The 57,671-nt window shown below is 35.8% G+C and carries 59 protein-coding genes (2 of these 59 only partly in view); 31 read left to right on the forward strand and 28 right to left on the reverse strand.

Annotation, left to right across the window (positions count from 1 at the left end; genetic code table 11):
- The 11 genes from FNJ88_RS07730 to FNJ88_RS07780 form a co-directional block, all read left to right on the forward strand.
- Window positions 1-168 carry the 3' end of a DUF3341 domain-containing protein gene (locus FNJ88_RS07730; RefSeq protein WP_143852630.1) on the forward strand. It extends 354 nt beyond the left edge of the window, so only the last 168 of its 522 coding nucleotides appear in the window; the start codon falls outside the window, past its left edge; the stop codon is at window positions 166-168.
- Window positions 161-874: a c-type cytochrome gene (locus FNJ88_RS07735; RefSeq protein WP_143852631.1), complete on the forward strand. Its 714-nt coding sequence runs from the start codon at window positions 161-163 to the stop codon at window positions 872-874. Before FNJ88_RS07730 ends, FNJ88_RS07735 begins: the two co-directional genes overlap by 8 nt.
- A gap of 14 nt (window positions 875-888) precedes the next feature.
- Complete coding sequence (locus tag FNJ88_RS07740) at window positions 889-2,220, forward strand: quinol:cytochrome C oxidoreductase (protein ID WP_143852632.1); 1,332 nt, start codon at window positions 889-891, stop codon at window positions 2,218-2,220.
- Between the two features lie 319 nt (window positions 2,221-2,539).
- Window positions 2,540-2,725, forward strand: coding sequence for a bacteriocin-like protein (locus FNJ88_RS07745; protein ID WP_143852633.1), 186 nt, complete (start codon window positions 2,540-2,542; stop codon window positions 2,723-2,725).
- Between the two features lie 57 nt (window positions 2,726-2,782).
- Complete coding sequence (locus tag FNJ88_RS07750) at window positions 2,783-3,613, forward strand: GLPGLI family protein (protein WP_185145788.1); 831 nt, start codon at window positions 2,783-2,785, stop codon at window positions 3,611-3,613.
- A 97-nt stretch (window positions 3,614-3,710) separates the two neighbouring features.
- Window positions 3,711-4,913, forward strand: coding sequence for an NTF2-like N-terminal transpeptidase domain-containing protein (locus FNJ88_RS07755; protein ID WP_228414499.1), 1,203 nt, complete (start codon window positions 3,711-3,713; stop codon window positions 4,911-4,913).
- Between the two features lie 3 nt (window positions 4,914-4,916).
- The gene (locus FNJ88_RS07760) at window positions 4,917-5,450 is read left to right on the forward strand and encodes an adenine phosphoribosyltransferase (RefSeq protein WP_143852635.1); all 534 of its coding nucleotides are present in this window, start codon (window positions 4,917-4,919) and stop codon (window positions 5,448-5,450) included.
- Window positions 5,451-5,561: 111 nt separating this feature from the next.
- Complete coding sequence (locus tag FNJ88_RS07765; protein WP_143852636.1) at window positions 5,562-6,272, forward strand: tetratricopeptide repeat protein; 711 nt, start codon at window positions 5,562-5,564, stop codon at window positions 6,270-6,272.
- Between the two features lie 11 nt (window positions 6,273-6,283).
- Window positions 6,284-6,781, forward strand: coding sequence for a 6,7-dimethyl-8-ribityllumazine synthase (gene ribH, locus FNJ88_RS07770; protein ID WP_143852637.1), 498 nt, complete (start codon window positions 6,284-6,286; stop codon window positions 6,779-6,781).
- Complete coding sequence (locus FNJ88_RS07775; RefSeq protein ID WP_143852638.1) at window positions 6,781-8,862, forward strand: LTA synthase family protein; 2,082 nt, start codon at window positions 6,781-6,783, stop codon at window positions 8,860-8,862. Before ribH ends, FNJ88_RS07775 begins: the two co-directional genes overlap by 1 nt.
- Before the next feature lie 31 nt (window positions 8,863-8,893).
- Window positions 8,894-9,751, forward strand: coding sequence for a neutral zinc metallopeptidase (locus FNJ88_RS07780; RefSeq protein ID WP_143852639.1), 858 nt, complete (start codon window positions 8,894-8,896; stop codon window positions 9,749-9,751).
- A 131-nt stretch (window positions 9,752-9,882) separates the two neighbouring features.
- Here the strand turns inward: FNJ88_RS07780 and FNJ88_RS07785 are convergent, their stop codons facing one another.
- The 3 genes from FNJ88_RS07785 to FNJ88_RS07795 all read right to left on the reverse strand — a co-directional run bounded on the left by FNJ88_RS07785 (window position 9,883) and on the right by FNJ88_RS07795 (window position 12,647).
- Window positions 9,883-10,125, reverse strand: coding sequence for a YtxH domain-containing protein (locus tag FNJ88_RS07785; RefSeq protein ID WP_143852640.1), 243 nt, complete (start codon window positions 10,123-10,125; stop codon window positions 9,883-9,885).
- 159 nt (window positions 10,126-10,284) lie between these two features.
- Window positions 10,285-11,910, reverse strand: a complete 1,626-nt coding sequence (pruA, locus tag FNJ88_RS07790) for an L-glutamate gamma-semialdehyde dehydrogenase (protein ID WP_143852641.1) — start codon at window positions 11,908-11,910, stop codon at window positions 10,285-10,287.
- Window positions 11,911-11,993: 83 nt separating this feature from the next.
- Entirely contained in the window at window positions 11,994-12,647 is a 654-nt protein-coding gene (locus FNJ88_RS07795; protein ID WP_143852642.1) for a metal-dependent transcriptional regulator, read from the reverse strand.
- A gap of 199 nt (window positions 12,648-12,846) precedes the next feature.
- On the opposite strand from FNJ88_RS07795, the gene FNJ88_RS07800 reads away from it, so the two are divergent.
- Complete coding sequence (locus tag FNJ88_RS07800; protein WP_143852643.1) at window positions 12,847-13,878, forward strand: threonine aldolase family protein; 1,032 nt, start codon at window positions 12,847-12,849, stop codon at window positions 13,876-13,878.
- Window positions 13,875-15,218 carry a M28 family metallopeptidase gene (locus FNJ88_RS07805; RefSeq protein ID WP_143852644.1) on the forward strand — a complete coding sequence of 448 codons (1,344 nt, stop codon included), beginning with the start codon at window positions 13,875-13,877 and terminating at the stop codon, window positions 15,216-15,218. Before FNJ88_RS07800 ends, FNJ88_RS07805 begins: the two co-directional genes overlap by 4 nt.
- A 59-nt stretch (window positions 15,219-15,277) precedes the next feature.
- On the opposite strand, the gene FNJ88_RS07810 is transcribed toward FNJ88_RS07805, so the two are convergent.
- Together FNJ88_RS07810 and FNJ88_RS07815 are read right to left on the reverse strand one after the other, a co-directional pair.
- On the reverse strand, window positions 15,278-16,090 hold the full coding sequence (locus FNJ88_RS07810; RefSeq protein ID WP_143853891.1) for an enoyl-ACP reductase: 813 nt from the start codon (window positions 16,088-16,090) through the stop codon (window positions 15,278-15,280).
- Window positions 16,091-16,184: 94 nt separating this feature from the next.
- A complete protein-coding gene (locus FNJ88_RS07815; RefSeq protein ID WP_143852645.1) occupies window positions 16,185-16,451 on the reverse strand; it encodes a hypothetical protein in 267 nt (88 codons plus the stop codon).
- A gap of 193 nt (window positions 16,452-16,644) precedes the next feature.
- Here FNJ88_RS07815 and FNJ88_RS07820 point away from each other — a divergent pair, with 193 nt between their 5' ends.
- Window positions 16,645-17,202, forward strand: a complete 558-nt coding sequence (locus FNJ88_RS07820) for a DNA-3-methyladenine glycosylase I (protein ID WP_143852646.1) — start codon at window positions 16,645-16,647, stop codon at window positions 17,200-17,202.
- Between the two features lie 20 nt (window positions 17,203-17,222).
- Here the strand turns inward: FNJ88_RS07820 and FNJ88_RS07825 are convergent, their stop codons facing one another.
- The 4 genes from FNJ88_RS07825 to FNJ88_RS07840 all read right to left on the reverse strand — a co-directional run bounded on the left by FNJ88_RS07825 (window position 17,223) and on the right by FNJ88_RS07840 (window position 19,215).
- The gene (locus tag FNJ88_RS07825) at window positions 17,223-17,402 is read right to left on the reverse strand and encodes a hypothetical protein (RefSeq protein WP_262711449.1); all 180 of its coding nucleotides are present in this window, start codon (window positions 17,400-17,402) and stop codon (window positions 17,223-17,225) included.
- Window positions 17,403-17,463: 61 nt separating this feature from the next.
- The gene (locus tag FNJ88_RS07830) at window positions 17,464-17,691 is read right to left on the reverse strand and encodes an addiction module protein (protein ID WP_143852647.1); all 228 of its coding nucleotides are present in this window, start codon (window positions 17,689-17,691) and stop codon (window positions 17,464-17,466) included.
- Window positions 17,692-17,779: 88 nt separating this feature from the next.
- Entirely contained in the window at window positions 17,780-18,634 is an 855-nt protein-coding gene (locus FNJ88_RS07835; RefSeq protein WP_143852648.1) for a nucleoside phosphorylase, read from the reverse strand.
- A 242-nt stretch (window positions 18,635-18,876) separates the two neighbouring features.
- Window positions 18,877-19,215: a translation initiation factor gene (locus FNJ88_RS07840; RefSeq protein WP_143852649.1), complete on the reverse strand. Its 339-nt coding sequence runs from the start codon at window positions 19,213-19,215 to the stop codon at window positions 18,877-18,879.
- 167 nt (window positions 19,216-19,382) lie between these two features.
- Between FNJ88_RS07840 and FNJ88_RS07845 the strand changes: the two genes are divergently transcribed.
- The 4 genes from FNJ88_RS07845 to FNJ88_RS07860 are packed head-to-tail and all read left to right on the forward strand — an operon-like array spanning window position 19,383 to window position 25,713.
- Window positions 19,383-19,829, forward strand: a complete 447-nt coding sequence (locus FNJ88_RS07845; protein WP_143852650.1) for a transcriptional regulator — start codon at window positions 19,383-19,385, stop codon at window positions 19,827-19,829.
- Between the two features lie 54 nt (window positions 19,830-19,883).
- Window positions 19,884-21,113 (forward strand): efflux RND transporter periplasmic adaptor subunit, encoded by a 1,230-nt coding sequence (locus FNJ88_RS07850; protein ID WP_143852651.1) that lies wholly within the window; start codon window positions 19,884-19,886, stop codon window positions 21,111-21,113.
- 3 nt (window positions 21,114-21,116) lie between these two features.
- A complete protein-coding gene (locus FNJ88_RS07855; RefSeq protein ID WP_143852652.1) occupies window positions 21,117-24,269 on the forward strand; it encodes an efflux RND transporter permease subunit in 3,153 nt (1,050 codons plus the stop codon).
- Window positions 24,270-24,303: 34 nt separating this feature from the next.
- Window positions 24,304-25,713, forward strand: a complete 1,410-nt coding sequence (locus tag FNJ88_RS07860; protein WP_143852653.1) for an efflux transporter outer membrane subunit — start codon at window positions 24,304-24,306, stop codon at window positions 25,711-25,713.
- 175 nt (window positions 25,714-25,888) lie between these two features.
- Here the strand turns inward: FNJ88_RS07860 and FNJ88_RS07865 are convergent, their stop codons facing one another.
- The gene (locus FNJ88_RS07865) at window positions 25,889-26,425 is read right to left on the reverse strand and encodes an RNA methyltransferase (protein WP_143852654.1); all 537 of its coding nucleotides are present in this window, start codon (window positions 26,423-26,425) and stop codon (window positions 25,889-25,891) included.
- A gap of 72 nt (window positions 26,426-26,497) precedes the next feature.
- On the opposite strand from FNJ88_RS07865, the gene mutS reads away from it, so the two are divergent.
- Window positions 26,498-29,083: a DNA mismatch repair protein MutS gene (mutS, locus tag FNJ88_RS07870; RefSeq protein ID WP_143852655.1), complete on the forward strand. Its 2,586-nt coding sequence runs from the start codon at window positions 26,498-26,500 to the stop codon at window positions 29,081-29,083.
- A 9-nt stretch (window positions 29,084-29,092) separates the two neighbouring features.
- Window positions 29,093-29,479: a DUF2809 domain-containing protein gene (locus tag FNJ88_RS07875; protein ID WP_143852656.1), complete on the forward strand. Its 387-nt coding sequence runs from the start codon at window positions 29,093-29,095 to the stop codon at window positions 29,477-29,479.
- Here FNJ88_RS07875 and FNJ88_RS07880 read toward each other — a convergent pair.
- The 6 genes from FNJ88_RS07880 to FNJ88_RS07905 form a co-directional block, all read right to left on the reverse strand.
- Window positions 29,460-29,867: an energy transducer TonB gene (locus FNJ88_RS07880; RefSeq protein ID WP_143852657.1), complete on the reverse strand. Its 408-nt coding sequence runs from the start codon at window positions 29,865-29,867 to the stop codon at window positions 29,460-29,462. The genes FNJ88_RS07875 and FNJ88_RS07880 overlap by 20 nt on opposite strands.
- A 64-nt stretch (window positions 29,868-29,931) precedes the next feature.
- The gene (locus FNJ88_RS07885; protein ID WP_143852658.1) at window positions 29,932-30,312 is read right to left on the reverse strand and encodes an energy transducer TonB; all 381 of its coding nucleotides are present in this window, start codon (window positions 30,310-30,312) and stop codon (window positions 29,932-29,934) included.
- Window positions 30,309-30,659, reverse strand: coding sequence for a DUF1801 domain-containing protein (locus FNJ88_RS07890; protein WP_143852659.1), 351 nt, complete (start codon window positions 30,657-30,659; stop codon window positions 30,309-30,311). Before FNJ88_RS07890 ends, FNJ88_RS07885 begins: the two co-directional genes overlap by 4 nt.
- Window positions 30,659-32,497 (reverse strand): ABC transporter ATP-binding protein, encoded by a 1,839-nt coding sequence (locus tag FNJ88_RS07895; RefSeq protein WP_143852660.1) that lies wholly within the window; start codon window positions 32,495-32,497, stop codon window positions 30,659-30,661. Before FNJ88_RS07895 ends, FNJ88_RS07890 begins: the two co-directional genes overlap by 1 nt.
- 49 nt (window positions 32,498-32,546) lie before the next feature.
- Window positions 32,547-33,470, reverse strand: a complete 924-nt coding sequence (locus FNJ88_RS07900) for a M28 family metallopeptidase (RefSeq protein ID WP_143852661.1) — start codon at window positions 33,468-33,470, stop codon at window positions 32,547-32,549.
- A gap of 95 nt (window positions 33,471-33,565) precedes the next feature.
- A complete protein-coding gene (locus FNJ88_RS07905) occupies window positions 33,566-33,955 on the reverse strand; it encodes a DUF4293 family protein (RefSeq protein WP_143853893.1) in 390 nt (129 codons plus the stop codon).
- Between the two features lie 152 nt (window positions 33,956-34,107).
- Here FNJ88_RS07905 and rho point away from each other — a divergent pair, with 152 nt between their 5' ends.
- Together rho and FNJ88_RS07915 are read left to right on the forward strand one after the other, a co-directional pair.
- Window positions 34,108-35,931 (forward strand): transcription termination factor Rho, encoded by a 1,824-nt coding sequence (gene rho / locus FNJ88_RS07910; protein ID WP_143852662.1) that lies wholly within the window; start codon window positions 34,108-34,110, stop codon window positions 35,929-35,931.
- A gap of 144 nt (window positions 35,932-36,075) precedes the next feature.
- On the forward strand, window positions 36,076-36,672 hold the full coding sequence (locus FNJ88_RS07915) for a superoxide dismutase (protein ID WP_143853894.1): 597 nt from the start codon (window positions 36,076-36,078) through the stop codon (window positions 36,670-36,672).
- Window positions 36,673-36,722: 50 nt separating this feature from the next.
- Here the strand turns inward: FNJ88_RS07915 and FNJ88_RS07920 are convergent, their stop codons facing one another.
- Entirely contained in the window at window positions 36,723-37,139 is a 417-nt protein-coding gene (locus tag FNJ88_RS07920) for a DUF6146 family protein (RefSeq protein WP_143852663.1), read from the reverse strand.
- A gap of 74 nt (window positions 37,140-37,213) precedes the next feature.
- Window positions 37,214-38,404: an endonuclease gene (locus FNJ88_RS07925; RefSeq protein ID WP_143852664.1), complete on the reverse strand. Its 1,191-nt coding sequence runs from the start codon at window positions 38,402-38,404 to the stop codon at window positions 37,214-37,216.
- Between the two features lie 200 nt (window positions 38,405-38,604).
- On the opposite strand from FNJ88_RS07925, the gene FNJ88_RS07930 reads away from it, so the two are divergent.
- The 7 genes from FNJ88_RS07930 (at window position 38,605) to FNJ88_RS07965 (ending at window position 47,427) form a co-directional block, all read left to right on the forward strand.
- On the forward strand, window positions 38,605-41,466 hold the full coding sequence (locus FNJ88_RS07930) for a carboxypeptidase-like regulatory domain-containing protein (RefSeq protein ID WP_143852665.1): 2,862 nt from the start codon (window positions 38,605-38,607) through the stop codon (window positions 41,464-41,466).
- A gap of 29 nt (window positions 41,467-41,495) precedes the next feature.
- On the forward strand, window positions 41,496-42,845 hold the full coding sequence (locus FNJ88_RS07935; protein ID WP_143852666.1) for a DUF5689 domain-containing protein: 1,350 nt from the start codon (window positions 41,496-41,498) through the stop codon (window positions 42,843-42,845).
- 189 nt (window positions 42,846-43,034) lie between these two features.
- Complete coding sequence (locus FNJ88_RS07940; protein ID WP_143852667.1) at window positions 43,035-43,469, forward strand: RrF2 family transcriptional regulator; 435 nt, start codon at window positions 43,035-43,037, stop codon at window positions 43,467-43,469.
- 75 nt (window positions 43,470-43,544) lie between these two features.
- The gene (locus FNJ88_RS07950; RefSeq protein WP_228414500.1) at window positions 43,545-44,747 is read left to right on the forward strand and encodes a DUF542 domain-containing protein; all 1,203 of its coding nucleotides are present in this window, start codon (window positions 43,545-43,547) and stop codon (window positions 44,745-44,747) included.
- 254 nt (window positions 44,748-45,001) lie between these two features.
- Window positions 45,002-45,835 (forward strand): DUF2249 domain-containing protein, encoded by an 834-nt coding sequence (locus tag FNJ88_RS07955; RefSeq protein ID WP_143852668.1) that lies wholly within the window; start codon window positions 45,002-45,004, stop codon window positions 45,833-45,835.
- Window positions 45,836-47,101: a hypothetical protein gene (locus FNJ88_RS07960; protein WP_143852669.1), complete on the forward strand. Its 1,266-nt coding sequence runs from the start codon at window positions 45,836-45,838 to the stop codon at window positions 47,099-47,101.
- Window positions 47,098-47,427 carry a metal-sulfur cluster assembly factor gene (locus FNJ88_RS07965; protein WP_143852670.1) on the forward strand — a complete coding sequence of 110 codons (330 nt, stop codon included), beginning with the start codon at window positions 47,098-47,100 and terminating at the stop codon, window positions 47,425-47,427. The genes FNJ88_RS07960 and FNJ88_RS07965 overlap by 4 nt, the downstream gene beginning before the upstream one ends.
- A 100-nt stretch (window positions 47,428-47,527) precedes the next feature.
- Here FNJ88_RS07965 and FNJ88_RS07970 read toward each other — a convergent pair whose 3' ends face one another.
- The 5 genes from FNJ88_RS07970 to FNJ88_RS07990 are packed head-to-tail and all read right to left on the reverse strand — an operon-like array spanning window position 47,528 to window position 51,069.
- Complete coding sequence (locus tag FNJ88_RS07970; RefSeq protein WP_143852671.1) at window positions 47,528-47,998, reverse strand: DUF6702 family protein; 471 nt, start codon at window positions 47,996-47,998, stop codon at window positions 47,528-47,530.
- A gap of 40 nt (window positions 47,999-48,038) precedes the next feature.
- Window positions 48,039-48,761 (reverse strand): TIGR00730 family Rossman fold protein, encoded by a 723-nt coding sequence (locus FNJ88_RS07975; protein ID WP_228414612.1) that lies wholly within the window; start codon window positions 48,759-48,761, stop codon window positions 48,039-48,041.
- 40 nt (window positions 48,762-48,801) lie between these two features.
- Entirely contained in the window at window positions 48,802-49,515 is a 714-nt protein-coding gene (locus FNJ88_RS07980; RefSeq protein WP_143852673.1) for an NDP-sugar synthase, read from the reverse strand.
- Window positions 49,516-49,554: 39 nt separating this feature from the next.
- Window positions 49,555-49,968 carry an RNase adapter RapZ gene (locus FNJ88_RS07985; protein ID WP_143852674.1) on the reverse strand — a complete coding sequence of 138 codons (414 nt, stop codon included), beginning with the start codon at window positions 49,966-49,968 and terminating at the stop codon, window positions 49,555-49,557.
- A 54-nt stretch (window positions 49,969-50,022) separates the two neighbouring features.
- Entirely contained in the window at window positions 50,023-51,069 is a 1,047-nt protein-coding gene (locus FNJ88_RS07990; protein ID WP_143852675.1) for an aminoglycoside phosphotransferase family protein, read from the reverse strand.
- A gap of 53 nt (window positions 51,070-51,122) precedes the next feature.
- On the opposite strand from FNJ88_RS07990, the gene xrtF reads away from it, so the two are divergent.
- Both xrtF and FNJ88_RS08000 read left to right on the forward strand, forming a co-directional pair.
- A complete protein-coding gene (gene xrtF / locus FNJ88_RS07995; RefSeq protein WP_143852676.1) occupies window positions 51,123-51,665 on the forward strand; it encodes an exosortase family protein XrtF in 543 nt (180 codons plus the stop codon).
- Window positions 51,652-52,083: an exosortase F system-associated membrane protein gene (locus tag FNJ88_RS08000; RefSeq protein ID WP_143852677.1), complete on the forward strand. Its 432-nt coding sequence runs from the start codon at window positions 51,652-51,654 to the stop codon at window positions 52,081-52,083. The genes xrtF and FNJ88_RS08000 overlap by 14 nt, the downstream gene beginning before the upstream one ends.
- Here the strand turns inward: FNJ88_RS08000 and FNJ88_RS08005 are convergent.
- The 5 genes from FNJ88_RS08005 to nadC all read right to left on the reverse strand — a co-directional run.
- Complete coding sequence (locus FNJ88_RS08005; RefSeq protein WP_143852678.1) at window positions 52,080-53,081, reverse strand: cation diffusion facilitator family transporter; 1,002 nt, start codon at window positions 53,079-53,081, stop codon at window positions 52,080-52,082. The two genes, FNJ88_RS08000 and FNJ88_RS08005, sit on opposite strands and share 4 nt — an antisense overlap.
- A 78-nt stretch (window positions 53,082-53,159) precedes the next feature.
- On the reverse strand, window positions 53,160-54,152 hold the full coding sequence (locus FNJ88_RS08010; protein ID WP_143852679.1) for an aspartate-semialdehyde dehydrogenase: 993 nt from the start codon (window positions 54,150-54,152) through the stop codon (window positions 53,160-53,162).
- 24 nt (window positions 54,153-54,176) lie between these two features.
- Window positions 54,177-54,623, reverse strand: coding sequence for a hypothetical protein (locus tag FNJ88_RS08015; protein WP_143852680.1), 447 nt, complete (start codon window positions 54,621-54,623; stop codon window positions 54,177-54,179).
- Between the two features lie 78 nt (window positions 54,624-54,701).
- On the reverse strand, window positions 54,702-57,206 hold the full coding sequence (locus FNJ88_RS08020; protein WP_143852681.1) for a TonB-dependent receptor: 2,505 nt from the start codon (window positions 57,204-57,206) through the stop codon (window positions 54,702-54,704).
- A 221-nt stretch (window positions 57,207-57,427) separates the two neighbouring features.
- Window positions 57,428-57,671 carry the 3' portion of a carboxylating nicotinate-nucleotide diphosphorylase gene (gene nadC / locus FNJ88_RS08025; protein ID WP_143852682.1) on the reverse strand. 617 nt of this gene lie beyond the right edge of the window, so only the last 244 of its 861 coding nucleotides appear in the window; its start codon lies off the right edge, out of view; the stop codon is at window positions 57,428-57,430.

Raw genomic sequence — 57,671 nt, forward strand, 5'->3', positions numbered from 1 at the left:
ACTTTCTTGATAAGAAATAAAATGTATCCTGGTTGTCCTCCTCAGAATCCTGATCCGAGAACTACTGATGATAAATTTATGATGGAAGTTGTTACAGATAATGTTGATGCAGTAAAGCAAATTCTGATTGATACCGGAGTTGAAGAAATAACTGTAAAAGATGCTTAAAATGACAAAGAATATATTTAAAATAACAGCGATCTTAGGAGTTATTGCATTTAGTTTTACTTCTTGCAGTAATGAAAATCCACCCTTGGTTTATTTCCCGGACATGTATTTTCCGGTTGCTTATGACCCATTGATGAAAGCTGAAGATGCTTATTCTAAACATGACAATGAGATTCCTGCATTTGTAAAACAAAATGGTGCAACAGGTTTAGCTCCAGTTAATGGAACAGTAGCCCAAAATCCTGAAGGTATTGCAGATGAAGCTGCAAACAAAGCAATGGTTCCTTTGGAATACAATGAAGGATATGATGCATCGAAATTGCTTACTAGTTCTCCACTAAATCCAGCTAATCAGGAAAAAGATCTAAAGAGAGGAAAGCTTTTATATGATCAAACTTGTGCAGCTTGCCATGGAGTAGGTGGTGATGGACAGGGCCCAATCGTAGAAAGCGGTGCCTATTCTGGAGTCCCAAAATATGCAGATCGAGAAGTTACAATAGGTTCGGTACATTATGTATTGACTCACGGTAGAAATTCAATGGGGTCATATGCAGGACAATTAAAACCTGGCGATCGTTGGAGAGTGGCTTTATATGTCATGAATGCATTTAAAGGTGGCACTAGTGCTGCACCTGCAGTTGCGGTGGCTACAAGCGCTCAGCCCGCAACAGACGCAACACAATCGAGTACGAGTCCTAAAAAATAAAAAAGAGTAATAAAATGTATAGTTTTTCACCCAAATTAAGATTATATTCAATCATATTCATCGTCGCAGGACTGGTGCTTTTTGGCGCAGGTTACTTCATGAATCATGGAGTAGATGATGCGCAGATTGAACATATGATGGAGGCAGTACATGCCGGCGGAAATCATGCTCCTTCAAACTCTAGCGAAATGGTAGGTCCACAAGACCATGCTGCCCACCTAGAGCATGCAAAAATGCAGTTTAAGAATCAGCCTTTAGCGGCAATTCATACCGTTTCAGTTTTTCTTTTTGCTTTAAGTTGTTGCGCATTGTTTTTTTATGCAATTCAGACAGTATCACACGCAGGTTGGTCTATAATTATTTTAAGAGTAATGGAAGCGGTTGCTTCAGTGATTCCGTGGGCTGGAGCTATTATTATCATCGTTATGTTAATGAACGTAACGCACATGGGACATCTTTTCCATTGGATGGATGGTGATTTAACAGATCCCGCCAGCGCAAACTTTGATCCAATTCTCTTCGAGAAGAAAACCTTCTTAAATATTCCGTTCTATGTATTTAGAACACTTTTATATGTAATCGGAGCTTCGTTCTTCGCCTGGAAACTAAAAGGTCTTTCTACCAAAGTAGATGAAACAAAAGATAGAAAGGTTTATGCAAAATATTATAGCTGGAACGTTGGTTATATTGCCTTTTTTGGTTTTGCTTCAGCAGCTTGGGCGTGGGATTGGCTGATGTCTATTGACCCGCACTGGTATTCTACAATGTATATTTGGTATGCAATGGTAAGTGCTTTAGCTACTTCAATTGCTGTAATTATGTTGATAAGTGTATATCTTAAAAAGAAAGGCTTCCTTCCTCAATTTAATGACAATCACTTACACGATTTAGGAGTTTTCCTTTTTGCATCTACCATGTTATGGACTTATACCTGGTTCGCACAATTTATGTTATACTGGTATGCAAATATTCCGGAAGAAGTAAATTACTTCTATGGTAGATTTGAGTATTATGGGTGGGCATTCTGGTTAATTTTACTTTTAAATTTTGCAATTCCTTTAGCGGTAATGGTAAGTTCAAGTATCAAAAGAAACTATACCGTAATGACTACCTTGGCTGTGATAATAATCTCTGGTCACTGGTTAGTATATTATAATATGGTTATGCCTGGATCAGTTGGTCCTTACTGGGAAAATATTACAGGATTACTAACAAATCTTGGAGCGGTATTGTTTGGGTTAGGTTTGTTTATCTTTACGGTACTGACCACTTTATCAAAACGTAGACTGATACCTGAAGGTAATCCATTCGTACATGAATCGAAGATCTATGAATATCCTTTCTAAGGCATATTTACTATAAACTAAAATCCTGTTCATTTACTGAACAGGATTTCTTAATGGGTAGTCGGTAAGAAATTATCATTTAGTAAGCTCTCAATGTTCTTTTTATAAGAATTTATATATATGGCATGAATTGCTTTTAGAAGACATAACCACTTTATTATTTAAGTAGCATGACTTGTAAATTATTGATATATTATCGAATAATGTTGCTTATTGCATAAGATCGCAATAAAATCGCAAATAAATTTGTTATTTTGTACAAAATTGTTTCATATTTTTGATTTGTCAATAATGACGAAAACTTATAAAAATTTAACTTATGAAAAATTTAAAGATGCTTTCGAGAAATCAACTTAGAACAGTAAATGGTGGTTTAGCACAGCCTACAGGTGATTATAAGTGCTGTTGGAAAGGCACAACCAATTGTAGTACCACTGTTCACCATGAACATGGAACAGGTGGAGACTTAGGTTGTGTTAAAGGAGCTGTATTAACACCAGCGTAAAAAATAATAGGCTACAGTAAAAACTGTAGCCTATTCTTCTTTTAAATTAAAAATATTGTGAGAATTTCATTTTTTAAGGTTTTAAGGATTTTGCTTTTTACATTGTTTCTGAATTCATATGGGCAGAGTTTCCGATTTGTATATGATTATGAATTTGTAAAAGATAATGATAATCCCAAGCAAGTATCCAATTACATGATGTATCTGGATGTCAAGAAAAATACTTCTCAGTTTTACAGCTACCAGAACTTTAACATTGATTCTACAAAAGCAGCTTTTGCAAAAAAGGGGCAATTTTTTATGGCACCAAACAAGGAATATATCGATTTTAAGATTGTCAAAGATCTTGGTGCTAACAAAATTAACATGTTGACGAAAGTTCACATGAGAACTTTCGATGTAGAAGATCTTAGAAACTTAAATTGGATTTTAAAAGATAAAAAAGATACTATCTTAGGGAAGGAGGTGTTTTCTGCAGCTGTCAATTTCGCTGGTAGAGAATGGGCCGCTTGGTATTCTCCAGAGATTGCAGTTCAAGATGGTCCATATAAGTTCCATGGCTTACCAGGCCTTATTTTTACCATCGAGGATGCTACAAAAACGCATAAGTTTTCTTTGGTCGCAATCTATAAAGTAAATGACTTTACAGATTATCCAGAAACTAGGGAAAGTAGTATGGCAGTAAAAATCAGTCAAGAAGAATATGCGAAGATTTATAGGGACTACAGAAAAGATCCATTGCAAAGCTTAAGAGGAAGATATCCTGATCAAATTGACTCCGACGGAACTTTTAAATCAGGCGTTGAAATTTTCAGAGAAGAAGAGAAATTATTCAAAAATAGAATTAAAAAAGATAATAATATTATAGAAATAGATTTGTTGCGGTAGGTAATGTGTTAATTTTCTTAGAATCAGTTTTACGAAATAATTATATAAATCTTTTTGTCGGTAATTTTTTATAAATTTGTTAAATTACCGATTTCCTATGAATACAATACTTAAAAAAATAATTTTAAAAAAAGTTCGAAGTCAAAACATCTTTATATTTGTTTTACTTACTTTTTTAATACTTCTTATTGGTTGTAAAAAAGATACTGCAGATGCTACAACAACCAGGACTTTACAGTCCAGCATTAATGATATGGCATCCAGCTTAAATACATTAGAGCAAGTAAAATTTAACGAGGCGCTGTATATCTTGAAAACTTTCGGCGTAGAGGAAGATGGTGAGATGAATGAGCTTACCGCTCTGGGCAAGCTGATTAATGGTAAGAAAGTCCAGGAGATCTTTGCCTTAGCTGATCAGATTGCACAGAAAAACAGCATTGACTGGTCAAGCTCTGGACCGCCATCATTAGGCGAGATGAATATTTTTGGGAGCGAAAAAGCAACGGAATTCGACCCGAATGATATTGTTGCCAGTGCATTGAATATAACCGTAATTCCTTTGGGTAATGATGCGGTTTTAGGGCCACAATCTTTAAAGATTACCCCACGATTAGTAGATGATTCTGGGCAGCCAGTCAGTTTCTCAGGTGCTGGTTTAGAAGCAGTATTACAAGTTCACAGTGGCGGAAATAAAATATACACGGCGAAAAACTTGATGCTAGATAATAATTTCAAAGGTTTTATCTTACGGTTTGCTTCATTACCTGCACAGAAAATCATCGATCAAAAAATTGATATTACGGTTTCTGTTAAGACTACGAAAAAGACTTTTAAAATGTCCAAAATAGGTGTTGATGTAAATTCTAAAGCGTTGCTTATGCCTGCAGGAGATCCGGTTGAGAACCCAGCAAATGATCCTTCCGATCCTGCAGCAGTTCAGCCAACAGATGCTCCAGCAAGTACAACAGATACTCCTGCTGCGAAATCAGATCCTAAAGCCAGTGTTTCAAAATTTTTAAATAATTTATCTGCTCAGAATCTTCGTGGAGCTTACGATGTAGCAGATAATCCTAATTGGGAATCATATGACAAGTTTTCTAATCCAACTTCTGGTTTTGGTGGTGTGAAAAGTATTAATGTGAAAAGCATGTCTACTAATAATGCCAGTGCTAATGCTGCCAATGTAAATGCGACATACGATATTACGGATAAGACTGGCAAAGTAACTGCAATTCAGGTGACGTTTGGATTGAAAAATGTAAACGGTGACTGGAAAATTTCAAGCTATAAAATTAATTAGAAGATGAATCACCAACTTATTCGGGATTTAGAAAATACCATCCAGAATATTCCTGATTTCCCCAAACCGGGAATTCAATTTAAAGACATCACCCCTATTTTTCTTAATCCAACACTGTATAAAGAGGTTATTGATAATTTAGTATCCTTTAGTCGTGGTAAAATCGACGCGGTCTGTGGTATAGAAAGTCGCGGTTATTTGTTTGGGATTGCAATCGCAGTTGCGTTAGATATTCCATTTGTATTAATTCGGAAAAAAGGGAAACTACCACCGCCTTTTGTAGCTCAGAAATATGATTTAGAATATGGTTCTGAAGAAATTGAAATGCGTACGGGACAAATTAAAGCAGGTCAACGCGTATTAATTCATGATGATTTATTAGCAACAGGTGGTACTACGGAAGCTGCAGCTATGCTTGTTCAAAAACAAGGTGCTACCGTTTCTCAATTTAGTTTTTTAATTAGCCTGAAAGATTTAAAAGGGGAGGAGCGATTAGATAAATTTGATGCAGAACTTCATTCGATCCTAAGTTATTAAACTAAAATACCTTTTAAAAGAAGCTTAATTTTCAAAAAAATGTTTTTTCAAACAATATTTTGTATATCACTCAAAAACAGCTAAATTTGCACTTCAATTTTTATTAAAACTATGGCAAAACTTAATTTGCGTACCCGCAGAAAAGAAATGGAAGGAAAGGAAACTGTAGAGGTTTTCAAAGATTTAGACAGAGGTGCTTTAGATACCGAAAAGTTTCTTGAGAAAAATGCAAAAATGCTATTGATTGTTTTCGGTGCATTGGTATTGGGTGTCGTTGGATATTTTGCGTACCAGCAGTTTTATGTGGCGCCCAGAAATGAAGAGGCTACATTAAGTTATCTTGCTGCTCAGAAAAATTTGGCTGAAGGTAAAGAAGATCTGGCTTTAGGTGGAAAAAGTGCCGCTAATCCAGGTTACTTAGGAACTTACAAAGATTATTCTGGAACCCATGTTGGAAAATTGGCAGCGTATAATGCAGGATTGATTAAATTCAAAGAAGGGAAGTATCAGGAATCTTATGATTTGTTGGATAAATTTTCTTCTGATAGTAGTGTTTTAATGGCATTGAAATATGGTGCTATGGCAGATTGTCAAGCAAATCTTAATAGAAGCGATGACGCGTTGTCACTTTTAGACAAAGCAGTCTCTGCTTCAGACGATCCTTACACTACTTATTACTTTACCAGAAAAGCTGGTTTGGTAGCGCTAGCATTAAAGAAAAATGCGGAAGCAAAAAAACATTTCTCTACAATTGATGAAAAATATCAAGATTACGATAATGGTATGTCCGAAGCGTATATCGAAATGGTAAAATATTATTAAAAAAATATAGAATGGCAACGGTGAATCTTTCAGATTATCAACCATTACAAATTAATGATGCCGATTCTTTTAGAATTGGCATTGTTGTTTCAGAATGGAATGATTTCGTAACCCATAACCTTCGTGATGGGGCGGTAGAAGTTTTAAAAAAAGAAGGGGTGTTAATAGATAATATTAGCGTGTTTAAAGTTCCTGGAGCATTTGAGCTCAATTATGCCGCAATGCAACTATGCAAAAGCAACAGATTCGATGCGGTGATCGCAATTGGATGTGTGATTCGAGGTGAGACCGCACATTTTGATTATGTTTGTTCTGGCGTTGCACAGGGAATTAAAGATTGCAATATTTTAACCGACGTTCCTACTGTTTTCTGTCTTCTTACAGATGATACCAAAGAGCAATCCATCGCAAGGAGTGGTGGTGTCTTAGGAAATAAAGGAATTGAATCAGCGGTAACGGCTTTGCAGATGATTGTCTTCAAACAGCAACTCGATAGAAATTTAATATAATGAAATCACTTTCCAAAATCAAACCGTTTATTTACCTGGGTCTATTTTACGGTTTAGTTTCTTTAATTGTAAGAATTGTTTTTATTTTTCATCCGATTACTACGGTAGGTTTTGGATTGTTTGAAAGCCTTAAAATACTTTTTATAGGCGCCTTAAGTGATGCGTTCGTTTTCGTTTTAGCAAGTAGTATACTTGCATTATATTTTTTATTTTTATCCAATTCCAAATACCATAAACCTTATGGGTACATTATTTTTGGGATTTTGGTATTGGCATTCTTATACACAGCATTTGTCCCGGGAAATATTTTCAAACAATATGGAGGCTCATTTCCAGAGATTGCAATGTCTTTTATAGGTTTAAAAATGGTTCTGTTTGGACTTCTCTTATTCCTCCCAAAACAAAGAGTAAAGCTTCGGAATGTTCTTTATTTCGTCACCCTCTTTCTATATGTCATTTTAATCATATTTAATGCGGTAAGCGAATACTTCTTTTGGAATGAATTCGGAGTTCGATATAATTTTATTGCAGTAGATTATTTAATTTATACGAATGAGGTAATTGGTAATATTTTAGAAAGTTACCCCGTTGTTCCCTTATTTTCTGGAATTCTGGCGCTTGCTGTTTTAGTAACGTGGTTCATTTATAAAAAGACCAGTAAAGAATTAATTGTATTACCTACCTTTATGCAGAAGTTGGTCTTACTGGCCTCTTTTATTGGTCTGTGTGCTATTAGTTTATTTGTTATCCCTAAGCTTGGAAAAGTAAAATCGGGCAATACTTTTGCGCAGGAAATCCAGGCCAATGGTTTTCCTAAATTCTTTAATGCTTTTACTCAAAAAGAACTTGATTATTTTCAATTTTATCCAACGCTGAGTCAAGCTGATGCAGAGAAAAATTTTCTAGGTCAGTTTGATCCCCCAACTTTAGAAAGAGAAATCAATCCTTTGGATGCGGAAACACATAAAAATGTGGTGTTAATTTCGATTGAAAGTCTGTCAGCAGAATTTTTGGAGCATTACGGAAATACACAGAAAATAACGCCATTTTTAGATAGTTTAGCTGATAAATCTTTGATGTTTACAGATTTGTATGCAACGGGAAACAGGACAGTTAGAGGGTTGGAAGCATTAACCTTATGTATCCCACCAACTGCGGGTGAGAGTCTTGTAAAAAGGGTAAACAATAAGAATAAGTTTAGTACCGGTAGTGTTTTTAAAGATAAAGGCTACAACGTAAAATTCCTTTATGGAGGTTATAGCTATTTTGATAACATGGAGGATTTCTATAAAGGAAATGGTTATGAAATAGTCGATCGAAATGACTTTAAACCTGAAGAAATTACCTTTTCGAATGTTTGGGGTGTTGCAGATGAGGATATGGCGAAGAAGGCCATTCAGAAGATGAATGAAGATTCCAAATCTGGAAAGCCTTTCTTTCATCAATGGATGACGGTCTCCAACCACCGACCTTTTACTTATCCTGAAGGGAGAATTGATATTCCTGGAACTGCCAAATCACGGGACGGAGGTGTGAAATATACCGATTATTCTATTCGAAAATTCTTTGAAATGGCGAAAAAACAAAGTTGGTACAAAAATACCGTATTTGTAATTGTTTCTGATCATTGTGCATCAAGTGCCGGTAAAACTGAACTTCCAATGGACAAATACAGAATACCGGGCTTCATTTTCTCAGAGGGATTTATAGAGCCGCAAAAGTTTACTTCTACCATGTCGCAAATTGATGTAATGCCTACTTTATTCGGTCTGCTTAACTTTAAATATAAGTCGAAATTTTTGGGACAGAATATTTTTGAACCTAATTATAAACCCAGAGCATATATTGCAACTTATCAAGATTTAGGATTAATAAAAGATAACTATTTAACGATTATTTCGCCTACCAAAAAAGTAAAACAATATTCTTTACAATTGCAAAAGTCAGATCTTCCACAAGAGTTTAAGCTTTTTTATGATGAAATCCCGGTAAAGGATCCGAAGAAAAATCTAGTTGATGACTGTATTTCTGTTTATCAAAGTGTTTCATTTTGGTTAAAAGAAAATAAACTGGATAAATAATTTTTTTTGTAATTTTATAAAAAGTTAAGAAATGAAATGGACAAACGATAGAAGTGGTAATGTAGATGATAGGCGCGGATCTGGCGGAGGCGGAGGCATATTAGTAGGTGGTGGTTTAGGAACCTTAATTATCGCAGCAATCATATTTTTTTTAGGGGGTGATCCTTCAGCAATATTATCTTCTGGAATGGGAAGCGCTGGTCCACAGACAGAACAGCGTGACTTAAATGCGAACGAATTGAAAGTTCGTGAGTTTGTGCAAATGGTTACGGCCGAAAATGAACAAACCTGGACTAAAATTTTTCAGGAAAATGGAATGCAATACAGTCCTGCGAAAGTTGTAATGTTTGAAGGTGTTACACAGTCTGGCTGCGGAACTGCTCAAGCAGCTATGGGACCTTTTTATTGTCCTGCAGACCAAACGGTTTATATGGATATGAGCTTTTTCAAGGAGCTTGAACAACGTTTTGGTGCGCAGGTGACTGAGTTTTCAATTGCTTATGTTATGGCTCATGAAATTGGACATCACGTACAAACACTTTTAGGGACAACCCAAAAAGTAGATCAGTTAAGAAATAGCGGAAGATATTCCGAGGCAGAGATGAACAGGGTGTCCGTTGCTACAGAGCTCCAGGCCGATTTTTACGCTGGTGTTTGGGCAAAGCAAACAGATAATCGTGAGAAATTTCTTGAACCTGGAGATATCGAATCTGCAATTTCTGCTGCGGAAGCGGTTGGAGATGACAATATTCAGAAAAGATCACAGGGTTACGTGAATCAGGAAGGCTTTACACATGGCAGCTCTGCCCAAAGAAGAGAATGGTTCATGAAAGGGTATAATACTGGTGATATTCGCCAAGGTGATACCTTTAACAGCTTTTTGAAATAACACTTATTAACAGTGACATTCCTCATTGTAATTATAACCAATCCCGAATATTCTTCGGGATTTTTTGATGTAAAAAAACTGCATTGTAATAAATACAATGCAGTTTTACAAAAATATATGAAGGTGTTTGGTTATCCTTGATTTATTTTATCTTCTACTGAAGATTTAGTTTGGTTCACCTTATCTTGCACTTGCGACGCAACGTCTGTAGCTTTTGATTTTAGATCACTTCCCCATTGGTTGAAGTTATCTTTTGCAGTATTAACTTTGTCTTTAACTGCTTGCTTCTCTTCTTCTGATGAATTTTTATATTTCCACCAAGCTAAAGCTCCTAATCCTAATAATGCGAGAAGTCCATTCTTTTTAGATCCCATAATGTTATTTTTTTTAATTATTAATGTAATGATATGATAATTGCATTAATGTAAAATCTGTGCCAAAGAACGTTTTCAGTTGCTTAAATCTTTGTTAAAAGTTAAAGTTTTTTAAAAAAAAATCCGCACAAACAGTGCGGATTAATTTTAAATATTTTTTTAACCCAAATAAGGATATTTATAATCTTTGGGAGAAACAAATGTTTCTTTAATACTTCTTACAGAAGTCCATCTCATTAAATTCATTTTTGACCCTGCTTTGTCATTTGTTCCCGAAGCTCTGGCACCACCAAATGGTTGTTGCCCTACTACGGCTCCAGTTGGTTTGTCGTTGATATAGAAGTTACCCGCAGCATTTTCCAGGGCTTTGAAAGCTTCATCAATTGCATAGCGGTCTTGAGAAAATATGGCCCCCGTTAAAGAGTAAGGAGAAGTCTCATCAACCAATTTCAAAGTTGCTGTCCAGTCTTTGTCCTCATATACGTAAACAGAAAGGATCGGTCCGAAAATTTCTTCGCAAACAGACTCATATTTAGGATTAGATGCTTCAATTACGGTTGGCTCTACAAACCATCCTTTTGAGTCATCACATTTTCCACCAATGATTACCTTTGCATCACTTGATTTTTCTGCACGCTCGATATAACCTTTACACTTCTCAAAAGAGTTTTTATCAATCACTGCGTTCACGAAATTAGAAGGATCCTCTGGACTTCCCATTTTAATGGTTTTCATCTGTGCCTCCATTACTTTCTTCACATCAGCCCAAAGTGATTTCGGAATGTATGCTCTAGAAGCGGCAGAACATTTTTGACCTTGGTATTCGAAAGACCCACGAACTAAAGCGGTAGCAACTGCCTCTACATTCGCAGATGGGTGAACCATTACGAAATCTTTCCCTCCCGTTTCTCCAACAATTCTTGGATAGGTTTTATAGTTATGAATATTATCTCCCATCATTTTCCACATACTTTGGAAAACTTTAGTTGAACCTGTAAAATGAAGACCTGCAAAATCTGGATGAGCCAATACTTTTTCAGCAGTCTCTTTTCCGTCGGTGAAGATCATGTTGATAACTCCAGCCGGTAAACCTGCTTCCGTAAGAACGTCCATGATTACTTTTGCTGAATAAACTTGTTTGTCAGATGGTTTCCATACAACTACATTTCCCATCATTGCCATACAAGTTGGTAAGTTTCCGGAAATTGCAGTAAAGTTGAAAGGAGTTACCGCAAAACAGAAACCTTCTAGCGGTCTGTATTCTGATCTGTTCCAAATTCCATTATCTGAAACCGGTTGTTCGCTGTACATTTCTGTCATGAATTCTACATTGAAACGCAAGAAATCAATAAATTCGCAAGCAGCATCTATTTCTGCCTGGTGAACATTTTTACTCTGAGCAATCATAGTTGCGGCATTCAAACGGTCTCTGTAAGGTCCCGCAATTAAATCTGCTGCTTTTAAGAAAATAGCTGCACGATGTTCCCAACCTAAATTATTCCACTTTTCTTTCGCTGCTAAAGCGGTATTAATTGCATCCTCAACATGGGACATAGATCCTTTATAGTAAAAACCTAAGTTATGCTGGTGATCCTGTGGGGAATTAATGATTACTTTCTCGTCAGTTGTAACGTCTTTACCGTTGATGGTCATTGGGATTTCAACTTTTTCTTTCCACATTTTTTTGTAAGTAGAAATCAAAGATTTTACCTCCTCAGAACCTGGTTCGTAGCTTCTAACAGACTCATTGATTGCAAATGGAACCTGTGAAATGGCTTTTGACATATTTTAAAATTTTATTGTTTATTTTGTGATAAGTACAAAGTTAAGGCAATTACATTAATACGGCAAACGAGCTTAACTTTCCTTTAGTTATTAACCAAAATCTTGTCGCATACTACAGCGCTTAACGTCGTTGTGCTATTGTCATCTTTTGAAATGACCATAGACTGATCATATTTTTCAATATCTAAAATTTTCCATTTTTCACCTAGTACTAAGTTTTTGGTATTAAGGTGATTTAGGAAATCATTGTCGGAAACGGTTACAGAACTGAAAACTACCTTCTGACCAATCTCGCATTCACTTAGCTTTTTCAAATCCAAAGAAATAATATCTCCTTGTTTATTAGGAATAGGCTCTCCGTGGGGATCGAATTTTGGATAATTTAAAAGTTCATCCATTTTGTCGAAGAAACTTTCAGAGTGTACATGCTCTAATTGTTCCGCGATTTCGTGAACATTTTCCCAGCCGAAATTCATTTTTTCTACCAGGAACATTTCCGTGAGCCTATGTTTTCTCACGATCAATGCAGCTTCTCTTTGTCCGGATGTTGTAACCTTCAACGGTTTATATGATTCGTAAATGACCCAGTTCTTTTGAGCAAATTTCTTCATCATATTATTCACACTGGGCATTTTAACATTTAAAAATTTGCTGAGCTCGGTTATTGTAACCGTGTTGTCGGCGTTTCGTAAATGAAATATTGCTTTTAAATAATTTTCTTCGGTAAGTGAAATCATAAAGTTAGGGTGTTGTGAATGCAAATCTAACATTTAAATAATAAAATCACTTTCATGTTTATTTTGGAAACTGTTGGAACATTCTGAATTGGTTTAGGATTATGCGCTTATTTCAATAAAATAATAAAGCTCAATATTAAAATTAAAAAATCTTTTTAGAATTTGTGTTTTTGATAGGTCTTTTCTTTAAATTTAGGTGATGAAATATTCCTTTAAAAATGATTATGCCGAAGGTGCACACCCCAAAATTCTGGAAGCTTTGGTGCAAAGTAATCTTACGCAACATAATGGTTACGGTTTAGATAATTTTTCTTTAAATGTAGAAAGCATTATTAAAGAAAAAATTAAAAATCAGGACGCTAAAGTTTATTTAGTATCAGGCGGAACTCAGGCAAACTTGATTGTTATTTCTGCATTTCTTCGTCCGCATGAGAGCGTTGTAGCTGCTGCGACTGGTCATATTTTCACCAACGAAAGTGGCGCAATTGAAGCAACCGGTCATAAAGTTCATGCTGTTGAAACTAATGATGGTAAACTTCGTCCTGACGATATTCAAAAAATTATTGACGCTCATCAAAATAAACCGCATCAAGTAAAACAGAAATTGGTTTATATTTCAAATTCAACAGAGATCGGAACGATTTACTCCAAAAAAGAATTGGTTGATTTATACCAGTTCTGCCAAGAAAATAAACTTTATTTGTTCGTTGATGGAGCACGGTTAGGACATGCGTTAACTGCCGAAACCAATGATTTGACTTTAGAGGATTTTGGAAAATATACCGATGCTTTCTATTTAGGTGGAACAAAAAACGGAGCCTTAATTGGAGAAGCAATTGTCATTAATAATGAAATTTTACAAGAAGAATTTGGTTTCCATTTAAAACAAAAAGGAGCCATGCTGGCAAAAGGTCGCCTGCTCGGAATACAGTTTCAAGAATTATTGAAAGATGATCTGTATTTTGATTTAGCCAAACACGCGAATCAACAAGCAATGAAGATCAAAGAAACTTTTCAAAGTATTGGAGTTGATTTCCTTTCTGAAACCTTTACTAATCAGATCTTTCCTATTCTGCGAAATGAGCAAATTGAAAAGTTATCAGAACGGTTCGATTTTTATGTTTGGAAAAAACTCGATCAAGAAAAATCTGCAATTCGCCTGATTACTTCTTGGGCAACCTCTGATGAAGTTGTGGCTGATTTTAATAATGAAATAAAAAATTTGAAATGAGAAAAACAGTTTTCATTTTGAGCATATTGCTCTCCGTAAGTTTAAATGCGCAGAAACAGGAAAAAGATCCTGAGATTTCAGAGTATGTAAAATTGGTGAGTAAAGATTCACTAAAAGCGAATGTTGAAAAACTGGTAAGTTTCGGAACCCGACATACCATGAGTTCTACCACCGATAAAGCTAAAGGAATCGGAGCATCCAGAGAATGGGTGTTATCGAAATTTAGAAATTATGCAAAGAATTCTGAGGGCAGAATGGAAGTTTATCTTCAAAATGAAGATTTGCACCCCGACGGAAAACGAATAAATAAATTGACGAATCTTGGAAATGCAATCGCTTTTTTAAAAGGAACCGATCCATCAGACAATAGAATCATCATTATTTCTGGACATTTGGATTCACGAGTTTCAGATGTTTTAAATTCGTCGGATTATGCGCCTGGAGCCAATGATGACGGAAGTGGCGTTGCTGCAGTTATTGAGAGCGCAAGAATTTTAAGCAAATCAAAATTCCCAGCGTCCATTCTTTTTGTTGCGGTAACTGGTGAAGAGCAGGGTTTGTTAGGTGCCAAAATGTTGGCCGATAAAGCAAAAGAGGATAACTGGAAAATTCAAGCCGTTTTAAATAATGATATGATTGGAAACAACAGTTTCGATGCTCCTAAAAATGATGGAACTCCAAAGTTGAGAGTTTTCAGTGAAGGCTTATCTGCTTTTGAAACTGAAAAATCAGCTGCAAAGATTCGGAATCTTGGTCTCGAAAATGACGGGAATGCGCGACAACTCGCTAGATATGTGAAAGAAATTGGAGAGAAATACGTTAAAAATATAGACATCAAATTGATTTATAGGAACGACCGCTTTTTACGAGGTGGCGATCATGCTCCTTTTGTTAATCATGGTTTCACTGCCATTCGATTAACTGATTACTATGAAAATTACGATCATCAACATCAAGATATCAGAACGGAGAACAATAAAAAATATGGCGATTTAATTGAGTTTATGGATTTCGATTATTTAAAAACCAATACTGCCGTAAATGTAGCCGTCCTTGCAAATCTGGCGAAATCAACACCGCAACCAGAAAATGTTTTGATGGATGTAAAAGAACTCTCAAATTCTACCAAACTGAGTTGGGATAGACCTGCTTCGGGAAAAGTAAAGGGATATAACGTTCTGTACAGAGAAACGGATCAATCTGTTTGGACTCATAAAATTTTCACTACCGAAACTTCCTACACCGTTCCACTTTCCAAGGATAATTTTATTTTTGCCGTGCAAAGTGTTTCTGTTTCAGAAAATCAAAGTTTGCCTGTAATTCCAAAAGTTTCAAGATAAAAAAATTCCGTCTTGTTAATGCAACGAGACGGAATTTATATTTTCAACTAATAATTTAGTTATTCTAAATCTTCAAATTTATCTACAATTTTTTGTGAAACTCCAGTTTTACTGAAACCACCATCATGGAAAAGATTTTGCATCGTCACTTTTCTGGTAAGATCAGAAAACATACTTACGCAATAGTTAGCACAATCAAGAGCATCTGCATTTCCTAGAGGAGACATACTGTCTGCGAAATTGAAAAACCCGCTAATTCCTTTTACACCAGCTCCTGCTTTAGTCATAACGGGAGATTGAGAGATCGTGTTTACACGAACTTTTCTGTCGCCCCAATAATAGCCGAAACTTCTCGCTATACTTTCAAGATAAGATTTGTTGTCGGCCATATCACCATAATTCGGGAACACCCGTTGTGCAGCGATATAAGTTAAGGCCAAAATTGAACCCCACTCGTTCATAATATCTCTGTCCCAAGCAGCTTTCATTACTTTATGGAAAGAAACCGAAGAAATATCCCAACCTTTTTCTAAGAAATCGTAATTAAGATCGGTATATGATTTACCTTTTCTAATGTTTACAGACATACCAATGGAATGTAGAATGAAATCTATTTTACCAAATTTCTCTTCAGCATGAGCAAAAAGTTTATCCAAATCTTCCACAGAAGTTGCATCAGCAGCAATAACATCTGAGCCAGTTTTCTTGGCAAGCTCATCAATTTCACCCATTCTCATTGCGATAGGCGCATTAGAAAGAATGAATTCAGCTCCTTCTTCATGACATCTTTCTGCAACTTTCCAAGCGATAGACTGATCGTTTAGAGCGCCGAATATAATTCCTTTCTTACCTTTTAGTAATCCGTACATAATCTTAATTTTAGACAAATTTAAAAAATTTTATTGTTTAACGCATAAAAAAAAGAGCCGTACAGAATACGACTCTCTTTCTTATAGCTAATTTAGCTTAGTTAGTTGCTTTTCTAACTTCTGCTTTTGCATCTTCAGACCAATCTTTGGTTTTTTCCCAAGCATCGGAGGCTGCGTCTTTGGTGTCTTCCCAAGCGTCAGAAATATTATCTTTCGCTCTTTCCATCCAGCCTTCAGCAGTTGGTTCTGTGTTTTTATCTCTTTGTTCGCGGATATAATCCTTCGCTCTATCAGCATAATCATTTACAGTCCATTTTGTTTTATTAACTGCGTCTTCTGCTTTGTTATAATCTTGTCTGTCCATTGTAATAATTTTAATGTTAATATTTAGTGATTGAAAAAATTTAATTTGATACTATGTTAAGTTGCAAGTTCCATTCCTAAAAAAGCTAATACTATGTTAAACATATTGTAAAATTTTGTTAAAATATATTATAAGAGTTTTAAAGATCAGATTTAGATATTTAGTTTTCTATTTTTGAACTAAAGTTTATCAAATGGAAATAGTTCGGTGCGATTGGTCAGAAAAAGATGATTTATATAGAAGGTATCATGATAAAGAATGGGGAACACCGGTTTACGATGATTCTATCCTATTCGAATTTTTAGTTTTGGAAAGTTTTCAAGCTGGACTTTCCTGGTACACGATTTTGAAAAAGCGTGAAAACTTCCGAGAAGCATTTGAAGATTTTAATTATAGAAAAATTGCAAATTATTCTGACAAGAAAATAGGAGAGTTACTGAATAATGCTGGAATTATAAGAAACAGATTAAAGGTTTTAGCAACCATTAATAACGCTCAGAAATTTCTTGAAGTTCAAAAAGAGTTTGGTAGTTTCTCTAATTATATTTGGGCTTTCGTCGATGGAAAACCGATTGTCAATCATCCGAAAACTTTAAGTGAAGTTCCTGCAACTACAGAAATTTCAGATGCTTTATCGAAAGATTTAAAGAAAAGAGGATTTAAGTTTTTAGGTTCAACTGTGATGTATGCTTACATGCAGGCGACGGGAATGGTTGATGATCATTTGGTGGATTGTCATTGTAAAAAATAAAATTCCAGCCCAAGTAGAATTTACTTTATGCGTTTTTCTGCCACGCTGGGATTTCGTTTAGTATGTAAAAACGCATGAACAAAAATATTATTTTCTTCTAAAGTATAGTAAATACCGTAAGGGAATTTTTTTGTAAAAACAATTCTGATTTCATGATATCTCTTTTGATAATGATTAGGATTTTCCCTAATCTTATTCAAACTTTCTTCAATCTTGTCTAATAGAATTACAGGAAGATTTTCGTTTTCGTCTTTATACCAGTTAATTGCTTTTCAACTCCTGTTTTACATCGGTCCAAGATTTTCCAGACGTCGGATTTTCTTTGTGTTCCTGCAACCTTTCATCTATAATTACCTTGTGTTCAGAGCTCAAACCTTCAAGTTCAGATTCTTCTGTGCTAATAATTGCATTAAAAATCCTAAGTATCCTTTCGTCAGCTTGATCGACAAAATCGTGAATTCTTTTTTTTATGTCTAATGTAGTTTCCATTTTTAGTAATTTGTGAGAAAGAACTTTCTATCCTATTAAATTAAGAATAGAAAATTCTTTCTTGAATTTCTATAGTAAATCTAAATCTTTATTTTATAATCCGATCTAAAACCCATTCAATCATATTTCTTTCAGACGCCGCATGATCGGCAGAAAATTCTCCACGTCTTCTGTTTGCAATAACAGAATTCACCGTAATTGCTTTATGTCCCAATAATTTAGAAAGTCCATAGATCGCCGATGTTTCCATTTCGAAGTTGGTTACACCTAATTCATTTAAAGTTTCCAAAAATTGATCATCAATCGCTTTCAAACGAAGCTGACGTCCTTGTGGTGCATAGAATCCTGGGAAAGTCGCTGTATTTCCGTGGTATTTTGCATCCCTATAATATTCTCCCATTTCTTTCGACCAATCAGAAAAATACAACATCGGTTTGATTTTCTCATAAGGAAATTTCGCCATAAAATTTCTGGAGAATTCATTTTCAAAACTATAATCCTGATAGAAATGCATCAAACCATCAAGTCCAACCACGTTTTCCGTCACCAACATATTGTCAACTTCCACCTCCGGATTTACACTTCCGCAAGTTCCCATTCTGAATAATTCCAGCGCCGTGTGATCCTTTGTAAATTCTTTGTTTTTCAAATCGATATTCACTAATGCATCCAATTCGTTCATCACAATATCGATGTTTTCAGTCCCAATTCCAGTCGACATTACCGTAATTCTTTGGCCACGCAAAGTTCCCGTATGCGTATAAAATTCTCTTTTATTTTTCTTGATTTCGATTTTGTCAAAATACTTTGAGACTTTCGGTACTCGATCTGGATCACCAACCAACATGATTTTCCCGGCAATATCTTCTGGCAACAAGTTCAAGTGATACACACTTCCGTCGTCATTGAGCACCAATTCTGAAGCTGCTAATTTATTAAGCATATTATATTTTTATTTCTAAATAATTATTTGGGCAGACATTTAACTAAGTCGAGTGCCACTTTATTATGTTTTTATGGCAGACATTTCCGCCTTCCGTTCCCGCTTTTTTCCTCCTCGTTCCTCGTCAAAAAAAGAGCTCCACTCAAGTCGGGCTACAGATTCGTCTTTGCAACTTCTGTCTTATTACAAAATCTCTCTCCTTTTTTCTATCAGCGAAGCGGTCTATCCTCTTTTTGTTTTTCTTAACCACCAACTCGTTTTGTCTTATAGCCCATCTCTTTTAGAATCACCATAATTTTATCCCGATTATCACCTTGGATAATGATGATGCCATCTTTTTCTGACCCACCGATTCCCAAAGTTGTTTTAATCTTTTTCGAAATCTTTTTCATTTCTTGATCGCTTCCTTCAAAACCTTCAACTAGAGTAACTGGTTTTCCATGTCTGCCTTTTTTTTCAAATTTACAGACGAGCGGTTCGTTTTGTACGAACTTTTCTTCCCCATAGTTATCGGAAGGCATTACAAAATCCTGTTCTTCGTGATCAGGGAACATATTTTTTAGTTGGTCTCTCAAATCCATCTATCAAAATTAATCAATTTTATTTTGAAATCCTTTAATCAAATCAATTTTAAGACTAAATAACATAAACAAGATTATGTTATCGAAATCATAAAATTATCTTAAAATTCAGTTTTGGTTCTTTTAGTTCAGAACTAAATCCTATTTTTACAGATTAATTTTAAATAATGATAGAAATAGACAAAGAAATCTTTCGCGAAATGGTTAATTTTTATGGAGAAGCCTTCCATTTACCGCCTCTTGCGGCTAAGATTTACGCGTATCTTATTTTTGATTTTGACAGAAAAGGAGTTTCGTTTGATGAGTTTGTAGAAATTTTTGCAGCCAGTAAAAGTTCAGTTTCTTCTAATCTTAACTTACTTTTGAATCTGAATATCATTAACGACTTTAATAAAATTGATGAACGTAAACGGTTTTTCGTAATGAATGAAAAATATATGAAAATTCGTTTCCAGGAAATTATAGAAAAAATGGAACGTGAATTATTGATTTTAGAAAATCTGAAAAAATTCCGAAATACCAAATGTGAAGTCGTTCTTCAAAAATTTGATGTCTACACCAATCTATTTAATAAAAACATTTCCACTATAAAGGAAACACTTGATCAATTATAAAAAAACAATAAATAGAACCTTTAGTTAGTGAAGCCCAATTATAAAATTAAATTCATGAAAAATAAAATTATCCTTCTTTCCTTCTCTGTTTTGTCGGTTTTGTCCTGCAAAAAAGAAGATCAAAGACCTCCGCAAGGACCAAAAGCTGTTGGAACTGTTGCCATCGAGACTAGAAATGTTGTCGGATACTCTACGTTTCCGGCGAGCATTGAAGGTCGTGTAAATAATGATGTGCGTGCCAAAATGCAAGGTTACATTACCGAAGTGTTGGTTGATGAAGGACAGTATGTTTCAAAAGGACAACCGCTATTTCGTTTGGAGACCAATTCTTTAAGCCAGTCAGCGAATGCTGCGAAAGCTGGAGTTGGAGCAGCGCGTTCCAATGTTGCCGCTTCCGATGCGAATGTGAAAGCAGCGCAATCTGCCGTAAGTGCAGCGCAAGTAGAAGTAAATAAATTGAAACCTTTAGTAGAGAAAAATATTATCAGCAATGTTCAGTTGCAAACGGCACAGGCAAATCTTGCTAGAGCACAAGCACAAGTTGCCCAGGCACAAGCTGGAAAGCAACAAGCTTCGGCGGGAGTTGCACAGGCGCAGGCGAATTACCAAGGCGCTCAGGCAAATGTTGATTATTCTGTGATCCGCGCGCCAATATCTGGAGTGATTGGTAAAATCAATTTCCGAAACGGAAGTTTAGTTGGTCCTGGAGATCCTATGCCGATTTCAACGGTGTCTGATACCAGCGAATTGTACGTTTATTTTTCAATGAATGAAAAAGAATATTTAGACTTTCTGAAGACTGCAGAGGGAGCAACCGTTCCTGAAAAATTAAAGAATATGCCAGCCGTCGAATTAGTCTTGGCAAATGGAGATGTTTACGAAGAGAAAGGTTACGTGAAAGCGGTTACTGGCCAGATCGATGCTGCAACAGGGAGTATTCAGTTTAGAGTTGTTTTCCCAAATCCAAAAAAATTATTGAGCAACGGGAATAGTGGATCAGTTAGAATCCCGGTGACTTATGATAATGCTTTAGTAGTTCCAGAAAGTGCGACTATTGAACAGCAAGGTTTAGTCTATATCTATAAAGTAAAACAAGACACCGCAAAGAGTGCCGTCATTAAAGTAATCGATCGTGTGAACAATATGGTCGTAATTAAAGATGGTGCAGCAAAAGGAGAAATTGTAGTCGTGGAGGGAGTTGGAACTTTAAAAACAGGAACTCCTGTAAAACCTCAACCGAAAAAGTTTGACGATATTATTAATGCTATAAAACCGATTTTCTAAAAGATGGTTAAAAAATTTATAAACAGACCGGTTTTATCCACGGTAATTTCCATCATGATTGTTGTTTTGGGAATTCTGGGATTAATTTCTTTGCCGGTTACACAGTATCCTGATATTGCACCACCCACGGTGCGGATCTCTGCAAATTATACCGGAGCCAATGCGCAAACGGTAATGAATAGTGTTATTATTCCAATCGAAGAACAAGTGAATGGAGTAGAAGGAATGGATTATATTTCTTCTTCTGCTGGAAACAACGGTTCTGCTTCGATTCAGATTTTCTTTAAACAGGGAATTGATCCGGATATTGCTTCGGTGAATGTTCAAAATCAAGTTCAGCGGGCTATTCCACTTCTTCCTTCCGAGGTTACTAGATCTGGAGTTCAGGTAAGCAAACAACAAACCAGTGCTTTGATGTTCTTGAGTTTTTATACTGCAAATCCGAATTTAGATGAAGTTTGGTTGCAGAATTACTTGAACATTAATATTATCCCCGAACTAAAAAGGGTAAATGGTGTTGGTGATGCCCAGGTTTTTGGAGGCAAAAATTACTCCATGCGAATTTGGTTAGATCCAGCGAAAATGGCAGCTTACGGTTTAGAGCCTACTGAAGTTTCCGCCGCAATAAACGAACAGTCAAGAGAAGCCGCCGCCGGAGCTTTAGGTGAAAACAGCGGGAGTTCTTTCCAGTATATTATTACTTATAAAGGAAAATATAATGAAGTAGATCAATTTGAAAATATTATTTTGCGGGCACTCGGTAATGGAGAATATCTCCGTTTAAAAGATGTTGCAGAAATTAAATTAGATTCACAATCTTATGCAGGAATTGGTGAAAGTAATGGGAATCGCTCCATCAGTATGGGGATTTTCCAAACTCCCGGTTCCAACGCACAGGAAATTATCACCAATATAAAGACTTTATTAAAGGAAACCGAAAAAACGTTACCTGAAGGAATTGGCTATAACATTAACTTCGATACCAATGAATTCTTAGATGCTTCCATTTCTAAAGTAGTAACTACTTTATTAGAAGCATTCGTTTTGGTATTCTTGGTAGTATTCTTATTCCTACAAGATTTTAGATCAACCTTAATTCCAGCGATTGCCGTTCCGGTTTCGATTATTGGAACCTTTTTCTTTCTGAATATGTTCGGTTACTCAATTAACTTATTGACTCTTTTCGCTTTGGTTCTCGCCATTGGAATTGTGGTTGATGATGCGATTGTAGTCGTAGAAGCTGTTCACGCAAAAATGGAAAGCGGGATTACTGATGCCAAAAAAGCGACGATCGAAGCGATGGATGAAATTACAGGTGCGATTATTTCGATCACCTTAGTAATGGCTGCGGTATTTATTCCCGTAACGTTCCTAACAGGACCAACTGGAGTTTTCTACCAACAGTTCGGAATCACTTTAATTATTGCGATTTTAATTTCCGCTGTAAATGCATTAACGCTAAGTCCCGTACTTTGTGCCATGTTTCTAAAACCTCCTGCGCATCATTCAAAGGAATACGCGAGCATGAATTTTATGCAAAAGTTCTTTGCTAAGTTCAATGCAGGTTTTAATGCAGGAACGAAAAAGTATGGACAATCATTTAGTTTTTTATTAAGACATAAATGGATGAGTTTATTGGTCATCTTTGCAGCTGGAGCAGTTACTTTTTGGTGGGCAAGTTCTACCATGCCTACAGGATTTATTCCGAAAGAAGACCGTGGGATTTTATTTACCGATGTACAGCTTCCACCAGGAGCTTCTCTGGAAAGGACCTATAATGTTTTGTCTGATCTTCAAAAGGAAGCTCGGAAAATTCCAGGAGTACAAAATGTAACCTATACTGCAAGTCGTGGATTTATGTCGGGTTCTGGATCGAATGTTGGCCAAGCTTTTATTAAGCTGAAACCTTTTGATGAACGTGGTAAAGCAGACGGGCAAAGTATTGATGAGATTACCGGAAAGTTATTTGGAATCACTGGTAAATATCCTGACGCGAAGATCATTTTCTTCTCGCCACCAAGTGTACCTGGTTTTGGGAGCAGTGATGGATTCTCAACTGTTTTATTGGATAAATCAGGCGGAGATATTTCAGAATTAAATAAAGTGACACAAAGTTTCGTTGGTGCTTTGATGCAAAGACCGGAGATTCAGTTTGCCTCAACTTCATTTAATACCAATTATCCGCAGTATCAAATGGTCGTTAACACGCCCCGAGCAAAAGAAAGCGGAGTGTCTTTAAATAGTATATTGAGTACCATGCAAGGGTATATTGGGGGAATTTATTCTTCAGATTTTACGAAATATGGGAAGCAGTTTCGGGTGATGATTCAAGCTTTACCGGATGATAGAAAATCTCCCGAAAGTTTAAATTCGATTTTTGTGAAAACAGCTTCTGGAGCGATGGCGCCAATATCGCAGTTTGTTACCTTGGAAAAAAGTTTCGGGCCACAATCATTAGAGAGATATAACTTGTTTACTTCAGTTGGAATCAACGGTTCCAGTAATCTTGGTTTCTCAACGGGAGATGCCATTAAAGCAGTACAGGAAGTTGCAGCCGAAAACTTACCAGCTAATTATGATGTTGAGTTTACGGGATTAACAAAAGAAGAAATGAAAGCTGGATCACAGACTTATATCGTCTTCTTATTAAGTTTTCTTTTCGTTTACTTTATTCTGGCTGCTCAATATGAAAGTTACTTATTGCCTTTCTCGGTGATCTTTTCTCTTCCTTTGGGAGTGATCGGAGCATTTTTCGGTCAGCGGATATTTGGGTTAGAGAATAATATTTACTTCCAAATTGCAATTATTATGTTGATTGGATTACTCGCAAAGAATGCGATTTTGATTGTGGAGTTCGCGGTTCAACGGCGCCATCATGGGGAATCAATTGCAATGTCGGCCATTAATGCTGCCAAAGCAAGGTTGCGTCCGATTTTGATGACCTCATTTGCCTTTATTTTTGGAATGATTCCATTGGTTTTTGCAACAGGAATTGGGTCTGTAGGAAACCGCTCGATTGCCACAGGTGCAGCTTCTGGATTACTAATAGGAACGGTATTCGGTCTTATTGCAATTCCGGTGTTATTTGTAATATTCCAATACCTACAGGAGAAAGTAGTGCCTTTAAAAGAAAAGGAAATTAATCTATCTGAATAATTGAAAGTCCAAAACTTTTATGAAAATTAAAAAAATGAATAAATATTTCAATATAAAAATACTTTCAGTTCTTTTTTCAGCTTTTGTTTTGACGTCTTGTATGACGCGCGAAAAGTATGAAAGACCAAGTGAAGTGATTAACGAAGATCTTTTCCGCACAGATTTACTGCCGAAAGATTCAACGAGTATGGCAACTGTTTCGTGGAGAGAAATTTTCACTGATCCAGTTTTGCAAAAACATATTAGCACGGCTTTAGAAAATAATTTAGATGTAAGAGTTGCTTTGCAAAATATTAGTGCGGCGGATTCTTATTTAAAGCAAAGTAAAGCAGCTTATTTACCAACCCTTTCTGTTGGTCCAAATTATACCTTTCAGACACAGTCTTTAAATACGCAGTCTGGCCAGTTAGTAGGACAAAGAAAGTATGGAAATCAAGTTGATGTTTCTGCAAATGTTGGTTGGGAAGTTGATATTTGGGGAAAATTAAAAGCCCAGCAAAAAGCGGAGTTAGCTAATTATTTAGGAACTGTTTCTGCCCATCAAGCTGTGAAAAGCGATTTGGTAGCGTCAGTTGCATCGGCTTATTATCAGCTTTTGACTTTTGATGATCAGAAGAAAATCATTAACGAAACCATCGCTTTAAGAAATAAAAATCTTGAAACCACCCAAGCTTTAAAAGATGCAGGAACGGTTACGGAAGTTGCAGTTCAGCAAAGTCAGGCGCTTGTTTTCAATGCAGAATCAATGCTGATTAGTATTGATGTGCAGATTGCCTTACTCGAAAATACCATCAGTCTTTTAATGGGCGAACCTTCCCATGCTATTGAGCGTACAACGATTGATGCTCAGAAAATGCCAGTTAGTATAGCCTTAGGTTATCCTGCAAATTTATTAGAAAACCGTCCTGATGTAAAAGCTGCAGAATATCGTTTGATAAATGCTTTTGAACTGACGAATGCTGCCAAAGCTAATTTCTATCCGACGTTAAGATTGACGGGAAGTGGAGGAATCTCTTCAGGAGATATCGATCAACTGTTCAGTGCAAGTTCACTTTTTGCGAATGTTGTCGGAGGTTTAGCCCAACCGATTTTGAATAAAAGACAAATTAAAACGCAATACGAAGTAAGTTTAGCGAACAAAGAAATCGCTTATCTGAACTTCAGAAGATCAGTATTAACAGCAGGAAGAGAAGTTTCTGATGCTTTAAAGATTTATCAATCGCAAGATGGTTTCATTAATCTGAAAAAGAAAGAAATGAATGCCTATAAAAACTCTGTAGACTATTCGCAGGAATTGGTAAACTACGGTTTAGCGAACTATCTTGAGGTCATCAACGCGAGTGTTAACCAGTTGAATGCTGAACTGAATATTTCAAATGCCGAATATTCTAAACTTGATGCTGGAATTGAATTGTATCGCGCTCTTGGTGGTGGATGGAGATAATAAAAGCATCTTCGAATATATCATAAAAAAATCTCTTTCAATTTATTGGAAGAGATTTTTTTTGCTAAGTGAAACGCCTTTGCAACCGTAATTTTTATGCAGTAATAGAAATAAAATCTTTGCGACTTCGCGTTAAAAATATTCGTCCATTCTAGGTAATTATTTACAGCCAAATTTATTTCAGATATTTAAAGAATTCCCACATCACAATTCCACCACAAACCGAAACGTTCAAAGAGTGCTTCGTTCCCAACTGTGGAATTTCCAGGAATTTATCATAAAACGGAAGTGCTTCGTCGCTCAATCCATCAACTTCATTTCCTAAAACCAAAGCATATTTTTCATCTTTATTAATGGGATAATCAGTCATGATTTCGGAACTTGTTGTTTGTTCGATTCCAATAATTTTAAAGTTTTCCTTTTTTAAATTTTGAAGCGCTTCTGAGATAGCTTTTTCATAAACCCAATCCACACTTTCCGTCGCTCCAAGAGCGGCTTTGTGAATTTCACGATGTGGCGGTTGCGGAGTAATGCCACACAAAATCACTTTCTCAATTAAAAATGCATCTGCCGTTCTGAAAATCGCACCTACATTATGCATGCTTCGAACATTATCTAAGACTACAACAAGCGGCGTTTTTTTGGTTTCTTTAAAGGTTTCGATATCTATTCTCCCTAATTCTTCGAGTTTCAGTTTCTTTGTGGATGACATTTTCGTATTTTTGGCAAAATTAAGGTTTTAAAATCTTAATTTTTTAGTTCAATAATTATTAAAATCCATTCCGTGGCAAAAGAAAAGAAAGAAACTCCTTTAATGACGCAATACAATACCATCAAGGCGAAATACCCTGATGCGCTTTTGCTGTTTCGAGTAGGAGATTTCTACGAAACTTTCGGAACGGACGCGATTCGAACGTCGCAGATTTTAGGAATCGTTTTGACCAAAAGAGCCAACGGTGAAGGTCATATCGAACTTGCCGGCTTTCCACATCATTCCGTGGATACTTATTTGCCAAAACTCGTGAGAGCGGGACTTCGTGTTGCAATCTGTGATCAGTTAGAAGATCCAAAAGGAGTGAAAGGAATTGTAAAACGTGGCGTTACAGAACTGGTAACTCCTGGCGTCACCTTCAATGAACAGGTTTTAACTTCTAAGAAAAATAACTTTCTACTTTCTATTCATAAAGCAAAGGAGAAGTACGGAATCGCTTTAGTCGATGTTTCTACTGGGGAATTTCTAACTTCGGAAGGAAATCTGGAACAGCTGCTTCATATCGTTGGAACTTTTGATCCAAGCGAAATTATTTATCAGCGAACAACTGAACTTCCTTCTCAATTGAAGAACCGCAATTCTTTTAAATTAGAAGATTGGGCTTTTCAATACAATTATGCCTACGAAAAACTCACCAATCATTTCAAAACCAATTCATTAAAAGGTTTTGGAATTGAGGATTTGAATTTAGGAATTACAGCAGCCGGAGCTATCTTTGCTTATTTAGTTGAAGATACGCATCATGCACTTTTACAGCATATTACGAAAATAAAATTGATTCCGAAAGATGATTATCTGATGATGGATCATTTTACGTTGCGAAATTTAGAAATCGTTTATTCAAGTCATTCGCAAGGGAAATCATTACTCGATATTATTGATAAAACTTCTACGCCAATGGGCGGAAGATTGTTAAGAAGAAGATTGATTTTGCCTTTAAAATCGGTCAACGAAATCAACAGAAGATTAGATCTCATTGAGTTTTTTAATAAAGAAGAAAATCTGAAATATGAGATTTTACAGTTATTAAAATCGATTTCAGATTTGGACCGTTTGATGGGAAAACTGGCAGCGGAAAAAATTTCACCGAAAGAACTTGGTTATCTTCGTCAGAGTTTGATTAACATTAGAAATATTAAAGAATTACTTCACGCTCATGATGAGGTTTTGGCTTGGTTGTCACCTTTAATTCCTTTAGATGAACTCATTGAATATTTAATTAATTATTTGAATGATGAACTTCCCGTTAATATTTCAAAAGGAAATGTAATTAAAACCAGTATTTCAGAAGAACTCGATCATTTGCGCGGACTTCAAAGCAAAGGGAAAAATTTTTTGGATGAAATGTGCGATCGTGAAGTAAAACGCACCGGAATCACAAGTTTAAAAATCAGTTTCAACAATGTTTTCGGTTATTTTATTGAAGTAAGAAATTCTCATAAAGATAAAGTTCCAGAAGATTGGATTCGCAAGCAAACCCTCGTGAATGCCGAACGATACATCACCGAAGAACTCAAAGAATACGAAGAACAAATTCTGGGAGCCGAAGAAAAGATTTCAAAAATTGAACATTTGCTTTACCGAAAGGTTTGTGAAAATGTAATGATTTACATTGATCAGATTCAGGAGAATTCTAAGATCATTGCAGAATTGGATTGCGGTGTCGGTTTATCTGAACTTGCCGTTTCTGAATCTTATACAAAACCAGTTTTAAATGAAGGTTTTGAAATTGATTTAAAAGAAGCACGCCATCCGATCATTGAAAACGCTTTGCCATTGGGTGAAAAATACATTCCAAATGATTTGTTTTTGTCTAAAGATTCCCAACAGATTATTATGGTTACCGGTCCGAATATGGCGGGTAAATCTGCGATTCTGAGACAAACCGCTATCATTTGTCTAATGGCTCAAATAGGAAGTTTCGTGCCAGCAAAACATGCAGAGATCGGAGTTTTAGATAAAATATTTACCAGAGTTGGAGCAACCGATAATATTTCTTCCGGCGAATCAACGTTCATGGTTGAGATGAATGAAGCTGCAAATATTCTCAATAATATTTCTGAACGAAGTTTAATTCTTTTAGATGAAATCGGACGTGGAACGTCTACTTATGACGGAGTTTCCATAGCCTGGGCTATTGCGGAATATCTACATCAACATCCGACGCAGGCGAAAACATTATTTGCCACGCATTATCACGAACTCAACGAAATGACGGTGAATTTTGAAAGAATTAAAAACTTCCATGTTTCAATACAAGAACATAAAAAGAGTATTATTTTTTTACGAAAATTAGTTCCTGGCGGAAGTGAACATAGTTTCGGGATTCACGTTGCAAAGTTGGCGGGAATGCCTTCAAAAGTGGTCAGCCGAGCGAATGAAGTTTTGAAAACTTTAGAAAAAAGCCGTTCACACAGCGGATCCAAAGATTCCGCAAAAGCCATTACTGATGAGAGTTTACAACTTTCTTTCTTCCAGCTAGATGATCCTGTTTTAGAAAATATTCGGGAAGAATTGTTGAAGATCGATATCAATACTTTAACGCCGATTGAAGCGTTGATGAAGTTGAATTCGATTAAGAAGATGATTGGAAAGTAATATCGGGAAATGAAATTTAATCTCAAATATTTTTTAATTACCATTCTGCTTTTCATTGTAGAAGTTTTAATCGCAACTACTTTTAAAGATCTGTTTTTTGTTCGTGCCTATCTTGGTGATGTAATTGTCGTAGTTCTTATTTACTATTTTATGCTCGCATTTTTCGATCTTAAAAATAAAACAAAACTCATAGTAGGAATTTTTATTTTCTCGGTAATAGTAGAAGTTTTGCAGTATTTTAAAATCGCAGATGTTTTAAACTTAAAACCAGGAAGTATAGCCGCGGTTGTAGTTGGAAACAGTTTCAGTTGGATTGATATTCTGTGTTACGCCGTTGGATGTGTAATTCTATATTTGGTGGAATTAAAATCTTCGATTATTGGCAGACCAACTTAATTGGCTGTTTAAAATTCATCCGTACGTTTTTACCTTTTAAAGTAGCAGGTTGCCATTTCTCTGTAATTGATTTTACGATTCTTATCCCTTCTTTGTTCAAACTTCCATTGGCTCCAATCGCTTTGATATTACTTAGGGTTCCGTCTTTTTCTACAATGAATTCGATCATGGTTCTTTGTATGTCTTGGTCTTGGCAATCAATTAGTCCAGAATTAAATTTGGAGTAAACCAGTTTGGTAAAAGCGTCATTTCCCCCTGGAAAATTTGCACCTTTCAAGTCTTGTTCGAAGGTTTCACTTTTATCAGTCAAAGTAGGTGTAGCGACAGTCTGCCCAAAAAGCACTATTCCAACTAAACAAAAAAAGAGAAGAATTATGTTTTTCATCATCAACAAGTTTTAAATTGGTATTTTATAAAAAGGTTAATTGAGAAAATGACTTTAAAATCAATTCTCAGTCAAAAGTCAGATTTAAAGGAAGTCGAAATCGGTATCTTACAACTTCATTATTAATTTTCGCCGGAATCCATTTTGTTTTTATTTTGGAGATGGCGCGTATCGCTTCTTTGTTAAAACTATCATTTGTTCCAGTTGCTTTTATATTACTTATGGAACCATCACGTTCAATTACGAAGCCGAGTTCACAAAATTCTTTTCCTTGACCTTTCACCTTTTTTTCTCTAAAATTATCTACAATTAATTGACGAAACTTTGTAGCTCCACCTTCGGGAAATTCCGCTATTTGTTCTGTAATAAGGTAAGTTTCTTTTGTTTTTTCTTGTGAAAAGATAAATCCAGACATGAGAATCGCACCAATAAAATATAGTTTCTTCATGGTTTAATATATTGTTTTATTTCATCCAAAATTTTTAAAATAAAATCTAACGGTAAATCTTCATTTTCATCAAGGAGAAGAATTTTAAATTTTTTCCTGCCTTCCGAAATGAGTTCGGGATAATCTAAACGATCGCCGTGATAGAAGCTCAGGTAGTGCTTTTGGTGCTTTTTACTATAATAAAAATAGCAGAGCATTTTCTTTTTATATTTAATGAAAGGCAAACCAAAACTTAATGTTTCGGTGATGTTTTCTGGATCACTTTCCAATATTTTTTTTCGCAGAAATAAAAGAGTGCTTTGCTGCGGTTCTTCAATTTTGAAAAAGTATTCCTGTATGGGGTTCACTATCCAAAATTTTGCAGATCTACCAACTTTCTGTAAGTTCCATTCTTATCAAATAAATCTTGATGCGTTCCCTGTTCAACAACAAGTCCACGTTCCATAACGACAATCCAGTCTGCTTTTTGAATAGTTGAAAGTCGGTGTGCAATGACAAGAGAAGTTCTGTTTTCCATCATTTTTTCTAAAGCATCCTGTACAAATCTTTCAGACTCTGTATCTAATGCAGAGGTTGCTTCATCCAGGATCATAATCGGTGGATTCTTTAAAACGGCCCTCGCGATAGAAACTCTTTGTTTTTGTCCGCCAGAGAGTTTGTTTCCATCATCACCGATATTGGTGTAATATTTTTCCGGAAGATGATCGATGAATTCATGAGCATTGGCAATTTTTGCTGCAGCTATTACTTCATCTTCTGTAGCATCAGGTTTCCCCATCAAAATATTATTAAAAACCGAATCATTAAATAAAACGGATTCCTGAGTTACCATTCCCAAAAGGTGTCGGTAATCGGATACTTTCAAATTCTTAACATTTTCTCCGTCCACTAAGATCTCGCCTTCAGAAACATCGTAAAATCGTGCAAGTAAATTGGCAACGGTTGTTTTGCCGGAACCTGACTGTCCCACCAAGGCTATTGTCTTTCCTTTAGGAATGGTGAGATTAAAGTTCTTTAAAATCACATTATCTTTATCATAAAAAAATCCAATTTTGTTGAATTCTATTTGATTTTTTAAAGTGGAAATGGGAATAGGATTTTCAATTTCGTCCACTTTTAGATCGTAATCCAAAACTTCTGAAACACGGTCTAAACTCGCCATACCTCCCTGAATATTAGAAACAGCATTCGCTAGCTTTTTTGCTGGATCCAGGATCTGGAAAAACATGGCAATGAATACCAAGAATGTTTCCGGTTCCATAGTCTGTTCATTTAGGATTTGAACCCCTGCAAACCAAGTGATAATTAGAATGGTAACCGAACCTAAAAACTCACTCATTGGCGAGGCCAGCTCTCTTCTACGACTCATTCCAATCGCATATTTTTGCCAGTTGTCGGTAGTTGTATTAAATCTATTTTTTAGGATCTTGTCTGCATTGAAGATTTTGATGACTTTCGAAGACTTTAAGGTCTCATCAACCAAAGAGAATAAATTTCCTAATTCTTCCTGCGCTGCGGTAGCTTGTTTTTTTAAACTTTTACCCACCCATGAAATCAACCAACCCATGATTGGAAAAACCAATAAAGAAAATAAAGTTAATTTTGGGGAAAGAATGAAGAGCGTAACTAAGGAAGTGATAATCATAAAAGGAGAGTTGATCACATCCACCAGACTTCCCATAATGCCGCCTTCTACGCCGCCGATATCATTAGAGATTCTAGACATCATATCTCCTTTTCTCTTTTCAGTGAAAAATGAAACTGGCAATTTTAGAAACTTATCGTACATGGCAGTTCTCAGATCTTTAGTGATTCCAACCCGATAATTAACCAAAAGATAAGCGCCTAAATATCGAAATGCATTTCTGAGTAAAAATGCCAAAGCAGTTACCCCACAAAGAAATGCCAACACCTTTACAGCACCATTTTGATCTATTTGCATTTGAATACTGTAATATGCCCAATCTTTAGCATAGCTAAAAAAATCGACCAATTTCCCGGAATTAACGGGTGCTGTGGTCGTGTCAACTTTCTCTACGGTGCCAAACATTAAACCCAAAATAGGTAACATGGTAGCCACAGAGAAAATGTTAAGAAGAGAGTACATGATATTGCAAAACATGCTGGCAAAAAGATATTTCTGATGCGGTTTTGCGAAAAAGAGTATTCTTTGGAATGGTTTCATTGACGGAGATTAAGGTGCGAAAATACGGAATTTTGAATTGCTCGGTTTGTTAATTGAAATTTACCTGATCAGTATAGATCGGAGCGAAAGTTTTTGGATTCAGCCTTTCTACAGTTTTTCCAAAGTTATTAATGATTTGCGTTAAGTTATCAAAATCTACAACGCTTAGGTCATCGTTAAGCTGGTGGTAGTGTTTTGCTTTCGTCATATCAACAGTTGAAAATGAATGTGCAATTATTTTCTTCTTCACAAAAACCACGTTATCTGAGCGATAAAAAAGTTTTTGTCGCTTATATGGATCTTCATTGATCTTTAAATTGTTGGCTGCGTTCTGGTTGATCAGTTCGTCTAGATCAGAAAATTCGTCACCAGTCATGTACATTGCATTAGGTCCGAACTGTGATACTGTGGCAACCATCTCAAAATTAAATAAAGCGCTTATGTTTTTATAATAGTTCTGTAATTGGGGAATTTCAGCAATCGCTTTTGAACCCTTCATTCCTTTTTCTTCACCATTGAAAGCCATAAAAACCATTGAAAACTCTGATTTTTTTTCTTTAAAATAATCAGCTAACCCAATAATCGCTGTTACTCCGCTGGCATTATCATCTGCCCCGTTATACACATGATCCCCTGGTTTGTCAGTGGTTCCGATATGATCGAAATGAGCGGAGAATGCCAGTGTTTTTTCAGTGTTTCCTTTCTTAATGCCGCAGACATTGTAAACCACCTTCCCTTTGTATTCAAAAGGTACCAAATAGGAATCTCCTACACAATAATCCAAATTATTATCGCCGAATTTTTTCGCAATATACTGTGCTGCTGTGTCGTTTTCTGGTGTTCCTATTTCCCGGCCTTTCATACCATCAGAAGCTAAAGTTGATAGAACTTCGGTAACAGTTTCCTTAGAGATTTCTTGCGAGAATAATAGGGAGGAAATAAAAAATAGAATAAGGAAACAGAATTTTGACATAATCATTTATTTTAATTAAAGATAGAAATATAATTGAAAAATAAAAAAAACAGTTCCAAACGGAACTGTTTCACTCAAAAAAAATCGTTGTACGTTTAGCGGAGTCTGTCTACAGATTTTACGAGCTTTTCATCTTTCCTAATAAAAACATTGGCAATCAATAAAAAAATGATTGCAAAAAGTGGAAAGAGAGGCTCAATACCCTTCTCTGGAAAATCCATTCCTCCGGGTAAGGTGAGTATCCAATACGCCAATAAACCGAGCAACAAAGCGTTTATAATAATGCTGATCTTATTCAGCAATAACTGTCTTTTACGGTCTTTGTAACTTAATATGCTTATAAATCCAAATAAAACCAGTATCACACAACAAACAGATATAAAAGGGACTGGTCCAAAAAGAGCAAAATCCTGACCGGTAATAAATAGAAATACCGCGCCTAAAATAGCCAAAAATATCCATACGGTCTGTATTCTCTGCAACATATTAATCAATTCTGTCCACAAAAATAACAATAATTTTTGCATAATTAAAAAAATAACGTAGATTTGCAATACAAATGACCAAATTAAGAAAAGTCGCCTGACTTAACTTTCTTATCTACAATTACTTATAAATTACTTTTTGCGTAACATTTATGTTCAACATTGAAACGTTAAGGTCGAAATCCGATTCAGATTTGGCCAAAATCACCAACGATCTGGGCGTTAAACTTGCTAAAAACAGCACCGACAACGATAAAATTTTTGCTATTTTGGATTTTCAAGCATCCAATACGAAGGTAGTAAAAGAATACTATACTGCCACAGAAACCCCTATGAATACAGAAGAACCAAAAGCACCTACCCCTAAAAAAGCTGTAGCGAAGAAGGCTGCACCTAAAAAGAAGGTAGAGAAGCCAAATGAGGTTTCTGATATAATAATTCCCGAAGTTAAAAAGGTTGAAGAACCCGCTGTTGCGGAAGTGACTGCAGAAACCACGGAAGTTGCAGAATCTAGAAAACCTGCTAATACGGGTCAACAGAAGCAAAAAAGACAGCGTGTAGCAGTTCCTGTAAAAGAAGCCTCTGCTGAAACTGATGTTAAAGAGGATGTGAAAGAAAAGGAAGTTGCCGCTGAAATTAAGCCGGAACAACCTAGAACAAAGCACTCTAATCAACAGCAGAACCAAAACTCCAGTTCTAATTCTAATCAGGCTGGGAATGGGAATGGTAATCAAAACGGTAATCAGCATAAACAGCCACAACATCAGAATAAAAATCCTAACCAACACAAAAACGCTAATCAGAATAGAAATCAGCATAATGGCGATTCGCAAGATGAGCCAGCTAAAAAAGAATTCAATTTTGATGGGCTGGTAACGATTGAAGGAGTTTTGGAAATTCTTCCAGATAACTATGGTTTCCTTCGTTCATCAGATTTTTCTTACATTTCTTCTCCAGATGATGTTTATGTTTCTACCAACCAAATTAGAAATTACGCATTAAAAACAGGAGATACTGTTCGAGGGATCGTAAGATTACCAAAAGAAGGTGAAAAATATTTTTCATTATTAAAACCAACAGAAGTTAATGGTCGGGATTTAGATTTTATTAAAGATCGAGTTGCTTTTGAATTTTTGACCCCACTTTTCCCTGAAGAAAAATTTAATTTGACTGGAAAAAATGCTACGCCGATTACCAGAATCGTAGATTTATTTACTCCGATTGGAAAAGGACAGCGTGCCATGATCGTGGCCCAGCCAAAAACGGGAAAAACAATGTTACTAAAAGAAATTGCTAATGCGATTTCTGCAAATCATCCAGAAGCTTACATGATGATTTTACTCATCGATGAAAGACCGGAAGAGGTTACCGACATGGAAAGAAGTGTAAATGCAGAAGTAATCGCTTCTACATTTGATGAACCCGCAGAGAAACATGTAAAAGTGGCAAACTTGGTTTTATCCAAAGCTCAACGAATGGTTGAATGTGGGCATGATGTTATTATTCTATTAGATTCTATTACGCGTTTGGCCAGAGCCTATAATACCGTCACACCAGCTTCAGGGAAGATTTTATCGGGAGGTGTAGATGCAAATGCCTTGCACAAACCGAAAAGATTCTTTGGTGCAGCGAGAAATATTGAGGGCGGAGGCTCTTTAACAATTATCGCAACAGCATTAATTGACACAGGATCCAAAATGGACGAAGTGATCTTCGAAGAGTTTAAAGGAACTGGTAACATGGAATTACAACTCGACCGAAAAATTGCGAATAAAAGAATTTATCCCGCAATTGATCTAACTTCATCTAGTACAAGACGTGATGATCTGTTAATGGATGACTTAACGCAACAAAGAATGTGGATTTTACGCAAGTATCTTGCAGATATGAATCCAGTTGAAGCGATGGAATTTGTTAACAAAAACATCAGGCAAACTTTAAATAATGAAGAGTTTTTGATGTCGATGAATCGATAATCTTTTATTATATATATTTTAAAACCGCTTGTAAGAGCGGTTTTTTGTTTTTATCAATGTTAAAGATTTATTAAAGTAATATGGACTTATTGCAATTGGTCTAATTAATGATTAAATTTGAGTAATAACATTAAAAATTATAGAATTATGTTCACATTACCAAAATTAGGATATGCGTACGATGCATTAGAACCAACAATCGATGCAAAGACGATGGAAATCCATTATACAAAACACCATCAAGGATATGTCGATAATTTAAATAAAGCAGTTGAAGGAACAGACTTAGCAGATAAGTCCATTGAAGAAGTTTGCAAAACAGGAACTGATAAGGCAGCTGTTAGAAATAATGGTGGTGGCCATTACAATCATTCTCTTTTCTGGGAGATCTTGACTCCAGGGGGAAGTAAAGAGCCAGTAGGAAACGTAAAAGCTGCCATTGAAGCTTATGGTGGTTTTGATAAATTTAAAACCGATTTTACTGAAGCTGCTAAAACCAGATTTGGTTCTGGTTGGGCATGGCTTTGCAAAAAAGAAGATGGATCGGTAACGGTATGTTCTACTCCTAATCAAGACAATCCTTTAATGCCTGTTGCAGATTGCCAAGGAATCCCATTGTTAGGATTAGACGTTTGGGAACACGCTTATTATCTACATTACCAAAATAGAAGACCTGATTATGTAACATCATTTTTTGATGTGATCAATTGGGATAAAGTTGAAGAAAGATTTAATAAGTAATTCTTCATAGATCAAATAAAAAAGTTCAGAGAAATCTGAACTTTTTCATTTTATCGAATGTCTCCTGCGCTTAAGCCGTTTAATCTTAAGCCGTACTTCCATCTTACATAAGCGAATACTTGATATAGTTTATACTCGTATTTAATTCCGTAGTTAATTGTAGGATCATAGTCAATTGATGATTCTATTATATTTCTGTTTCTTCCAGAATAGTACAGAGAATTCCATTCCGTGACTAAAAAACGATTCTTTGATTTTAAATAATCTTCTGTATAAGTATTCATTGGTCGGGCCACAGCACTTAGAAAGTAATCGTACTGACTATCAAAAACAACAAGATCATACTCGCCGTCATCATTAAACTGAGGCTTTATCCCTATGTTCTCTTTATTATCCGTGATTGTATTTTGCGGCGTACAGCCGAAAATTATAAATAATACAAGGATGCTGAAAATTATTTTGTTCATCGCGTTGATTTTAAATAAGATATCAATTTAAAAGCCAAAATAGCCATTCCGATAAGGCTTGCCTTTATATTTCATTATTTGATTTCTCTTTGTAAAACAACAAAAGCAGGAAAGTGATCGCTATAGCCACCTGTGAATGTATCTCCATTCCAAGATCTCAAAGGATATCCTTTCCAGTTGCCTTCTCTATTAATAAGATAAGGAGGTGCAAATATTTCTGTTTTATAAATAGAATAACCTTCGCCCACTTTATCAGAAAGCAGATTACCGGAAACAATTATTTGATCAAAAAGATTTGGAGCATCTTGATATGCCAAAGATGCAACTCCTTTCTTAAACAAAGGATACATCAAATTAAGATAAGGCGCTTCGGGGCTTAAATCTTTAACTGTTTGGGCGGCCTTTAAGTAATTTTTCAAACTTGAACTTACTGGGTCATCATTGAAATCACCCATTGCAAAGAGTTTAGTTGATGAATCGTTTAGTCTTACACTGTCCATTTGTTTTTTTAGAACTACTGCCGCTGCATTTCTTGCGGGTAATGAACGTGCTTCACCACCACTTCGGGATGGCCAGTGATTCATAAACAGCGCAATTTTTTCATTGTCTAAGAAGCCTGTAACTACAAGAATGTCACGAGTATATGATCTCTTTCCGTCGCGGTATATTTTAACTTCTTTTTTTAGAGAGTGGGTAGGCGTAAATCTTCTTTTTTGATAGATGATTGCTACATCAATTCCTCTGGCATCATAGGAATTATAGTGTATGATTCCATAATCATATTTTGCCAAAGCAGGTTGTTTAATTAAATCTTGGATTACCTGCCTGTTTTCAACTTCAATAAGACCTACGATTACTGGGGCAGACTTGGTATACTGCGCACCCATTTCTGAAATCACTTTTGCTTGGTTGGCTAACTTAATGTTGTAGTTTTTACTATTCCAATTTTTTGAACTGTTAGCCGTAAAATCATCGGCGAGAATTTGTGGTCGAATTACCTTTTTTCCTTTTAATAAAGCATCGCTCCATCCACCGCGATAGTTTTCAGTCGTATCCAGATATTTCAGGGAATCCAAAGGAACGCTTCTATGAAATGCTGGATTGGTTATGTCTTTGGTTCCATCAATATAATCGGCAGACGCAATGGTATCCCACAGGTTCTCAACATTCAAAAAACCGACGGTCGCAACTTTTCTCAATTGGCCTTTCTGTGCGAAAGAAAAACTGAAAATCATTAAAAGTAAAATACTTATAAATTTTTTCATTTCAATTTTGCTAATAGTTATCATACAAAGCTACTAATAAAATATTGACACCTGTTCAATTTTCGTTGAAGGTTAATTTACCTTTTATTTTGAGAGGTAATATGTTAAAAAAAATTAAAGTCTTGTTATATTTCCTAGCTTTGTGTTAATTAAGTTATCTAATTGATTAAAAGTAATAAAAAGCAAAAATAGATTACACCATGATTAAAAAACTGTACTTAATCTCTTTGTTTACGCTGCTTCCTGCAACTTATTCCTTTGCGCAAACTACGGTTTATGCGTACCTTAAAGATGCGGATGGGAAGCCAGTAGAAGCGGCTGAGATCGATTTGAAAGGATCAGGAAAGGATTTAAAAGCCGACAAAATTGGATATTTCCAGTTTGTTGATCTTAAGTCCGGTCATTATCAGATTATCATCACAAAACCAACTTTCGAAACAAAAGTGATGGAGTTTGACGTGAGCGAGGAAAAGAGGAAAGATTTGGGCGTAATTACTCTTTATTCCAATTTAATAGGTGCTGACCAAGGTTTTGCCATTATTGAAAGTAATGGCGACGAAGAAGACAGCCAATCTACGACCGTCGGGTTATTACAATCATCGCAAGATGTATTTAGCCGTGTTGCTGCATTTGATTTGGGAGCTTATTGGTTTCGGCCAAGAGGAGTTGATGGCAGGACTGGTGAAATCATGATGAATGGAGTTTCTATGGTAAAAGCTGATAACGGAAATGTAGATTTCGGCAATTGGGGTGGATTAAATGAGATTACTCGATACCCAGAAATTTCGACGAATCATGCTCCTTCTGAGTATGCTTTTGGAGGCGCCAGTTCTGTAATATATAAGAATACAAATGCCAGTGAATACAGAAAAGGCATTCAAGCCACTTATTCTTTAACCAACAGAAATTACCGAAACAGAGCATCACTTCGTTACACCTCAGGAATGAGCAGAAGTGGTTGGGCATTTACTGCGATGGGTGCAAGAAGATGGGCTCAAGAAGGAATACAGGAAGGAACGTTCTACGATGCATATGGTGCTTATCTGGGAATTGAAAAGAAATTAAACGATGCGCATACGATAACTCTGAATGCTTTTGCAGCTCCTTACAGACGATCAACTGCGAGTCCAAGTACGCAGGAAGTTTATGATTACCGTCGTGTTCATTATAACTCTTATTGGGGTTGGCAAGATGGAAAAAAAAGAAGCGAAAGAGTAAAAGAAGGTTTTCAACCCATTTTACAAATTCAAGATTTTTGGAAAATTAACGAGAAATCAAGTTTAAGGACTGCTGTTTCTTACCAATTCGGAAAAGATAAAAGTGCCCGATTAGACTGGCAAAATGTTCAAAATCCATCACCTTCTTATTACCGGTATCTTCCGAGTTATTATGATTCCTTGGATCCGAATGCCTCTGTTTCAGTACCGCAAGGGGGAGCTGCTACAACAGCTCAACAAGCTTATGCAGAATCTTTACAAGGTTGGCAAAGTGGCGACCCCATGTTTACTCAAATTAATTGGGATGCTCTGTATCGCAGAAATAGGAGTCAGCCAGCAGGAAGTTACTTTGGCGAAAACGGTAAACGTGCTTTGTATTTTCAGGTGAATGATGTCAGCGAAGATAAAATCTGGAACGTAGGAACTCACTACGTTTACAATTTTACTGATACTTCAAAATTTTTGTTGAATGTATCTTATCAAAATTATAAGTCGGAGCTTTATAGAGAAGTAAAAGATTTGTTAGGAGCAGATTTCGTTCTGAATAAAGATCCGTTTGCAGCAACCAATCAACCTGGAAAAAGTGGATTGTATAATGAAGGGGAAACTAATGTTGTGAAACGAGTAGGAGATAAAATCAATTATAATTACGCTTTGAGCAGGCAGGAATTTAAAATTAATCCAGGTTTGAAATTTCAAACTGGAAAATTTGATGTGTTTTTTTCCGGTTTAGCAGGTTATTCAAAATCATCTAGAGAAGGTTTATATCATCACTATTTGTATAATGATTCTTTTGGAAAAAGTGGAGATCAAAACTTTTGGAATTTTGGCTTGAAGGGGCAGGTAATCTATAAATTAGATGGTAGAAACTTCTTCGTCTATAATGGAGCATACTTTTCACAAGCACCTTACTTAGAAGATTTATTCATTAATCCTAGGGTCAACGCTTCTTTAGCACCGAATATTAAAAATACAGTTGTCAATGCGAACGACTTAAGTTATGTTGTAAATAGCCCTTTCTTTAAATTAAGATTGACAGGTTTTTTAGTGGATACTGAAAATGATACCAATGTACAAAGATTTTTTGCAGATGGGATTCAGTTACAATCTGCCGGATCAGACGGAACCGTGGCGAATGTGCAGAGTGCATTCGTAACGCAGGTCATGTCGAATGTAGAAAAGAGAAATATGGGCGCCGAGTTGGGTATCGATGTGAAAATCCTTCCTACGCTTTCTGTACAAGGTTTAGCCAGTTATGGACAATATACCTATAGAAATGACCCGAACGTTTATTTTGCGTCAGATGCTACTGGTAATTTTGACAATGGTAAATCTTATTTAGATTTGGGGAAAGCTTATTTAACTAATTCTAAACAAGGAGGAACACCGCAGCAAGGTTATTCACTTGGATTCCGCTACAATTCACCAAAATATTGGTGGTTTGGAGCCAACTGGAATTATTTAGATGATAATTATTTAGATCCTTCGGCACTATTACGAACTGAGCGGTTTGTACAAAATCCAGTAACAGGGACTCCGTATGCAGGTCTTACCGAATCAGATTTGAGAAGAGTTTTACAACCAAGCAAATTACCGTCTGCATATTTCTTTAATGCAAACGTTGGTAAATCATGGAGACTAGGAAGCTATTATGTTTTGCTTACCGCTTCAGTAAATAACATATTAGACAATACGAAATATATCACTGGAGGTTTTGAACAAACCAGAAGAGTTACTTTCCCAGGATATGTAGAAGAGAATAGCAGAGAATTCCCATTATTTGGACCAAAATATTGGTATACTCAAGGAAGATCTTACTTTGTTAATCTTCAATTCAGATTTTAATAACATTAAGAATTTTAAATAACAATAAAATGAACTTTAAAAAATACTTTAAAACTGCTTTTGTAATTGCGCTGGCCGTAATTACAGTAAGTTCTTGTGTAGATAAAGATGAATGGGAAACGCCGCCGATTAATTGTAATAATAAATTTGCTGCTCCAACGATATCTTTGGCAAATTTTGTAGCAATGGCTCCATCCAATGGATATATATTAATTAGCAATGATGTTATTTTTGATGGATACATCATCTCTTCAGATGAGAATGGTAATTTCTACAAAACGATTTCCTTTCAGGATAAGCCCGAAAATCCGACCGTAGGATTACAGATGGAAGTAGATAGAGCAAGTAATTACGCAGATTTCCCGGTGGGAACTCATATCAGAATTAATGCGAATGGTTTACGATTAGGTACAGATCGTGGAACTGTTAAATTAGGTTCTGTAGATCCAAATTTTGATATTGGTAGAATTCCTGGAGTTTTATTCTCAAAGTATATTTCTGCGGTTTGTAATGGCAGTGGAATGGAAGTCGTACCTATTAAGCCAAAAGAATTATCCAGCTTGTCTGATGCAATGAAAGTTGACAATTTGAATACATTGGTATCAGTTCCTAATGTGCAGTTTACTTCCGACAATTTCAGCCCTGCAACGAAAGCGTACATTGATTATGTAGGAGGAGCAGGCGTAGATACGAGTCGGTCAATAGAGGATGTAACAGGAAGTTCATCCATAATAAGAAGTTCAGGATTCGCTTCTTACGGATCTGCACTTTTACCAAATGGAAGCGGAAGTATTACATTCATAGTGAGTAAGTACAATTCCGATTATCAGTTGCTGATTAGAGGGTTAAATGATGTGAAGCTAGATAAACCGCGTTTGGTCTTGAATGTGGAAACCTTTACCTCATACGCACAGAGTCTGGATAATTTCTTACCAAAATATTATAATACCTCACTTCTGGGAACTAAGAAATGGTATGTTCAGACGTATAACAGTAATAAGTATATCCAAATTTCCGGGAATAATGGTGGACTTGTAAAAACTCATTTTGCAATACCTGTGAATCTAACGACAAAAACTAAATTAGCGTTCAAAACTAATGCAGGATATTATAATGGAGACGTCTTAAAAGTTTATTGGTCTACAAACTATGATCCTGCAAATCCAACTGCAGCTACATTAAATGACATCACTTCGCAGTTCGACATTTCTAAAGGAAAGGTACCAGGAGCGGCTGGTTCTAACTACGAAAGTAGTTTCCGGTCTAGTGGGATCGGAAGCCTTGGTGGTTCCGGAAATGGATATATTGTTTTTGAATACAATGCAAATACACCAGGTGCAACTACGGTGATGCAACTAGATGATATAAGTATTTTTTAATGATTAAAATCCAAATAACCGAACCGTCTCTGAAAAGAGGCGGTTTTTTTATTTTTTAGTAAGGAATTTCCAAGATTTCCGTATTTGTCAGTTTATAAATCTCAAGAATTATTAATATTCATTTTAATTAAGACAAATTAGTCCGAATTAAAAATATTTTATATCTTTGTATCACTGAAACCGAATATTATGTTATCAAAAACATGCGAATATGCCTTGCGAGCGATGATTTATATCGCACAGCAATCTCGCGACGGGAGTACGATAAACATCAAAGAAATTGCTGTTAAAATAAATTCACCCGAGTTATTTATTGCCAAAATTCTTCAAAACTTGAGCAAGGAAGGATTTTTACAATCAGCAAAAGGGCGATATGGCGGGTTCTATATTTCAGATGAAGAGGCTAAAAGCTCGCTCGCAGATATCATTACTGCAATCGATGGCGATAAGATGTTTCAGGGTTGCGGGCTCGGTTTGGCATTTTGTTCAGAAACAAATCCTTGTCCGATTCATAACACCTATAAAGCAGCAAGAGATCAGCTGCATGAGATTTATGGCAAAACGACTTTGAGTCAGTTTAGAACTGAAAATTCTTTAGAAAAACTAGAATTAAGACGAGAATAAAAGATCCACTCTTAAGGATTATAAATTTTTTTTTATCAGACTTATAACTATTTATTTAACTAAAATTGAGCAAATATGGCAACAGTAGAAAGATTAGATGTTACGAAAATAGAACCTCGATTGAAACATCCTACTATTTTTAAATATTTTGATGCGTTACAACCAGGCGAAGAATTAGTGATCGAGAATGACCACGACCCCAAACCTTTATATTATGAACTCATCGGCGAGCGTGGAAATATTTTCACTTGGGAATATCTGGAAAAAGGGCCAGAATTATTTGTCGTGAAAATTTGTAAAAACCCAGCGGAAGAGCAAAAAGAAATTGAACGGTTAAATGTCACTGCCATTGAGCCGAAATTTAAACATCCAACGATCTTTAAATATTTCGATGCTTTGAAAGCTGGTGAAAGTTTCATTATCGAAAATGATCACGATCCGAAACCACTATATTATGAGCTAATTGCTGAACGTGGTGATATTTTTACATGGGAATATCTGCAAAAAGGACCAGAATTATTTGAGGTTCAAATTGCAAAAAATCCCGTTGATGGAAACGGTGAAGAAACCATAGGATCAATTGCTGCAAAAGATATTAGAAAAGCACAAATGCTAAAAGAGAAAGGAATTAACTTCTCTTGCAACGGCGATAAAACCGTAAAAGAGGCCAGTGCCGAAGCGGGAATTTCCGAAGATGATTTGCGTACTGCATTAAACAGTACTTCCAAAACACCGGTTGCCCCAAGTTTCGATTACGATAAATGGGAACTCGACTTTTTAGTAGATTATATCGTCAATACGCACCACCGATATATCAAAGATAATTCGGAAAATCTAAACGATTTAGCCATAAAAGTAGCAGAACATCACGGCGATAATCATCCCGAATTAAACAGGCTTTCTACCGTAACCTATCACTTTTTACAGGATTTATTAGATAATACCGTAAAAGAAGAAAGGGTTTTATTCCCTGTAATTAAGGAAATGGTTGCAAAACAAAGAGATGCCGCAACGGTAACAACATACAAAATCGGTTCGCTGCATGAGCCCATTAATCTTCTAAGGAAAGAACATGAAATTGCGATGGAAGATCTTGCATTCTTCAGAAAACTGACCAATAATTATGCGCTTCCGGAAGATGCTTGTAATTCTTACCGTTATCTTTTTGAAAAATTACAGGAGTTTGAAAATGATTTGCAAATGCACATTCATCTGGAAAACAATATCCTTTTCCCGAAAGCATTGCAACAAGATTTAGAATTGGCAAAATTGAATTAATAGAAACAACTGCAGACCAATTCTTGTTTAAATTTGAATTTCCAGCTGAGGTCTGCAGCTTTCTTCTATCCGAGTAAATTGTAAAGTCATTTTTGGGCAGCTATTTCCGTCTTCCGTTCCCGCTATTTTTTGCCAAAGCATTCGCCAAAGCAAAAAAATGAGCTTCACTCAAGCCGGGCTGCAGCGTTAGCTTCCATAAAATGTTCTTTGTTAAAATATGATTTACTTTTAAAATTAGAATAGAATACCTTAATATGGAAACCATAACCGCAAAAACGAAAATTTCAGAATTGATTAAATTCAATCCGAAAAGTGTAGATGCAATTGCTTCATTAGCAAAACCATTGGAGAAACTCAAGAACCCGATTTTAAGAAAGATCATGGCTTCCCGAGTAAATATTGGTGAAGCTGCAAAAATGGGTGGAACAACGGTAGAAGAATTCAAGCGGGTACTTCTTCCACTGGGATTTACTTTTGATCAGGATCTTTCTTCTAAAGATGAAACCACCGCGGAAACGAAACCAGATTGGTTACGAAACGCTAAGCAAGTAGATATCGACTTTTATGACGTGCGTCCAATTATCGATAATGGAGCAGATCCTTTAAAGGAGATTTTAGGACGTTTCAAAACCGTAGAACCGGGAAAAATTCTTTGTATTATTAATAATTTTGTGCCGACTCCTTTAATTCATCTTTTGAAACAGGAAAAAGCGGAAGAAACTTTTGTAGAGACTATTAGTGATAAAGAATTTAACACCTATTTTCTAAAAAGAGAAAAAGAGGTAACCAATTCTTCTACCACTGCAGACGAGAAATTACAGATGGATGACGAGGAAAGTTTTGCTGCGATCTGCAATCGTTTCACCAATCAACAGACCAAAGAGATTGATGTTCGCGAACTGGAAATGCCTGGACCAATGCAGCTTATTCTTTCAGAATTAGAAGAGCTTAAGCCGGAAAATGCCTTATATGTTAATCACAAACGCGTACCCGTCTATCTTTTGGAAGAACTTGCAGATAAAAATTATGAAGTCCACATTAATAATAGACAAGATGGTGATGTAAAAATGCTCATCTTCAAAAAGTAAATGGCAAAAATTAGTATTGGAAAAGCTCCAGGAAACAGCGCTATACTTCCGTTTTATGCAACGGGAGCAATCATGTTTTTCGTTCTTTGCGTGCTGATGATCTTCAGTCCGGAATCATTTACACAGCATTATTTTACTCCGCATTTATTGACAATGGTCCATGTAGCAGCGTTAGGGTGGGGAACTATGATTATATTCGGTGCGGCACATCAGTTATTACCTGTAATTTGTGAACAGGATCTGTATAGTGAGAGACTGGCGTCCTTCGTTTGGTATACCTTAACGGCAGGAATGATTTTGCTTACTTCCAATTTCTGGAATCTCACGGTTGGTTGGCTGATGATTGCAGGCGGTTCGCTGATCGTTATATCTGCAAGTCTTTATTTATTTAATGTTTTGAAAACCACTCACGTATGCGATCGTTATTCCATTCAGAAGTTATTTATAACGAGTTCTGCCGTTTGGCTTCTTTTTACTGTAACTGTGGGTTTACTGCTGGCGATTAATTTAAAATTTCCCTTCTTTAAGCAGAGTCATTTAGAAATCTTAAAGCTTCATGCTCATGCGGGATTCGCGGGGTGGTTTCTACAGTTAATCACTGGAGTCAGTACGAAACTGGTTCCCATGTTTTTATTGGGCAAATCGAATAAAGATTTTTTGCTGAAATGGGCTTTTGCTTTTCAAAATCTTGGATTAATTCTTTTTCTTATTGATGGTTATTTTATAGGGGTAACTGCGAGAGTTATAATCTATGCCGCAATCGTTTTAATTGGAGTTATCTTTTGGTTATTGTATTTATATGATACTTTCAAAAACAGATTACGAAAAAGGATAGAGTTGTTGATGAAACACGCTTTTCTCTCTTTTTTGGCTTTGGTGATCTCTATTTTATTGATACCAGCGGTTTACTTCTCAAACGGTTATCGCTGGGCGACGCTTTACGGAACGCTTTTATTTATGGGTTGGATCACCAGTATCATATTAGGAAAGACTTTTAAAACACTTCCATTTATCATTTGGAATGATCATTATAAGAATTTCTCGGGGAAAGTAAAAGTTCCACTTCCAAAAGATCTGTATAGTGAGAAACTCACAATATGGCAATTTTGGACTTTTATTGCTGCATTTCTGGTCTTTGCACTGGGTATAATCCTACAACAGGTTATAATCATCAGAATTGGTGCGGTATTGTGGGCTGTAGTAGCCGTTTTATACAATATTAATGTTTTTAAATTACTCTTACATAAAAGAAAAAAAATATCATGATACTCGATCCAACAAACGAAAATTACGACAAAATAGGTCGTGCCGAACTTGCACTCTATGAGGTTATCGATCCTGAACTGATGGTAAACATTGTAGATCTGGGATTGGTATACGATGTAGATATTAAAGAAGGTAATAAGATCAAAGTAACCATGACCTTAACCTCACCACATTGTCCGATGGGTGATGCCATACAAACTGGGGTGATCAATGTATTAGAGAAAGAATTTCCCGATCATGAAATTGAAATTGATTTAACTTTTGAACCTGCATGGAATTATGATATGGTTTCATCCGAAGGAATGCAGCAACTCAATAACAGATAGTACTTGATTTATAATTGTTATCCGAAATACTACAAGGTATTTCAATTAGAAATCCGCCTCACTAGATGAGACGGATTTTATTTTTTTAAAGATTGTTTATTTAAAAACTAACTTCATTCACTTCTTTACCTCGCTGAAAATTCATTGTTTTCTGATTTCCCTTATAGGCAATATTCACTAGATTGAATTGTTTTGGGAATGTTCCTAAAAGAATGGTGTTCTTGATCTTGATGGTGTTAATATCAGTAATCCCGCCAGCTTCAAAATAGACCCAAACAGATTCTCCATTAACTTGACTACCCGTAAATGTAAGTGAACGTGCACTTCCATTAACGTAAAGATCAAAGTTATTATTTACATATTTTTTTACTTCAGCTTCAAATCCTACTGAATTTGGATTTATTTTTATTGCATCGGAAATATGAGCGGTATTCATTTTTGTGGTAAACTTCAGTGTTTTGTTCCCTTCTAAATAATCCACTTTAGTCATCGAAGAATAAAAGTCTGCTGCGGTAAAACTCATTACCAACATCAGAACAAATATTCCAACAGTATATAGAAATTTTTTCATCTTCTTAATTTGTATTTAGTTTTGCTCAAATATGATGCCACTAAAAGTTAACGTCTACCGAGTATTTATCATAGAAAGCTTTAATATGGGAAACAGCTTCATCTGCAGTATCCACTACCCGGTATAAATCCAGATTTGTTTCAGAGATCATTCCATTTTCCAACAAAGTGCCTCTGAACCAATCCAAAAGACCGGACCAAAATTTAGAACCCACAAGAACAATCGGGAACCGGCCGATTTTATGAGTTTGAATGAGCGTTAATGCTTCCATTAATTCATCCAGTGTGCCAAATCCTCCTGGCATTACGATAAAACCCTGGGAATATTTCACAAACATTACTTTTCGAACAAAGAAATAATCGAAATCAATGTTGTAGCCTTTATCAATAAAAGGATTAAAATGCTGTTCAAAAGGAAGGTCGATATTCAAACCAATTGACTTGCCACCACCTTGGTGTGCACCTTTGTTTCCAGCTTCCATAATTCCAGGACCACCTCCTGTGATCACTCCAAATCCGATTTCTGTAATTTTCTCTGCGATTTCAGTAGCTAAAAGATATTGTGGATCATCTTGTTTTGTTCTCGCAGACCCAAATATAGATACGCAAGGTCCTATTTTCGCCATCTTTTCGTAACCGTCAACAAATTCTGCCATGATTTTGAAAACCATCCAGCTGTCTTTGGTAACGGTCTCATCCCATGTTTTTTCTTTAAAAGAATTTTGGACTTTTTGATCAATTTCGAAGGGATTCCCAGCCACCATTTTTGTGGTTCCTTTTCCTCTTTTTATTTTGCTCATCTGTTTATTTAAATATTTGTTCGGCCTGTGCTATTGACTCGGGTTTTCCTACATCAATGATTTCTGCCGAATGTTCATAACCATGGATACTTTCATAACTCATTAAATCGAGGTATTCTTCCATTATCGAAAACTTACCTTTCCGTTTTATCTTGGTGAAAATCTCTGGATTGATACAATGTATTCCGCTGAAGGCTAAAGGTTTAAATCCTTTATTAAACTCAGCAAGTCGTTGCTCCCCAGATTGGACATTTAACCAACCTTTCAGAATCATGTCTTCGTTAAAAAGTAATTTTCTGGAACTTGTACGATCAGAGACCGCTAAAGTAGCGAAATCTTTCTTTTCCTGATGAAATGTAATGAAAGAATTCAAATCCAAATCTGTTAAAATATCAGCATTCATTATTAAAAAATCTTCACCGTGATCCAAAAATCTTCTTGCGAAAAGCAATCCACCACCCGTTTCCAGAAGTTCATCTTTCTCGTCAGACAGTTCAATATTTGAACCAAAATTGGAATTTTTCTTTAGAAATTCAGAGATCTGTTCTCCGAAATGATAAATGTTGATCACAAAATCGTTAATTCCGAAACCTTGTAAGTACTTAATGTTTCTTTCTAATAACGGAATTCCATTTACTACAGCCAGCGCCTTAGGATGATGATCGGTAAATGGTTTTAACCTGGTTCCTTTGCCAGCGGCAAAAATTAGTGCTTTCATAGTGAAGTGTAATGCTCAAAGAATAGTAAAGCTCGTTAGCTATTGATGATGATTTAGTTGAGGTTGCTCATCATGTTGAAGTACAACAACCACTTCGGGGTATTGAGAATTGATAAATGCTGCTGTTTTTTCTGCCGCATAAACTGATCGGTGCTGTCCCCCAGTACATCCAAAATTAATTTGAAGATGTTCAAATCCTCTGGCTAAATAATTTTCAATATTAATAGATACCATATTTTTCACGAGATCCAAAAACTTTGGCATATCGGTTTTCGTTTCTAAGTAATTCTGAACGCCGATATCACAGCCTGTTTGAATTTTATACTCTTCGACTCTGCCAGGATTCAAAATTCCGCGACAGTCAAAAGCAAAGCCTCCACCATTGCCCGAATTATCTTTTGGGATGCCACCTTTTTTGTACGAAAAGCTGTGTATTTCTATTTTTAAACTCATATTTCTTTTTTATAATAATGGCTGTTTAGACTTAACCATTAAATTTCTAGATCTTTATAGATCATGTTTTTTAATTTCTCGATGATTTAAAATCAAATTTTTAATTTTATTTTCCACATCTTCTGATTTTAAATGCGAAATCAAATTCTTCAATTCGGGATATTCATTCATTTCTTCCCATGAACTTGAAAAATTCTGAAGGTTCTTCATTCCCTGATCGAGGCTGGAGATGAAATGTTTTTTTCTCTGGATCAATCCCCGGAATCCATAAGCTCCTAAAACCTGCATAAACCGGATGAGTTGAATTGGCTTTAACGAGTCTTGTAATTGTGATATTTTTTGCTCAAATTGCCATAAGGAATAATAGTAAGATAACATTTCACTTTTAAAATCTTCCGGAAAATTGGCTTTTGCCTGAAAGAGAAATGAGACTACATCATACATCAATGGTCCTTTCATGGCGGACTGATAATCGATGAAATAAATTTCATCCTTTTCATCCACCATAATATTACGAGCCTGAAAATCACGCATCATCATTCCTGTTGCTTCTAGAGATGCAATTCTGGCGGTCAATTTTTTAAACTCTTTTAAAAGCGATGCTTTGTGATACGGGATTTCTAAGACATCAACAATGAAACTTTTAAAATAGAAAAGATCATTGGTGATCGGTAATTCGTCGTAATTTTCATACTCAAATGTTTTTGAATAATCGATTTTGTCACTGGTCTTTTGTTGAAGTTCGGCCAGTTTTGAGAGTGTTTTTTTTACTAAAGCGCTAACACGAACTGTTAATCCTTCATTCTCTATAATTTCAGACAGAGTATTTTCACCTAAAAACTCCTGGATATACAGTTGGCGGTCTTGCGAAATCTTGAAAATTTCAGGGGTATTAAGTCCCAGCTCTTTAAATACATTTGAAAAGTAATAAAAGCTTTCGTTTTCGCGCAGGTTTTCGTTAAAAGTGAGAATGTAATTATCGGTAGCATTTTTTCCTACAAAATTAATTCGGGAAGAGCCACTTTGGGCTAAGGTAAAAAAATCTGTAGAAGGTTTACCGGTAAAATTTTCAAAAAAAAGGCGTGCGTTCTTCGTAGTCATACTTCTACAAAGATAAGTAAAATCATATTTTAGAAAGAAGTATCTTTGCCGGAATGTTCAGTGATTTCAAGCCAGTTCTCAAAATTTTGCTACGATTCATCATTTTATATGTGGTGATGGTATTGCTCTATCAGTTTTATTTGAATGAATATAAGAATGCAGGTCTTGATCCTTTTTCTGGTTGGGTGATGGGCCAGTCGAATTTTCTACAAAACTTTTTCGGATATAGTTCTCAAATGGTTGAGGGAAACCCACAGGATGAGACCACTTGGTTTTACTTAAATGAAACTTATGTTTCCCGAATGGTAGAAGGCTGTAATGCAATTTCTGTAATGATCTTATTCGTGGCTTTTATCTTTGCATTTTATGAAGGGGTGAAAACGTTTGTTTTTTCAATACTTGGTTTGGTGGTTTTACATATAATTAATGTGTTAAGAATAGTCGGTTTAAATGTCGTAATACTGGAGCATCCAACGTATTCTAAAATGGCACATGATTATTTCTTTCCCGCTATCATTTATGGAACTGTGGTTTTTTTATGGCTCGTTTGGATTAAATTTTTTGCAATAAAGACTTCCGATCATGAAAATATTTAAGTGGATTTTAGTTGCTGTTGCTGTCCTTGGTCTAATTGGAGTTCGGATTTTAGAAGACACTATTTTTTATGATCCGTTTCAAGCTTTCTTTCATTTGGCCAACAAGCACGCGCCTTTTCCAGAGTTCGACTGGGTTCCTTTGGTACTGAACTATCTTTTTCGGTTTGGTTTAAATTTAATATTATCAGCAAGCATTGTCTACTTGATTTTTCAAAATAAACAATGGATGTTACAAGCAATACTTTTAATACTTATTGTTTTTATTATCACCTTCCCAATCTATCTTTATTGTATTCACACCAAATTTGAAGTTGGCTATCTCTTTTCTTTTTATATGAGAAGATTTGTAATTCAGCCACTGATATTACTTTTGATAATTCCATTGTTCTATTACCGAAAGCACGTGATAGAAGCTTAGTCTTTAACAGAATGTTTACTTTCCTGCGCGATGGTTTTTATATTCCATTCTATTTTTTTTACAAATGGTCGTTGTCGTACAGGACATTCAAATAGCTCGCAAACTTCACAGGAAGTAGGTTTACAATCATCCAGATGAAAGTTGAATTCAATAGTTCGGTCTGAATTTTCACCAATTAATTTATAGAGATCTTCCATTTCGTTATGAGCTTTTCTAAGTTCATAATACCAGGGTAAAGTTAAATGCGCATCAATATGAAGTCCACTTCCGTGTTGCTGGATCCGCATATTGTGCAGATCGATCCATTGTGGTTTTCTGTTTTCATTCAGAAATTTAGATAAACTCTGAAGCATATCTGGATCTGCTTCATCCATAATCCCACTCAATGATTTTCTGATGATCTTATAGCCTACAAACATGATGTAACTACCGAATAGTAGGGCGACGACCGCATCGATCCAATAAAGTCTGGTCATTTGCACCAGAATTAAACTCACCACGACTCCTAAAGTCGTAAACGTATCACTTTTTAAATGTTTACCAGAACTTTGTAAGACCAAAGAATTTTCTTTGATCCCTTTTTCATAAGAAATATGTCCCATCAGATAATTAACCACGGCGGTAATGGCGACAATCAAAATTCCCCAATCTAACTGTTTTGGAATATTACCATGCAAAAGAGAATCTACTGATTGCACGATAATAATAATACCCGCAAAGATAATCAGTGCACCTTCGACCCCGGAGGTTACAAACTCTACTTTTCCGTGTCCGTAAGGATGATCGACGTCTTTGGGTTTTGCCGCAAGATAAAGAGAATACAGCCCCATAAAAGCAGCGATGATATTGACGATGCTTTCCATGGCATCAGAAAATACTGCATCTGAATTGGTGAAATGCCACGCCAGTAATTTTCCTAAGAAGAGAGCGATGCCTACAATCGCCACATTTCGTTGGAAGGTGAAATTACTTTTTGATTTGTCTTTTAATTGTGACATTTTAGTTTTATTCAACTTATAAGAATGTTTGAGGAATCTAATAATAAAAAAATGCTCACTTTCGGTGAGCATTTTGTTTTAGACTAATTTGTTTTCGCAGAGGTATTCGGCAATTTGTATGGCGTTGGTTGCTGCTCCTTTTCTGAGGTTATCTGCCACAATCCAAAGGTTTAAAGTTTTGGGTTGGGAGCGGTCTCTTCTTATTCTACCAACAAACACTTCATCTTTGCCTTCCGAGTATAATGGCATCGGATAAATGTTGTTTTTAACATCATCTAATACCTTCACTCCTGGAGTTTTAGAAAGAATAGCTCTTACTTGGTCCAAGTCAAATTCGTTTTCAAATTCGATATTTACGCTTTCAGAATGCCCGCCTTGTACGGGAACTCTAACTGCTGTTGCAGAAATATTAAAACTATCGTCACCCATAATTTTTTTGGGTTCTGTCATTAATTTTATTTCTTCTTTGGTGTAATCATCTTCAGCGAAAACATCACATTGAGGAAGCGCGTTTTTAAAGATGTCGTAAGGGTAAACTTTTTCAACGTCTTTATTTCCAGAAATTTCGAAATTTAATTGATCTACCGCATTCTTACCTGTTCCCGTCACCGATTGATAAGTGGAAATAATGACTCTCTTAACATCGTATTTTTGATTAAGTGGATGTAAGATCATCACCAGTTGAATGGTCGAGCAATTTGGATTTGCGATGATTTTATCTTCCTTTGCTAATAAATTGGCATTAATTTCAGGAACGATCAATTTGTGATCTGGTTCCATTCTAAAAGCTGAAGAATTATCAATGACCGTAGTTCCAACGGCTGCGAATTTTGGAGCAAATTCTAAAGAAGTTGTGCCACCTGCAGAAAACATAGCAATTTGAGGTTTCATTTCTAAACCTGTTTCCATAGAGACTATGGCTACTTCTTTACCTTTAAAAATAATTTTTTTTCCGACCGATTTCTCGGAGGCTACGGGAATTAATTCAGTTACTGGAAAATTTCTTTCTTCCATTACTTTTAACATAATTTGTCCCACCATTCCGGTTGCACCTACTACTGCTATTTTCATTAAGAATATCTGTTGTTAAATTGTTTAGGCAAAAAGTGAAGGAAAAACTCTCATCCATGGGAATGCATAAGCAAAAAGTGCAAAAGCAATAACTCCCATAATGACGATTTTCATCGAAATCGTTTCGTGAGTTTTCATGTATTTATTAATGATGGTCATTAAAACAACTCCGATTAACATAGAAACTGGATGTTCAACGTAAGAAAATCTCGCCGCTGCGTTGCTCATTAAAGTTCCGGTTTCCAAAGCTCCTTTTAGGCCTGGTGAGAAAACCAGCATTAAAATTCCAACAATCAACTGAATGTGGAAAAGGATCATGGTAAATAAAGTTGATTTTCGCAGTAATTTGGAGATTTTACCAGAGTAACCAAACATGGTAACCAATAATGCAACGATAAAAATAATGCCTGCAAGCAAAATCAGATAAGCAAAACCTTTGTGTGCTTCAGTAATAATTTTAAATGTATCCATAGTTAAATTTGTTAATGACAAAGATAAAAAAAATCCCGACTAAATAGTCGGGATTCTCAGTGTATTAGCAAGTTCTTCTTAGAAGATGAAACTTACTGACGCATTCCATGTTCTTCCGAAACCGAAAAACACTTCATTGCTCTTATTAATACCATTCCAGTTATTTGCTGCGTTAGCATCAGCAGCTTTATTAGTTCTGGATTCTGCGATATACGTTGTATCTAAAACGTTATTCACGTTAACTCTAAACTTAAATGATTGGGTGTTATTCAATTTAAATCTAGCACCTGCACCAAGATCAAGTAATCCAAAAGAAGGAAGTTCTACTGCTGGATCAGAAGGTGTAGGCTTTGCAGCGGTAACCAAACGAGATGAAGGTTCAAAAGCTGAATAAAGTTTGTCAGCATAACGGTACTGTGCATCAAAGTTTAACCACTCAGTTAATTTGAAGTCAGCTCCTAAAGCTGCAGTAAGTTGTGCCGCATCACCAACTTTAAGACCATCTAGTGCTAAAGTTCCTTCCTGAATAACAGTATTTGTAGCATCATCGATAAACGAAGCAGTTGGGCTTCCTTCAAAATACCAGTTACCTACTGAGAACATACCATTGATGGTTACGAATTTAGCTGGCTTAACATTAAAGTCTAGCTCAATACCTTTGTGTATTTCTTTGATACCTAAGACATTTGCCACACCAGTTACATCAACTCCGTTGATTTTTGCTCTTGTAGTAAGTCTTCTGTAAATATCATCCCATCCTGTATGGTAAACATTTAAGTTTGCATTGAAAATTGCAGATCTGAAACCGTAACCGATTTCAAAAGAAGTAATCTTCTCATTGGTTAATGATGGGTTTACATCATTTCTGTTGTTTAAGAAAACAGCACCAAAGAAGGGTTGTCTCTCGTAGTAACCACCGTTAACAAAAACATTGTGGTTTTCGTTGATGTTATAATTAGCACCACCTTTTACATTGTAGCCAACTAAATCAACTTTTTCACTTTTTTGCTGATCAGCTGCATACAACATATAATCAACTCTCTGGAATGCTTGGTTTGAAACCGATCCCTGAACAAATGCAGAAAGCACATCGTTGGTATATTCTATCTGTCCGAATCCACCTAACCAGTTTACAAGGCCATCATTACTGTAAGCCAATTGATCTTTGATATCGTTGGTTTTACCACCGAACGGGTTCCAAGAAGGATTAGTAGTGAATGCATTAGTAATAATGTTTGGCTTATTATTAATGTTACTAGTATCAGTATAAGAATTGTTACCCAGAAAATCAGTCGCAATTCTATAGTGAATTCCTTTATATGTTCTTCCGTCAAAACCAACCGTTGCACTTAAGTTATCGTTGATTTTGTGATTTAAACTTGTAATAATTCCCATCCAGTTATGTGAATTGATAGAAGACCTTCTAATAATTCCGTTACTGCTGTTAGAAATACCAGGCGTAGCGTTAACTGCACCAAAATCTGCTACGGTTCCACCTTGATTCCACTTTACGATATCATCAAATCTTACCAATCCGTCAGCGGTTCTTGGTAAAGTATTGTAAAATTTACCATTTATTCTACCTGCATCTCCAGTACCTCCACCTCTTCCGAATGAAGCGTAAGCTACAGAGTTTAATGTAGTAGCGTCAGAAATTTTCCAATCCCAGTTCAAAGACATTACCGGTTTGTGGTAATAGTTTCTGGTCATAGAATATTCTTCACCATTTAAATAACCCCAGTTTTGGTTGTATTTTCTATTTGGGTTTTCCTCAGTTCCACCATATTTAATATGATCAGCAATGGTTGACTGGAAAGATCTTTGGTTATGTACTTGTGGCGCACCTGTAATTGTAAATTGCAAATCATGTTTTGCACTTGGTCTGTAACCTAAAGCAAAATAATAGTTGTATCCTTCAAATTCAGTTCCGTCAGCATACATTGATCCAGCAGTTCTGCTCATTAAGAATGAAGTAGACCAACCTGTATCACTTTTTCCTGTGTTGTAAGAAAATAGCGCCTTGTTATAACCATCATTACCTAATCCCAACGTAATATTACCTTGTCTTTTTTTATCAGCAGCTCTGGTTAAGATGTTGATGGTACCACCAACAGAAGCAATCGCCAATTTTGATGAACCTAAACCTCTCTGAACCTGCATTGCAGAAGTAACATCAGAAAGTCCTGCCCAGTTAGACCAGTAAACTGATCCACCTTCCATGTCGTTAACTGGAACACCATTGATCATTACCGCAGTGTTTCGTTGATCGAAACCTCTTACGTTAATTCTTGAGTCACCAAATCCACCACCACCTTTAGTAGCGTAAACTGACGGAGTTGAATTAAGGATTTCAGGAAACTCCTGATTTCCTAACTTATCAATAATTTGTGCTTCCTTAATAGTAGAAACAGCAACGGGAGTTTTACGATCTTTCGCAATATCCGCAACACCTGTTAGAACTACTTGCTCGATATCTGCTTCTTTACTAACAGTATCTTTCACGGTCTGTGCATAATATACACTTGCAGCTGAAAGCGTAATTAATGCGGTTAGTGTAGATCTTCTTAACGAATTACTTCTCATAATTAAAATTTAAATTACTGTACTTGTTGTAGTTAATTTTTGCAAAAATATTTAAATTATATGACACTTTCGTTAAGAAATTGTTAAATTTTAATATTTTGTTAATTTATCATCTATTTATCAGTATATCAATTTATTAAATTTACTATTCATGTCTTAATAACATTATGTTAAATGCGTATTTTAACAAATAAAGTAATCTAAATTGTTGATTCCGTAAATTATTTTACAGCTTTTAAGCTTAGGTCAATATTTTCTGCAGAATGGGTCAAAGCGCCCGCAGAAATAAAATTGACACCCGTATTTGCAATGTCTTTTAACATCTCGCGTGTGATTCCACCTGAAGCTTCGGTTTCGCATTTTCTACCAATGATCTTTACTGCTTCGGTCATGGTTGCTACATCCATATTATCAAGCATGATTCGGTCTGCGCCAGATTTTACTGCCTCCTTAACTTCTTCTAGG

Source organism: Chryseobacterium sp. SNU WT5, assembly GCF_007362475.1.
Lineage (GTDB): Bacteria > Bacteroidota > Bacteroidia > Flavobacteriales > Weeksellaceae > Kaistella.

Excerpts from the sequence above, each read along its gene's own strand:
- FNJ88_RS07735 (WP_143852631.1), top strand. The coding sequence starts at position 161 with ATGCTTAAAATGACAAAGAATATATTTAAAATAACAGCGATCTTAGGA.
- FNJ88_RS07740 (WP_143852632.1), top strand. The coding sequence starts at position 889 with ATGTATAGTTTTTCACCCAAATTAAGATTATATTCAATCATATTCATC.
- FNJ88_RS07745 (WP_143852633.1), top strand. The coding sequence starts at position 2,540 with ATGAAAAATTTAAAGATGCTTTCGAGAAATCAACTTAGAACAGTAAAT.
- FNJ88_RS07755 (WP_228414499.1), top strand. The coding sequence starts at position 3,711 with ATGAATACAATACTTAAAAAAATAATTTTAAAAAAAGTTCGAAGTCAA.
- FNJ88_RS07760 (WP_143852635.1), top strand. The coding sequence starts at position 4,917 with ATGAATCACCAACTTATTCGGGATTTAGAAAATACCATCCAGAATATT.
- FNJ88_RS07765 (WP_143852636.1), top strand. The coding sequence starts at position 5,562 with ATGGCAAAACTTAATTTGCGTACCCGCAGAAAAGAAATGGAAGGAAAG.
- ribH (WP_143852637.1), top strand. The coding sequence starts at position 6,284 with ATGGCAACGGTGAATCTTTCAGATTATCAACCATTACAAATTAATGAT.
- FNJ88_RS07775 (WP_143852638.1), top strand. The coding sequence starts at position 6,781 with ATGAAATCACTTTCCAAAATCAAACCGTTTATTTACCTGGGTCTATTT.
- FNJ88_RS07780 (WP_143852639.1), top strand. The coding sequence starts at position 8,894 with ATGAAATGGACAAACGATAGAAGTGGTAATGTAGATGATAGGCGCGGA.
- FNJ88_RS07785 (WP_143852640.1), bottom strand. The coding sequence starts at position 10,125 with ATGGGATCTAAAAAGAATGGACTTCTCGCATTATTAGGATTAGGAGCT.
- pruA (WP_143852641.1), bottom strand. The coding sequence starts at position 11,910 with ATGTCAAAAGCCATTTCACAGGTTCCATTTGCAATCAATGAGTCTGTT.
- FNJ88_RS07795 (WP_143852642.1), bottom strand. The coding sequence starts at position 12,647 with ATGATTTCACTTACCGAAGAAAATTATTTAAAAGCAATATTTCATTTA.
- FNJ88_RS07800 (WP_143852643.1), top strand. The coding sequence starts at position 12,847 with ATGAAATATTCCTTTAAAAATGATTATGCCGAAGGTGCACACCCCAAA.
- FNJ88_RS07805 (WP_143852644.1), top strand. The coding sequence starts at position 13,875 with ATGAGAAAAACAGTTTTCATTTTGAGCATATTGCTCTCCGTAAGTTTA.
- FNJ88_RS07815 (WP_143852645.1), bottom strand. The coding sequence starts at position 16,451 with ATGGACAGACAAGATTATAACAAAGCAGAAGACGCAGTTAATAAAACA.
- FNJ88_RS07820 (WP_143852646.1), top strand. The coding sequence starts at position 16,645 with ATGGAAATAGTTCGGTGCGATTGGTCAGAAAAAGATGATTTATATAGA.
- FNJ88_RS07830 (WP_143852647.1), bottom strand. The coding sequence starts at position 17,691 with ATGGAAACTACATTAGACATAAAAAAAAGAATTCACGATTTTGTCGAT.
- FNJ88_RS07835 (WP_143852648.1), bottom strand. The coding sequence starts at position 18,634 with ATGCTTAATAAATTAGCAGCTTCAGAATTGGTGCTCAATGACGACGGA.
- FNJ88_RS07840 (WP_143852649.1), bottom strand. The coding sequence starts at position 19,215 with ATGGATTTGAGAGACCAACTAAAAAATATGTTCCCTGATCACGAAGAA.
- FNJ88_RS07845 (WP_143852650.1), top strand. The coding sequence starts at position 19,383 with ATGATAGAAATAGACAAAGAAATCTTTCGCGAAATGGTTAATTTTTAT.
- FNJ88_RS07850 (WP_143852651.1), top strand. The coding sequence starts at position 19,884 with ATGAAAAATAAAATTATCCTTCTTTCCTTCTCTGTTTTGTCGGTTTTG.
- FNJ88_RS07855 (WP_143852652.1), top strand. The coding sequence starts at position 21,117 with ATGGTTAAAAAATTTATAAACAGACCGGTTTTATCCACGGTAATTTCC.
- FNJ88_RS07860 (WP_143852653.1), top strand. The coding sequence starts at position 24,304 with ATGAATAAATATTTCAATATAAAAATACTTTCAGTTCTTTTTTCAGCT.
- FNJ88_RS07865 (WP_143852654.1), bottom strand. The coding sequence starts at position 26,425 with ATGTCATCCACAAAGAAACTGAAACTCGAAGAATTAGGGAGAATAGAT.
- FNJ88_RS07875 (WP_143852656.1), top strand. The coding sequence starts at position 29,093 with ATGAAATTTAATCTCAAATATTTTTTAATTACCATTCTGCTTTTCATT.
- FNJ88_RS07880 (WP_143852657.1), bottom strand. The coding sequence starts at position 29,867 with ATGATGAAAAACATAATTCTTCTCTTTTTTTGTTTAGTTGGAATAGTG.
- FNJ88_RS07885 (WP_143852658.1), bottom strand. The coding sequence starts at position 30,312 with ATGAAGAAACTATATTTTATTGGTGCGATTCTCATGTCTGGATTTATC.
- FNJ88_RS07895 (WP_143852660.1), bottom strand. The coding sequence starts at position 32,497 with ATGAAACCATTCCAAAGAATACTCTTTTTCGCAAAACCGCATCAGAAA.
- FNJ88_RS07900 (WP_143852661.1), bottom strand. The coding sequence starts at position 33,470 with ATGTCAAAATTCTGTTTCCTTATTCTATTTTTTATTTCCTCCCTATTA.
- FNJ88_RS07905 (WP_143853893.1), bottom strand. The coding sequence starts at position 33,955 with ATGTTGCAGAGAATACAGACCGTATGGATATTTTTGGCTATTTTAGGC.
- rho (WP_143852662.1), top strand. The coding sequence starts at position 34,108 with ATGTTCAACATTGAAACGTTAAGGTCGAAATCCGATTCAGATTTGGCC.
- FNJ88_RS07920 (WP_143852663.1), bottom strand. The coding sequence starts at position 37,139 with ATGAACAAAATAATTTTCAGCATCCTTGTATTATTTATAATTTTCGGC.
- FNJ88_RS07925 (WP_143852664.1), bottom strand. The coding sequence starts at position 38,404 with ATGAAAAAATTTATAAGTATTTTACTTTTAATGATTTTCAGTTTTTCT.
- FNJ88_RS07930 (WP_143852665.1), top strand. The coding sequence starts at position 38,605 with ATGATTAAAAAACTGTACTTAATCTCTTTGTTTACGCTGCTTCCTGCA.
- FNJ88_RS07935 (WP_143852666.1), top strand. The coding sequence starts at position 41,496 with ATGAACTTTAAAAAATACTTTAAAACTGCTTTTGTAATTGCGCTGGCC.
- FNJ88_RS07940 (WP_143852667.1), top strand. The coding sequence starts at position 43,035 with ATGTTATCAAAAACATGCGAATATGCCTTGCGAGCGATGATTTATATC.
- FNJ88_RS07950 (WP_228414500.1), top strand. The coding sequence starts at position 43,545 with ATGGCAACAGTAGAAAGATTAGATGTTACGAAAATAGAACCTCGATTG.
- FNJ88_RS07955 (WP_143852668.1), top strand. The coding sequence starts at position 45,002 with ATGGAAACCATAACCGCAAAAACGAAAATTTCAGAATTGATTAAATTC.
- FNJ88_RS07960 (WP_143852669.1), top strand. The coding sequence starts at position 45,836 with ATGGCAAAAATTAGTATTGGAAAAGCTCCAGGAAACAGCGCTATACTT.
- FNJ88_RS07965 (WP_143852670.1), top strand. The coding sequence starts at position 47,098 with ATGATACTCGATCCAACAAACGAAAATTACGACAAAATAGGTCGTGCC.
- FNJ88_RS07970 (WP_143852671.1), bottom strand. The coding sequence starts at position 47,998 with ATGAAAAAATTTCTATATACTGTTGGAATATTTGTTCTGATGTTGGTA.
- FNJ88_RS07975 (WP_228414612.1), bottom strand. The coding sequence starts at position 48,761 with ATGGTGGCTGGGAATCCCTTCGAAATTGATCAAAAAGTCCAAAATTCT.
- FNJ88_RS07980 (WP_143852673.1), bottom strand. The coding sequence starts at position 49,515 with ATGAAAGCACTAATTTTTGCCGCTGGCAAAGGAACCAGGTTAAAACCA.
- FNJ88_RS07985 (WP_143852674.1), bottom strand. The coding sequence starts at position 49,968 with ATGAGTTTAAAAATAGAAATACACAGCTTTTCGTACAAAAAAGGTGGC.
- FNJ88_RS07990 (WP_143852675.1), bottom strand. The coding sequence starts at position 51,069 with ATGACTACGAAGAACGCACGCCTTTTTTTTGAAAATTTTACCGGTAAA.
- xrtF (WP_143852676.1), top strand. The coding sequence starts at position 51,123 with ATGTTCAGTGATTTCAAGCCAGTTCTCAAAATTTTGCTACGATTCATC.
- FNJ88_RS08000 (WP_143852677.1), top strand. The coding sequence starts at position 51,652 with ATGAAAATATTTAAGTGGATTTTAGTTGCTGTTGCTGTCCTTGGTCTA.
- FNJ88_RS08005 (WP_143852678.1), bottom strand. The coding sequence starts at position 53,081 with ATGTCACAATTAAAAGACAAATCAAAAAGTAATTTCACCTTCCAACGA.
- FNJ88_RS08010 (WP_143852679.1), bottom strand. The coding sequence starts at position 54,152 with ATGAAAATAGCAGTAGTAGGTGCAACCGGAATGGTGGGACAAATTATG.
- FNJ88_RS08015 (WP_143852680.1), bottom strand. The coding sequence starts at position 54,623 with ATGGATACATTTAAAATTATTACTGAAGCACACAAAGGTTTTGCTTAT.
- FNJ88_RS08020 (WP_143852681.1), bottom strand. The coding sequence starts at position 57,206 with ATGAGAAGTAATTCGTTAAGAAGATCTACACTAACCGCATTAATTACG.